We start from the raw sequence: 57671 nt of genomic DNA on the forward strand, positions 1-57671 counted from the left end.
CGATACGCGAGACCTCCGCACGAATGGCTGCCGCTTGTTGTTCCGTACACATGTTGAGGCTCCTTCCGGCGGGGAGCCTGGGCACGAGGGACACGGGGCGTCAGGACGGGGGTGGGCGAGGTGATACCCTCAATGTGTGGGAGGCGATCGTGCTCGGGCCGGAGCAGGGCTCGTTCATGGAGACGGTGCGGGCGTTCGCGGGGGCGATGTCCTTCGTCGGGGAGGGGGCGGCGGCGTATGCGGAGGTGATGCAGACGCTGGTGCATGCGTCGTCGCGGATTGCGATCGGATTCGTTCCGTATGCCGGGCCGGCGCTCGACCTCTGCGAGGCGGTGACGGGGAAGCTTTTGTGTTTGCCCGGGGGGAAGGATCTGTCCACGGAGGAGCGGGTCTTTTCGGGTGTCGGGTTCGGGTTTGGGCAGATCACGAAGGCTTGGGCGGGGATCAAGGCGGCCGGGGTCAAGCCGGGGGCGAAGATTGTCGCGGCGGGGGTGCTCAGCTACACCGACGAGTTTCTCCAGGCGTTGCAGAAGAGCCGGAGGCCATGGTATACGGGACTGCACGGCAAACAGCTAAATGCAGCCATCGGGAAACTCGCCAACCAATTCGAGGGCAGAGCAGGGATCCACTTGATGAAGCAGGAGGGGCGGCAGATGCTGCTGGTGGGGGACGACGTGGTGCGGGATGCTCTCAACATCGAAAGCGGTCTAGGCGGCGGGTTGTCCAAGGCGCCAGATTTCGTCACGGTGACCAAGGGGAACAAGCTGGCGCTGAGCGAGGTGAAGCAGCTCGAAAACATCGGGGCGAATAACTCGGGCATCAATGTGAACAACGCCGTGAATCAGTTGAGGAACGGGATGAAGGCATTGCGCAACATGAACCTCGCCTCCGATGTCGAGCGGTTGGAGGTCATCGTTCCCAAGGGCGCGAAGTTTGCTGGAGACTACGGGATCAAGGATGGTTATCTGATCGAGTTCAGCTCGGGCAAGACCATCGAGATCAAAGAAGGCTTCAAGAACGTCTTCATCAAGGTGGTGGAAATATGAGCCATCCGGTTGATCCGTACTTCTACGCATGGACACGTGATGCGGACAGACTTGATGCATTCGTGGCGGCGCTGGCTGCGCTCATCGAACCGGGTGGGAAAGGCAGTGTGAGCATATCTACCGCCGGGGTCAGGGGTGAATTCGAGCAGGCTGATGTTTCGTTGGAGGAGATGATCGCCGTCCTACATTCGCGGTTCACGTCGTCGTCGGAGGCAAACATCTACATTCCTCATCGACTACCGTCCCGCGGCGGTCTAGCGAATATACAGCTACGATGCTTTGGCCCAGGTTGGTCAGGTGGGCGTTTTCCCCATGATTGTCTCGTCGCCGCGTCCGGCTACACCTATCTGCATCCTGGCGTCATCCACGTTGGCGCGACCCTTGGCGCCACGACAACGCAGGTAGCCGCAGCCGTGCTCTCGATCATGGTTCAGGAGGACATGGAGGATATCCTCGTGCGCCTTTGTGCACCTGACGATCGAAATCGCATACCCACTGGTGGGCACACGGGCACGGACGCGGGTTCATGGGGCGCTCCAATCGAATTGGCTGCAACCTTCAACGCCGATGGGAACGTTGCGCGGGATATCGCACTCTCATGGATCTATCTCCGGGACGGGGACAGGGTTGGATATATCGCGGGCTCATCTATGGAAACACTCATGAAGCGAGTGGAAGGCGCACCACGCGGATCCACTGTCGGAGTTGCGACACGACTCCGGCGCGTTCGCGAGCATGAGGGGGCCGATTACGTGGTGGCGGCTCATGATGTGGCCATGCGAGGTACCCATGTAGGAGCCATTCGACGTGTTCCCCGTGAACGCCTGCCGGGGGACGTGGACCTGACTCGTGAGCAGGTGCTTCAGGTGCTGGAAACACCGCCCGGCGTGCTGCTCGATGCCCTCGACGCCGCAGCCGTTCCCGATGACGAGTGGCGTGCCGTGGAGCCGCTCGCACGCGAGGCCATCGAGGCGCATAAACAAGGCTCGCCCACCATCGAGGTGGACGCAATGACCGACAAGCAGCAGCGGTTCCTCGAACTCCACGCCCCCTACCACGTCCGCCGCCTCCCGAACGGCGGCGTTCTCCTCGCGACGCACCCCTGCCGCACGCTCTGGCAGCTCTGGGCGGATGCGCTGCTTCTGCTGGGGATTCGGACGTAGGGAGCGGGAGCGGGAGCGGGAGCGGGAGCGGGAGCGGGAGCGGGAGCGGGAGCGGGGGCGGGAGCGGGAGCGGGGGCGGGAGCGGGGGCGGGAGCGGGAGCGGGAGCGGGGGCGGGGGCGGGGGCGGGAGCGGGGGCGGGAGCGGGGGCGTCAGAGGGGGGTGCAGAGCGCCAGGCGGAGCCGGGCGAGGTGCAGGCGGGCGTAGGCGGTCTTCAGGCGGATCCGGAGCGCGCGGGCAATCTGCGGCATCGAGCGGCCTTCGATTTCGTAGGCCCAAAGCACGGCGGCGAGCTTTGTGCTGAGCTTCTGGATGGCTCGCCAGAGCAGGCGGGCCGCGTCGAAGGCCTGCGTCGTTCGCGGGTGGACCAGAGGTTCGGGGAGCTCGCCCGTGAGCGCTTCCCAGCGATTGCGCGCAAGCTTGCGATGGTTCGCCGCGCGATAAAGCGCGACCGTGAAGAGCCAAGACCGCGCTTGCTCGCCCCCCACGAGGCCGTCCCGCCGTTGCCAGGCAACGAGAAAGACCTCCTGCACGAGATCGTCCACCTCGCGCGGCTCCACGCGGCCATGCTTGAGGAGGACGGAACGAACGAAGGGGCGGTACTCGCGGTAAAACCGCGCGAAGAGCGCCTCCGGGGAGGGAAAGGGGACAGGTTTCTTGGCGGATTCAGGGCAGACGTCTAGATGGGTCACAGCTTGTGGACTCCGGTTTCGGCGGGGTTTGCAGGTCAGACGCCGGTCGGTGTTACCAGCACCGGCTGGCGTCGCTTGCTTTTGTCTCATGAAGTGGGGGGGAAAGGCAATCGCGAAAGGCGTGGATTGGTTCGTCGCCGGAGAACCTACGATCCATGCAGAATGCGGCGATGGCGCTCGTAATGGCCCCGCTGATCCAGGCCGAACGGGCGGGCCGTCCTGGGGGTGGACGGCCCGCCCTTGATTCACGATGCGCGGCGGTAGCGGTAGACGAGGCGTCCCAGCGTGGCGATGACGTGGTCGATTCGATCGAGCACCCGGGCATCGACGGTGCCGATGTACCTCATGGCCTGGGCGACGTGGATGCAGGCCAGCACCTCTCGGGCCGAGCCCAGGGCCGTCTGATAACGTTGCCGTTTATGCCCCGCCGTGTTCCCGGCCCCTTCCGCCGTATTGAGCGCGACGCTCTGCATGGCCCTGCGCAATTGCCGAGCGAGATCCGAATCCCTCCGTTCGATCTGCTCCGCAATACCAGCCGCGTCCCCCGCCATGGCCAGGACGACCTCGTAAATCCTCAGCACCATGAAACCCTCCTTCCGACGACCCTTTCGCCGGGACCCCCGTCCCACACCGTCGCGCGCAGGCCTCTTCAAGGCTGCGCAGCACCGCGCGGAGCCGCGCGGAGCGCGAAGCGCGAGCACGGCGAGCACGGCATGGCCTTGAAGAGGCCGAGCACGACGGTAAGCTCACCGACCCCGAGCGGGACCCTCTGATTCCCGCTCCCGCTCCCGCTCCCGCTCCCGCTCCCTCGCCCCGCTCCCGCTCCCGCTCCCGCTCCCGCTCCCGCTCCCGCTCCCGCTCCCGCCCCCGCCCCCGCCCCCGCCCCCGCTCCCGCTCCCGCCCCCGCTCCCGCTCCCGCTCCCGCTCCCGCTCCCGCCTCCTCGCCCCGCTCCTCCCCTTACGCTACGTTGTCCCCGCCATGAGCGATGCGCGTCAACGGATCCAGGAGATCATCGATCAGAACCGCGTGGTCCTCTTCATGAAGGGGACAAAGAGCTTCCCGCAGTGCGGGTTCTCGCAGCGCGCCGTGCAGATCCTCAAGTCGGCCGGGGCCGAGTTCGTGGACGTGAACGTCCTGAAGGACCCCGACATCCGCCAAGGGATCAAGGAGTTCTCGAACTGGCCGACGATCCCGCAGGTGTACATCGACGGGAAGTTCGTCGGCGGCAGCGACATCCTCTCCGAGATGCAGCAGTCCGGCGAGCTGTCGCAGCTCCTCACGCCGAAGAACTGACCTACCGGCGCGCTCGTTCCAGCGCAGCCCCCAACACCTCGTCGAACATCGCCGCCGTGAGCCGGCCCGTCTGCGTGTTCTGCTGGCTCACGTGGTAGCTCCCGAACAGCCACGCCCGACCCCCGCCGCCCCGCGGATCCGGGATCTCTCCGCGCGCTCCATGCGCGAACGCAGGCGCGCCCGAGACGTCTCCGTGCTTCTTCGCGAGCGTGAGGACCGCGTCGTAGCCGGTCTTCCCGAGCGCGAGGTACGTGTGCGCTCGGTCGAGCAGCGCGAGCTCGGCTTCGAGCCATGGGCGGCAGGCCGCGAGCTCCGCCGGCGTGGGCTTGTTCTCGGGCGGCGCGCAGCGGCACGGGGCCACGATGAAGGCGCCCGTGAGCGTGAGGCCGTCGCCGCGGCGTACGCTCGTCGGCTGGGAGGCGACGCCCGCTCGGTGCAGCGCGGCGTAGAGGAAGTCGCCCGAGCGATCCCCCGTGAACATGCGGCCCGTGCGGTTGCCGCCGTGCGCGGCGGGCGCGAGGCCCATGAGGATCAGCGTGGCGTCGGGGTCGCCGAAGCCGGGGATCGGGCGGCCCCAGTAGGTCTCGTCCCGGTAGGCGCGGCGTTTGACCCGCGCGACCTCTTCTCGCCACGCGACCAGGCGATCACAACGGCGGCACTCGACGAGCGCTTCTTGCAAGAGCTCGAGCGAGCGCCGCTGGCTCGTCACGACACCCCGCGCACGCTCGGCGGTGCGCTCTTCGGCGCGCGCTCGGACGCGGGGCTGCGCGCGTCGCGCAGCTCTTCGCCCACGATCATGCCGGACACGATCCGATCCATCACGACGTCGAATCGCACGCGCTGGAACCGCGCGCCACTCGCGAGCCAGTCGGTGTGGCCGCCCGCGCCGGGGAAGTGGCCGACGATGTCGAGGTGGTCCGCTTTGCCGACCCACACGAGGTCACCCCAGATCTGCGAGGTCAGGGGCACGACGCCGTCATTCGCCGTCGGCGGCAGGGCCTCGCCGAGCATCGCCTTGAGCTTCGCTTGGGCCGCGCCGTCGGCTGCTGCGCACGGGTACCGCTCGTCGAGGCGGCTCGTCAGGTTGTAGAGCGCCGTGAAGATCGTCGCGCTCATCGCGCTCCACGGCGAGCGCAAGGCCGCGATCCAGTCGCGCACCGCGTTCGAGGGCGCATACGTCGCGACACACTGGTAACGCACGCCGGGGCGATCCTCGACGCCGGCCTGGAAGAGGTCCATCGCCTCGGGCATGAGCTGCACGATCGCGCCTTGATCGCCGCGCAGGAGATCGAGCCAGGTGCGCAGCTCGCGGCTCGACGCTTCGTCGAGGACCTTGGCCACGGCGTCGACGGCGCGGTTGATGATCTCGAGCTCGAAGTTGCCGATCGAGAGACGGCCGAACGCAGCGACGAGCGCGGACGTCGCGGCGAGCGGAGGCGCGCCGAGCTTGAGCGCGGTCACGGTGAGCGCGGAGATCGCGTAGAGCATGCGCTGGCCGCTGACGGTCGCGAAGAAGGCCGCGAGGGGCGTGCCGTAGTGCGGCGTGTTCATCGTCGTGATCGACGAGAGCCGCGGCAGCCACGCGAGCTCCTTGCGGGCGACGCCGGGCAAGCGCGCGGTCGGCGAGGCGACGAGGCGCGCGTCGAGGCCGCCCGTCGAGTGGCCGACCACGTGGATGGGGCCGTCGTCGTCGCCGGCCGTGGCGGCGACCATGTGCGCGAGCTTGGCCGCGCGGCGGCAGACGCTGGCCGTGGGGTGGACGTCGCAGACCAGGACCTTGGCGACACGGCCGCGCTGGCGGAAGCGATCTTCGAGGGCGACGACGAGGTGCTCGAAGTACTCGAACGACGCGAGCCGCGCGAAGCCGAACATGCCGGGAGAGAGGTAGATTCGAACGGGAGGCGACACCCCGAGAAGGTAGCCTAGCTGCGCGCAGGTCGCCGCCTCGCCAGCACGAGCGCGAGGCCCACGGCGACGAGGCCCGCCGCTCGCCCGTCGCCGCGGCCCTGGCCGGCGGCCCGGCAATCGCAGCCGCCGGCCGCTTCGAGGGGCCGGGGGAGGCGATCTGCCTCGCAGACGTCGGCCGTGAGCGGGGCCTTCGCCTTGAGGGGCACGCCCTGATCGAGCCGGGTGTCGAGGCTGCCCGTGTTGCGGTTGTCGTGGTGGTAGCTCTCCCACGCGATGACGCCGTCGGTCCGGCCGCGCGTGTGCCAGACGTGCAAAAAGCCGCTGCGCGTGCCGACGGCGACCTCGAGGGTGCCGTCGCCGTCGAGGTCGCCGACGGCGGCCGTGGAGGCGATCCACTGGCCCGTGAACTTGGGAAAACCCGCGGGCTCGCGGCCGCAGCCGTCGTAGGCGTGGAGGAAATACCCGCCCGAGCCGGTGAGGATCTCGGGGTAGTCGTCGCCGTCGAGGTCGGCGATGGCGTGGTTGTTGAAGAAGGTGAAGTCTTCGAGCAGGAAGGGCGAGCCGGGGAGCATGGCGCCGGTCTTGCCGCTCCAGACCGCGAGCAGGTGTTCGCCCGCGCCCGTGCCGCCGCCCTGGAGCGCCTGCGTGAGCGAGAGGGAGCCGCCCGAGGCGACGACGTCGGGCACGCCGTCCTGATCGAGGTCGCCGACGGAGGGGCTCGAGAAGAGCGGGAGCATCGTGTTCGGCTGCGTCGCGCGCGAGAGCGGGCCGAAGATGCTGGAGGGTTCGAGGCCGCGCAGCTCCTTCGTGGGATCCATGGGATCGGGGCGAACGGGCAGGGCGTTCGCGGGCGGCGCGCCGAGCGAGCTCTGGCCGCCGGGCTCGGTGGGGACGATGAACGGCAGGCTCACGTTGCCGTGCGCGATGGCGGCGAGCTTTCCTTCGAAGCGCGCGACGGCCGGGGCGTTCGGGATGCCCTCGGCGACGAGCGGGAAGAGCTCGAAGGAGCTGAGCGAGACGGGCCAGCCGGCGAGGATCGGGCCCCCGGGGGCCTTGGTGCCGCGGCCATCGACGACGGTGATCGCGCCGAACTGTCCACTCGTGCCGAGCCGCTCGTTCGAGCCGAGGACGAGGTCCATCACGCCGTCGGCGTTGAAGTCGGCGACCGCGGGCGTCGTGAGGATGCGGCTCTTCGCCTTGGGGTTGTTCTCGGGGTCGATGCGGATCTCGACGGGGAAGCCGGGGAGAGGAGCGCCGCCCGCGTTGAAGACGTGGACCTTGCCGTCGAACGCGGCCTGCACGATGTCGAGGTGGCCATCGCGATCGAGATCGACGAGCACGGGCGAGGCGAAGGCGCCCCGCGTGATGCGCTGGTCCTCATCCATGCAAGGGCCCGTGGGCGGAGGCAGGTCGGGGCCACGCGGGCAGGAGGGGATGCGCGGGAGGCGACGGGGGAAACCCGGGCGAACGGAGCCGTCGGGTTCGAGGACGTAGATCGTGCCGGCGTAGGTGGTGGCGACGATCTCGACGGTGCCATCGCCGTCGAGGTCGGCGATGGCGGGCGCGTTCATGAAGCCTTCGCGCGCGAGGTTCGGATCGACCTTGCCCGACGCGTAGCCCGGCGCGGTGATGTGGCTCGGCGTCTCGCTCTCGGACGGGGAGGTGAAGCCGTCGATGGGGGTCGTCGCGAAGGGGAAGCCGGGGAAGGGGACGGGGCCGGCCTTCGTGAGCGTGAGGACGTGGATCGCGCCGCCGCCCGTGGGGACGATGAGCTCGCGCACGCCGTCGCCGTCGAGATCGGCCATCTTGGGGCTCGCTTCGAGGCTGTCGCCGAGCCACACGGGAAACCCGCGCGCGAGGTCGGGATCGCTGTGCACGTAGTAGGTGCGGCGCATCTCGCCGCTCACGTCGCCGACGGCGCCGCCGTAGTGCGCGACGGCGCGGACGCGCACGGTGATGGTGTGGTCGTTCTCGCCGAAGGGGCTGTCGACGTCGGGCGGGTGGCTCACCGTGACGTTGCGCACGTCGAGGAGCGCGAGGGGCTCGGCCGTGCCGGCGATGAAGGTGGGATCGAGGTTCAGGCGCCGATCGAGGACGTGCTTCTGAAAGTCCTCTTCGAGCGGCTGCACGCCGCTCGCCCACTCGACGACGTAGTCGTAGGCGTTCGCCCGCGGCGCGGAGATGGTGCCGCGGATCTGGATCGGGCCGTCGACGCGATCCTTGTAGAGGACCTCGAACCAGCGCGGCGAGACGATGTCGACCGAGGGCGGGATGCGGCCCTCACGGATGGCCTCGAGCGCGCGGCTCGCGTGGACGCGTCCGTAGCCGAAGCGTTGATCGAAGCCGGGCTGCGAGAAGCGGTAGATCGATCCGGGCTCGCGGGACGCGGGCACGTCGATGTCGTCGGCCGTGAAGAAGAAGATCGACTGCGCCTCACCCGGCGAGAGCTGCGGCACGGTGTTGTACTTGAGCGCCGCGGAATAGAGCAGGCCCGCGATGCCGCTGAGCTGACCCGTGGCCTCGCTGGAGCACGAGGTGCCCGAGGCCGAGAGCAAGTTCTGGCCGCCGTAGTTCGAGCAGGGGTGGAAGTCGAGGAAGCTCCGCGAGGCACGGGCGCTCGCGCCGTCGTACTGGATCGCGTGCACGGGCAGCGTGTGGTTGCTCGCGGCCGGCATGTTGTGGTGGCGCGAGTTCTCGTCGGCCATCGAGGTCACGACGAGGACTTTGTTCTCGTACGCGTAGTCGAGCGCGGCCTGCGCGAAGCGCGTCATGTTCAGGGTGCCGAGCGCGCACTGCACGACCTTCGCGCCGCTGTCGGTCGCGTACACGACGGACTCGCCGAAGGCCTGCACGTCGCCGATGAAGCTGTCGCCGACGCGGAGCGGGAGGAACATGCAGCGCGGGCAGGCGCCCGCGAGGCCGATGCCGTTGTCGGCCTGGGACGACGAATCTTCGGCCTCGCCCGTGCCGTGCCCGTAGCGCGTGTCGTCGTACGGGTCGTTGTCGTTCTTCATGAAGTCCCAGCCCGAGATGTCGTCGATGTAGCCGTTGCCGTCGTCATCGATGCCATCGGAGAAGGCGAGGATCAGATCGCCGGCGTCGAGCACGCCGTTGGCGTTGCGATCGGACGCAGGCAGCGGCATCGAGGTCGCGTAGTCCGAGACCGAGAAGACGCCGTCGTCGTTGCAGTCGAAGCCGGCGAGATCCCCGGCGCCGCCGCAGGGGGCGCCGCCCGCCTGGAAGGGCTTGTGCGTGAGCAGTTCGCGGCGGTTCAGGTACGCCTTGTCGAGGAGATCGGGCTTCTCCCAGAAGATGCCGCTGTCGGTCACGGCGATGACGACGCGCGGATCACCGATGGAGATGCGCCACGCGAGGTCGATGCTCATGCCGGAGGCGACCTCGTCCGCGCGGCGGACGACGCCCGGCGCGGCGGGCGGCAAGAACGAGTAGTAGTTCCACTGCCCGTCGCGATCCTCGGCGTACGCGTAGCCCGGATCGTTCGGCCAGTTCGCGGGATCGGCCATGTTCGCGTCGGGCGACGGGGGCCACGCGGCGGACGCGGCGTGGGGCGCGAGGGCGCTCGCGAGGGCCAGCGCGGCGAGCAAGCCGCCGCGCCACGAGGGGCGGTACGTTCGCATCGTCTCCTCATCGGCCCCGCGCGGCGCAGTTCGGCGAGGCCGCGTAAGTGTGTGTGCGCAAAAAGTACGGGAGAAGGAGTGGAGAGCGGGTAGATGTAGCAGCCGATGGGCGAGGAGGAAACGCGAGGGACAGGGGGCGCGGATCTGCGGGGCATCCCACGGGTGGACCGTGTCCTCGCGAATCCGTCCCTCACACAGGCGAAGCAGAGGCTCGGCGTCGCCGTGTTGACGCGCCTCGTGCGGCGAGCCCTCGACGAAGCACGCGACGCCGTGCGCGGCGGCGCGCCGTGTCCCTCCGTGGAGGAGGTGGCGCTGCGCGTCTCCGCGCACGCAGAGCGAACGCTCGGGACGCGCGCGCGGCGGGTGATCAACGCGACGGGCGTCGTGCTGCACACGAACCTCGGCCGTGCCCCGCTCGGCGCGCGTGTGGCCGAGGCGCTCGCGCGCTCGGCGGCGGGGTACACGTCGATCGAGATCGATCTCGCGACGGGCCGGCGCGGGCGTCGCGGCGCGTTCGCCGAGGATGCGCTGTGCGAGCTCTCGGGCGCGGAGGCATCGCTCGTCGTGAACAACAACGCCGCGGCCGTGCTCTTGATGCTCGGCGCGCTCGCCGCAGGCCGGTCCGTGGTGGTGTCGCGGGGCGAGCTCGTGGAGATCGGCGGAGGGTTCCGGGTGCCCGAGGTGATGGCGCGATCGGGCGCGCGGCTCGTCGAGGTGGGCACGACGAACAAGACGCGGATCGCGGACTACGCGCGCGCGCTCGACGCGGCGCCCGACGCTGCGGCGATCCTGCGCGTGCACCAAGGAAACTTCCGGCAGGTGGGCTTTGTCGAGCGGCCGGAGCATCGCGCGCTCGCGGCCCTCGCGCGCGAGCGGAAGGTGCTCTTGCTGGAGGATCTTGGCGGCGGCGCGATCGTGGATCTGGAGTCGCTCGGGCTTTCGGGCGAGCCGAGCGTGCGGAGCTCGGTCGAGGCGGGGTCCGATGTGGTTTGTTTCAGCACCGACAAAGTGCTCGGCGGGCCGCAGGGCGGGGCGATCGTGGGGCGCGCCGATCTCGTGGCGGCATGCCGGAAAGATCCGCTGGCGCGAGCCCTGCGCCTCGGTCGCCTCCCGCTCGTCGCGCTCGAAGCGACGCTCGCCGCGTACCTCGAAGGCGACCTCGACGTGATCCCCACGATGGCCGCGCTGCGCGCGCCGCTCTCCGCCGTGCGCGCGCGGGCCGAGCGGATCCAGGGAGAGCTCGCGCGTGAGGGCGTGACGTCGTCCGTCGTGGAGCTCGGCGGCGCCGTGGGGGGAGGCGCGTGCGCCGAGGAGCCGCTGCCCTCGTTTGGTGTGGCGCTCGAAGCGGCGGGCGGAGAGCTCGCGACGATCGCGGAGCGTCTCCGCGTGGGGGAGCCGCCGGTCCTGCCGCGCGTGCAGGAGGGCCGCATCCTCTTCGACGTGCGCACGTTGCTCGACGGCGAGGACGCGCCGCTCACCGCGGCGATCATCTCCGCCGTGAAAGGCTGAACGTCAGGCGATCTCGAGCTTGTCGTTCGGCGCCGGGATCACGATCGAGCCGTGCCCCCGCTCGCGCATCTTGTCCGCGAGCACGCGTTGCGGCTGGGGCTCGCCGTGCACGAGGGCAATCGTCCCGGCCGGGCCCCGCGCGCGGCAAGCATCCGCGTAGGCGACGAGATCCCGCTGATCGGCGTGCGCGCTGAAGCCGTTCAGGACCACGACGTCGGCACGGCGCTCGCGCTCGACGCCGAAGATGCGGACGCGCGCGCGTCGCTCCACGAGCCTGCGGCCGAGCGTGTGTTGCGCCTGGTAGCCCACGATGAGCACGGTGTTCCGCGGATCCTCCACGCCGTTCTTCAGGTGATGGAGGATCCGGCCGGCCTCGCACATGCCACTCGCCGAGATGATGATCGCGCTGCCTTCGCCGCCGAGCTGCTTGCTGCGCTCCTTGTCCTCGACGTACTCGAGGTCCTCGAAGTCGAAGGGCGTGTCGGTGCCGCGGAGCAGCGCGCGTGCCTCGGCGTCGTAACACTCGGGGTGGAGCTTGAAGACGTCCGTGATGCGGACCGTGAGCGGCGAGTCGACATAGACCGGGACACGCGGGATCTGCCCGGCCTTGCGGAGCTTCTTCAGCGCGAAGATCACCTCCTGCGCGCGCTCGAGTGCGAACGAGGGGATGAAGACCTTGCCGCCGCGCGCCACGGTGCGCGTGACGACACGCGCGAGGTCGTCCTCCATCTTGTCGACGCCGTCGTGCAGGCGATCGCCGTAGGTGCTCTCCGTGATGAGGACGTCGGCGCCCTCGGGGACCTCGGGATCACGCAGGATGGGCCGCCCAGCGCGGCCAAGATCCCCGGTGAAGACGAGGCGCCGTTTCTTCCCGCGCTCTTCGAGGTCGAGCACCGTGATCGCGCTGCCGAGCACGTGCCCGGCGTCGAAGAAGGTCAGGCGCACGCCGTCGGCGATGGGGATCGAGCGGTGGTAGGGGACCGAGACGAACCGCGAGATCGCGTCGAGCACGTCCTCCTCGCCGTAGATCGGTTCGACGAGCTCGTCCTCACGGCCCTCGCGCACGGATTGCTTGTTCAGGTACCGCGCGTCGGCCTGCTGGATCGCCGCCGCGTCGCGGAGCATGAGCGCCGCGAGATCCCGCGTGGCCGGCGTCGCGTACACGAGGCCGTCGAAGCCGTTTTTCGCGAGCATGGGCAGCGCGCCCGAGTGATCGATGTGCGCGTGGGAGAGGACCACGGCCGAGACCTCGCGCGCGGGCACGCGCAGGCGGCGGTTGTACTCGAACGACTCGCGCCGCCGCCCCTGGAACAGGCCGCAGTCGAGCAGCACGGTGGCGTGCTCCGTGCGGACGACGTGCATCGATCCGGTGACGGTCTGCGCCGCGCCGACGAACTGGATGTCCACGCAAAACCTCTACAGCGTGTGCTGGAAGAAGCCCATGACCCGGCGCCCGACGCGGTTGCCGAAGGGGTGCATCTGCGGCGCTTCGTCGGTGAGGCCCGAGAGCGCGTTGTAGACGACGAGCGAGACCTCGCCGGTCGTGCTGGCGATCGGGAAACGCCACCCGATGCGACCGTTCAGGAGCGCGTAGCCGGGGATGTCGAAGGTCTGGACCTGGATGCCCGAGAGCGTGGCGACCTGCTCGGCCCAGGTCTGCGCCGACTGGTAGTGGAAGGTGATCTCGCCGTCGATGCCGGGCTTCGTGCGGAGCTGGACGCCGGCGTTGATCTTGTGCCGGCTCGTGCGCTGATCCGTCGGCGCCGAGCAGCCGTCCGGCAGCTCCTGCGACGAGACGTTCAGCGCGTAGTTCGCGAAGAGGTCGAGGCCCTCGATCGGGTAGACGCGCGTGCCGACCTCGCCGCCGAAGACGTTCTGGATGTCGCAGCGGTTGAGCCAGCCGCCGAAGCCGACCGTGTACCGCCCCGTCTCCGGGTTGAGCCCGCCGAGCCCGTCGGCACGGTTCGCCAGCGTGAGCGGCCGCTCGCCGGCGAGCGCGATCAGGTCCGTGACGCGGTTGTAGTAGGCGGTCGCTTCGAACTCGAAGCGATCGCTCATCTGGTTCAGGTAGCTCGCCTCGGCCGTGATGATGCTCTCGGGCCGGAGGCGGAAGGCCGTGTCTTCGTAGCGCTGCGACGCCGAGATGAGCTCGGCGCCCGGGAGCTGGAGCTGGATCGGCAGGTCGAGGTACGACTCGAGGAAGGTCGTGTTGCGGAAGGCGGTCGAGCCGCTCACGCGGATCGACTGGAGGTCGGTCGGCTTGATGATGACCGAGCCGCGCGGCGAGACCTTCACGGTCTGGAGGTAGGGCACGTAGTCGGCGCGGCCGGAGACGACGAGCTGCACGGACTTGCCGAAGCGCAGCGTGTCCTGGAGGAAGAGCGAGCCCCAGTTCTCGATCGGCGTCTCGTCCTGGAGGTACGTCCAGGTGATCGACTTCATGCGGTACGCAGCGCCGCCGCGGAGGCTGTGCTCGACGGACTTCGGCCACGTGACGTCCTTGAAGAAGTTGAGCTCAGCGTCGACGACGTTCTGGTTCGCCTGGCTCGGGAAGAGCGTGTGGCCGTAGTAGTCGTGGTTCGACGACGTCTGCGCGGCGACCCGCGCGTAAAAGACGCGCGCGGAAAAGTTTTCGGTCTTGAAGAGCGCCGTGATGTCGGCGTTGTCGAAGCGGGCGCGGTAGTCGTTGAACGGGCCGATGCCGTAGACGTCGAGGTCGCTGCGCGCGAAGCCGCCGCCGACCTGCAGCTCGCGGTTGTTCTTGAAGCGCTGCGCGAGGCGGATGTCGACGCGCAGGTTCTCCGCGCCGAGGTTCTGGTTCGGGTCGAAGACCTGGATGTCCTCGCGGCCGTTCTGCACCTCGCGCGTCCACCGCGGGTAACGCGTGTAGCCGACCGACGCGCGGTAGCCGAGGTCGCCGTCGCGCCCCGTGGCCCACGCCGAGCCGTAGCCCTGGCCGGTGTCGCCGTAGCCGACGCGGAAGCCCGTGCGGCCCTCGCCCGGCGCGATGGTGATGATGTTGACGACGCCGGCGAACGCGTTGGCGCCGTAGAGCGCGGAGCCAGGGCCCCGCACGACCTCGATGCGCTCGATCTGGTCGACGTCGATCGAGAGCGTCTCCCAGAACGTCGAGCCGAGGATGTCGAGGTACGCGGGCCGCTGCCCGTTGATGAGCACGAGCAGCTTGTTCGCGAGGCGGCTGTTGAAGCCGCGCATCGAGACGTTCGTGTCGCCGCCCGTGATTTGCATGACGTCCATGCCGGGCACACGACGCAAGAGCTCGGGGATGCGCGTGATGCCCGAGAGGCGGATGTCCTGCCGCGTGATGATGGTCGTGGAGTTCGGCGAGTCGAGCGGGCTCTGGGCGCCGCGCGAGGCCGTGATGACGGTCTCGCGGTAGACGTCCTCGTCGCGCGCCTTGCCGACGAGCTTGTTCACGTCGGCCTGCGCCTGCGCGTCGCCGGGCTTGGTGTCGCCGGGCTTCGTATCGCCAGGGGTATCGCCGGGCTTGGTGTCGCCGGGCTTCGTATCGCCGGGCTTGGTGTCGCCGGGTTTCGTATCGCCGGGCTTGTCTTCCCCGGGTTTGGCGTCGCCGGGTTTGGTGTCGCCCTCGTTGGTCTTCGCCGGCTCGGTGGTCTTGGTCTGCTCGGCGCGCTGCAGGGCGAGCTTCTCTTCGAGCTGCTTCAGGACCTGCGCGGACTCGGCGCGGTCGGGCGGATCGGACGCGACGTACTGCTTGTACGCGTTGATGGCCTGTTCGAGGTTGCCGGCCTCGGCGTGCGCGCGCGCGATGTTGAAGAGGACGTTCGGGTGCGGGAGGATTTCCTGCGCGCGCTCGAGCTCCTTGATGCCCTCGGGGTAGTTGCCCTTGCTGATGAGCTCCATGCCCGCGCGGAAGTGCCGTCGCGCCTCGGTGCGCGCGTCGGCCATCGCAGGGCCCGCGGCGAGGGCCGTGGCGCAGGCGAGGGCGAGCGCGACGAGCGCGCGCGAGCGGCGCGAGCGTCGTGGTTCCTTGGAGGCAGAGGGCGCGTCACGGTGGGCGGATGAGGGCTCGGACGACATGGCGGTTCCTCGGGGGCAAACCGCACTCTACACGAGCATTCACCCGCCCTGATCGCCATTTCGGCGGAGCACGCGCGTCAGTAAGGATTGCCTTTGTAAGGGTCCGGCTTGTAGTTCGGATCCTTGTTCCCGCCGGTCTTCGTCGTGGCGGGCGCGGTGCGCACGGTGCCCGCGGCGGCGTCGAGCGTGACCTTCACCTTCTCCTCGACGACCGTGACCTTGATGGTCTTCGACTGGTAGCCCTTCTTCGACAGCGTGAGGCTGTGCACGACGTCGGCGGCGGCGCCGGCGCCGCGGAACGTCACGTCGCAGGGCGTGCCCCCGCAGAGCGTCTCGTTGCCCTCCATGACGCTCGCGCCGGAAGGATCACTCTCGATGTGCACCACGCGATCGCCGGGACGCGCGGGCGTCTGCGGCGCGGCCTGCGTGGGCGTGGGCGGCGGCGTCGTCGCGGGCGAGGCGCTCCCCGCCGTCGTCTCGCCGGAGCCGCGCGTCTGCGTGAGCGTGATGATGATGCCCACGAAGCCGAGCACGAGCACGCCCGTGATCAACATGAAGCGCCGCTTGCCGCTCTGGCCGGCGAGCGTGTCGGGGTCGGGCAGGGACATCGGCTGCGAGGCCGCGAGCGGATCGGGGAGCGTGCTCGGGCTGCTGAAGCCGAGCGCCGCAGGGCGCGCGCCGGAGAGCGAGAGCGACGAGAGCGACGTCGAAGGGCCGCTGTCCCCAGGCGGACCCGAGGGGCGGCGCATCGGGCCCGAGAGGCCGGTCGTGTCGCCGGGCGGGAGGCTGTCGAGGTTCCGCGCGCGGAACGCGCCGGTATGCGCGTAGGGCTGGTACGGCCCCGTCATCATCTCCTCGGCGCCGCCGCCACAACGCTTCAGCGCAGAGAGCAGCTCGTCCATGCTCGCGAAGCGGCGCTGCGGATCTTTCTCGAGACAGCGGAGGACGATCGCCTCCATCTCCTCGGAGATCACGAGGTTCGGGTTGTAGTGGATCATCGGCGGCGGCAGGTCGTTCACGTGCGCCATCAGCGTGCCGACGCCGGGGCCCTTGTCGAAGGGCACCTTGCTGCAGAGCATCTCGTAGAGCATCACGCCGAGCGAGTAGATGTCGGTGCGCGCCGAGACCTCCGCGCCCACGATCTGCTCGGGCGCCATGTACTTCGGCGAGCCCATGAACAGGCCTTGCTGCGTGAGGTCCTCCGCCTCGCCGGTCACGTCCTTGACGAGGCCGAAGTCGAGGACCTTGACGTTGTCCCGTTCGTCGCCGTGTTGCGCCAGGAGCACGTTGCCCGGCTTGAGATCCCGGTGCACGACGCCGATCTGGTGCGCCTCGCGCAGCGAGCGGCAGATCTGCCGGGCGATGTGGCAGGTGCGGCCCTCGGCGAACGGGCCTTCCTCGCGCAGCACGCGGTGGAGCGTCTTGCCGTCGACGAACTCCATCGCGATGTAATAGATGTCGTCGCTCTGCCCGTAATCGAACACGGTGACGGTGTTCGGGTGCGTGAGCTTCGCGGCGATCGACGCTTCGAGGAAGAAGCGCTTGTGGAACTCCGGATCGCGGTCGCCCTCGTACTTCGGGGAGAGGACCTTCAAGGCGCAGATGCGTCCGAGCGGCGCTTGCTCGGCCCGGTACACCTTGCCCATGCCGCCGCGGGCGATGACGCCGACGATCTTGAAGCGACCGCCGATGGTCATCCCGATGAGGGGATCCGGCGCGGCCCCCTTCGGGTCATCGACGCCCTCCGCCTGCTGGTCTTGTCGGGACGCGCCCATATGTGGAACCTGGGCCATCGGGTTTGGATCCTCGGCGAGCGGCGGCCCCCAAAGGCACGCTCGGGTGCGCACAAAGTCTGCCGGTCGCGCGCTCTTGTGTCAATTCTGCTGACCACCTGCCCCGGTGAGGAGGGCGAGGGGGGTCAGCCGAGCGAGGTTCGTCCGGGGGGCGTGGGGGTCGAGGGAACGACCTGCCCCGAAGCAGGGCCCGGGCCCGGCGGCGGCGTCGAGGGGTTGATGGGCGCCCGCGGCGCCGAGGGCGGCGCGTCCGCCACGACGGCGTCGGGGAGGGTGATTTCCATCCCGACCCCGCGCGGCATGGGCGCAGCCTTGGGGATCACCGGAACCTGCACGGAAGGCGGAGTCACGGCGAGCATCGCAGGCGTGCTCACCTTGCCCGAGGCCAGCGGGCGCGTGTCCGAGCCCTCCACGAGCACACCGTCGACCTCCATCATGAGCGTCGCAGACGTGACCACGATGTGCCGGCCGAGGCGCTTGACGAGCAGGACCGCGCGCGCGCCGGCCGACCATCGCGGCAGGACACGCGCCTTGTCGGACTCCTCGTCGACGAGCCACCCGACGAGCTCCGAGCCGACGAGCTGGGACGACGTCGCGGCCACGAGCTTGCCCGCGACCAGGCGATATCGGCTGTTCTTCGTCTCGAAGACACGATCACCGGCCACGTCCGGGCGTAGCCTTCCCTCGAGGAAGGCGTCGATGCTCACGCGGACGACGCGATCGCTGTCGGGCTCGAGGAAGTTCATGACGCCTCCCATGGGGGCACCCCGTCCTGCCTCGATTATCACGCCCTGTCACGGAGATACATCCCCCGACGTGCGGATGCCGAGAGACCATCCGGCCGGCGTTCGGCCGCATGGTCTCCCGGGCTACCACTTGCGCGGGATCCGCAGGAGATCAGGGAACGCGGGCCACGACTGCGAGGACCGTGTCCATGCCACGTTGCCCGGCTACCCAGAGCCGATCCTGGTCGTCCGTGAAGAAGGGGAGCGACGCGCCGGGCGTGGCCGCCGAGAGGAAGACGCCGGGCGTGCCCTCGGCGACGACGGCCCCGTTCTCCACGCGGTAGCGCTGCGCGACGACGTCGAGCGCGTCGAAGGTCGTTCCGTCGACGGGCTGGAACGCGAGCACGCCGGCGTCATCCGCGCCGGGCGCGATCGCGGCGAGGCTGCCCGCGTACCCCGGCAGCTTGAAGAGCGACGCGCCGGCCGTGGGCCCCGTGCCCCGCGCGACCTTCTCCGCCGCGTACCCGCGCGCATCTTGATCGCCGTTCGCCTCCGACATGATCACGAAGACGTTGCCCGCGTGATCCGCGGCGATGGGGCCGGACGCGACGCCGAACGTGTCGACCGGCAGCGGCGCGCTGCACGTCATGTCGCCGTCGGGCACGAGCCGGGGCATCGACGCTGCCGTGCCGCAGGCGTCGGCCGCGTAGAGCGCGTTCGTCTTCGTCGCAGCGTCGTTCACGGCCGAGATCCCCGTGTAGAGCAGCCGCCCGAGCGTCCCGTCGCCCACGCCGACGCCCGCGTAGAACCCGTTTACCGGGTAACGCGCCGCGACGAGCGTGCCGTCGAGCAGGACGATCTCGCCCGTGAGATCGGAGGCCGTGTACGAGATGACCGTCCAGTCGAAGAAGGGCAGATCGATCGCTTGAGCTCCAAGGAACGTCATCGCTGGGTTCTTCGTGTCGACGTCGTTCGTCGTGAGGGTGAGCTTGCCTGTCGCACCGGCGGGCGGCGTGAGGCGCTCGATCGTCACGGAGCCGGGCGCGGGCGCGGGGCTCACCGCGACCGGGCCGCCGTGGCGCCCCCACGTCGAGGGCGCGCCGACGACCGCGTCGGATTCGTAGAGCCCGACGACGCAGAACCCTGCGTCCTTCACGGTGAAAAGATCTGCGTACGTCGAAGGGTCGAGGCACGCGCTGCCACCCCCACCACCCGCGCCGCCATTCCCACCCGCGCCGCCGCTCCCACCGCTGCCGCCGTTGCCGCCGCTGCCGTTCCCGTCGTCGCTGCACGCGACCAACATCAAGCTCGCGCCGAGCGCGAGGGCGAGCGCGAGCCGCGTGCTCAGTCGGCGTTTCGATTCGTCGTTCATGTTCGTCTCCGTATGGGCGACACACCCGCGCCCTCGGGTCTCGTGGGCGGGATCGAACGATCCCGCCGAAGAGCGGCGCCGGCGTGGGCATGGACGGAGAGACACGGACGCGAGGGCCCCCCCGCCGCATGCTCCACCCCGGAGACCGCGATCGGGCCTCGACGCAGCAGGTTTCCTGGCTCCCGGATCGTCCTCGGGCGGACCTTCCCACGCGTTCGCGCCTCCCTGGCTCGCACCAGCGAGGCGCTCTTCGCGCAGTGGTTCTTCCGCCTTCGTCCCCGGCTACAGTGGCGGGGGCCGCGCCGGCATGATCACCGGCTTCCCTGTTGTCCGGCGCGCGCGTTCGATGAGCCTTCGCTCGGCGCACGCGCGCGCCCACTGCTCGAGATCGGCGGGCCCCTGAACTTGCATCCCGGGGTCCGCACGGGGCGGCGTAGGCGATGAACGAGCGTGCAGTCAAGAAGAGGTTCATCGACCGGAGCGCTCGCTCACTCGATGGCCTTTCGGGCGTGGGGAGGCGGCCACGGGGGGGCCACAATGGACAGGGGAGGGGGGTACGTACGAGAGGGGCCACGGGCCACCCGGACCACGAGATGGGCCCGGACCGACCCCGAAACCGCGGAAAACGCTTGTTCGCGCGGGGAAGGTACTCGTTCTTGAAAAGGACTCGTTGCGCTCTCGCCCGAGATGGACGACGCTTGTGGGAAACCAGCACCGTCCCGACCCACTGGGCAACGAGGCGGCTGACCCTCTTCTCGTCGTGACCAACAGAACTCCTCCCCCCCCGATCACTCCCGGAACGGTCATCAACGACCGCTATGAAATCCGACTAAGCCTCGGCAAGGGTGGCATGGGCGAGGTCTTCCTCGCATTCGACCGTTCGACGCAGCAAGAGGTCGCGCTGAAGGTCGTGCGCGAGGAATCGCGCATGCCTGGCGACGACGAGGCGCTGCGGCAAGAGCTCTTGCTCGCGCGATCGGTCGCCCATCCCAACGTGTGCAAGGTCTTCGATCTCGCCCCGAGCCTCTGGGGGCCCATCCTCGTGATGGAGAAGATCGCCGGACAAACCCTCCACACGCACATCCGGAAGAAGAAAGCTCAAGGCGGCTACACCGCTGACGAGTTCCGGAAGATCGCGGCGGAGGTGTGCAGCGGCCTCGCGGCGATCCACGCGCAGGGCCTCGTGCACGGCGATCTCAAGCCGGGCAACGTGATGGTGAGCGAAGGCCGCACCGTCATCCTCGACTTCGGCTTCGCGCAGGAGCGCGCCCGCGCCTCGGCGCGTCGCCCTGGGGCGCCTCCGGACGGCGGCACGCCCAACTACATGTCGCCCGAGCGCCTGCGGAACGGCGGCGCCAGCGTCGACGACGACGTCTACGCCATGGTGCTCACGCTCTGGGAGATGTGGACCTGCCGCGTCCCCGAGCCGGGCTACAAGCCGCGCGCGCGGCCCATGCGCCAGCAGATCATGTTCGACGTGCCCGCGGGCCTGGCGACCGACGAGGTCAAGCAGATCTTCCGCGGCATGAACGAAGACCCGACGATGCGCCCCCAGGCGCGTCACCTCCGGTTCTTCAACCCGACGCAGCTCACGACGAGCCCGATCCAGCTCCCGCGCGAGCGGCTCGAACCCGGGCCTCCGCCGGGCCGCGCCCAGACCGCCGCGTTCACGCCCGGCGCGCAGTCGCTGCTCATCACGTACGCGACGAACGCGCCGGAGATCGTCGGGCAGATCCTGCCCCTCGACAAACCGATCATGACGCTCGGCCGTCGCGCCGATCAGGACCTCGTGATCCCCGAGGCCACGGTGAGCGGCCAGCACGCGCTGCTCCGTTGCCAGTCGGGCTCGTGGACGATCGAGGACCTCGGCAGCACGAACGGCAGCTACGCGGAGTTCGGCTTCGAGCGCAAGAGCCAGATCACCTTCATGCACAACGGCGAGGTCCAGGTCGGCGAGTGCCGCCTGAAGCTCGTCAGCTTCGGCCCCGAGTCGCCCTCGCACAAGCGCGCGCGCCAGTACCTCGCGAAGCGCGATGGCCTCACGGGCTTGCTCGTGCGCGAGCACCTCATGAAGGCCATCGACGAGGACGGGCTCTTCGCCGAGTGGGCCGAGGTGAACGTGCAGGTCGCGCGGTACGAGCTGCGCGGCCCGAACCGGCAGGTGAGCGAGAGGCCGACGATCCTCGAGATGCTCGCGCTGCGCAAGGCGGCCCAGCGCGTCGTCGACCTGACGGAGATGCTCATGCTGAGCCTCACGCCCGTCGTCGCCGGCCGCACCGGGCCGCTCAAGTTCGTGGTGTCGATGGTCGGCCACTCGCTCGAAGAGGCCCGCCACGTCGTCGAGCAAGTCCTCTCCCAGGTGCAAGGCACGCTGCCGGACTCACTCGAGCTCACCGCCACCATCGTCAAGGGCGAGCCGGGTCGACCGGCCCGGACCCTCCTCGACTAACCCCGTGATTTCCCGGTGAAGAACTTCGGCCGACGATGATCAGGCCCCCGCTGTCGTCGAGCCCGCCGTCGCAGCCGTCTCCGTACCGTTATCTCGGTCGCGGCGGGGGCGAGCGGCCCGTGCGCATGCAGATCATCTTCGCGCTCGTCGCGGGGATGATCCTGGTCGCCGTTCCTCTGTACCTGTGGCGCGGCCCGCGGCCGGACTCGATCCCCTCGGCCGACGCGGCCGTCGCGGACGCAGGCACGACGGACGCGAGTGCGCCGGTCTTCGTGGTCGATGCGGGCCCGCCGCCGGTCACCCTCTCCTCGTTCACCACGATTCGTTGCGAGAACCCGGGGCCCGGGAAGACCCCACCGGAGCGGTGCGATCACGTTACCTTCTTCGAGGACGGCCTCGCCCGCGCCATCCGCGAGAACACAGCGTGCGCGCCCACCGGAAAGTCGCAAACCACCGTGAGCTTCGTGCTGGAGATGGACTTCCGCACGAAGAAGACGAACCTCTTCGTCGGCAAGTCGTCGAGCATCAAGCGCGACAAAGCGAAGGAGCTCCTCCGCTGCGTCAAGCGTGCGATGCCGAAGCCCGACTGGCCCACGATCCCGCACCAGTACGTCCGCTACAAGGTGAACGTCGTCGCGACGTATCCGGCCGCAGACAACAAACTCTCGCTCTAGTCCTCGCGGCCCTCTTCGTTTCGTCGTTCTCCTCGTCCCTCGCGGGGGCGGCCGAGGAGAGCGACGAAGCGCCGCCGTCGCCCGCGTACTCGCCGTACGAGCGTGAGACGATCAAGGCGGTCCTCGCGGCGCAAGGCAAGACGATCGACGAGTCGCCCGAAGGCAAGACCATCGAGGCCATCGACGTCGTCACGCTCGACGTCATCGAGCAGCGCGATCCGGTCCCGAACTTCGTCAACATCTTCCACGCCACGACGCGCAAGTACATCGTCCGCCGCGAGGTCCTCCTCGAGCCGGGGCAACCGTACAAGCAGGAGCTCGCCGACGAGACGGGCCGGAACCTCCGCAACATCCCGCAGTTCTCGCTCGTGCTCGTGTTCGCGGCGCGCGGCAGCAAGCCCGATCGCGTGCGGCTCCTCGTCGTCACGAAGGACGTCTGGAGCCTGCGCGTCGGCCTGGGCTACCGCTTCGCCTCCGGCCGCCTCGAGTACCTGCTCGTCCAGCCGAGCGAAGAGAACCTCTTCGGCACGCACCACTCCGCGCTCGTGCAGGCGTACTTCCAGCCCGAGACGTACGCCCTCGGCGCGCGTTACTCGATCCCGCGCGTCGGCGGCAGCCGCATCCTCTTCCGGGCCGAGGGCAACGTCGTCTGGAACCGCGAGAGCGGCAACCCCGAGGGATCCTTCGGCGCGCTCACCTACGGCCAGCCCCTCTACTCCACCCGCGCCGAGTGGTCGTACCTCGCGCAGATCACGTGGCGCTACGAGATCGATCGTCGTTACGTCGGCGGCCGGCTCGCTGCCTTCGACGCGAAGTCCACGGAGCAGGAAGATGCGATCCCCTTCCGCTACCGCGCCGACGTGCTCGCGGGCACGTACACGCTCACGCGATCCTTCGGCCTGCGCAACAAACACGACTACAGCGTCGGCCTCGAGGTGAGCCGCCGCGTCTATCGGCAGGACGATCTCTCTCGTTACGCGCCCGAGGCCGCGCGCGAGTTCGTCGACTTCGCCGTGCCGCGCAGCGACACGCGCATCGGACCCTTCGCGCAGGTGCGCGCTTACTCGACGCGCTTCATGCGCGTGCTCGACTTCAACACGCTCGGCTTGCAGGAAGACATCCGGCTCGGCCACGACCTCATCCTGCGCGTCTACCCTGTCTTCGCCGGGATCGGATCGAGCCGCGACTTCTTCGGCGCCATGGCTTCGGCGAGCTACACGGCGCCGATGGGCGACGGCATCGCGCGCGTCTTTGCCGAGGGGATCGTCGAGGCGGAGCCGGAGCGCATCGCCGACGCCTCGCTCGAAGCCGGCGTGCGGATCCAGACCCCGCGTACGGGCATCGGCCGCCTCGTCCTCGACGCGCGCCTCCTCCGGCGCTTCCGCAACTACATGAACCGGCGCACCGTGCTCGGCGGCGACACGCGGCTGCGCGGCTACACGACGCTCGCGTACATCGGCTCCGACGTGCTCACGTACAACCTCGAGTACCGCGCGCGCCCCTTCCAGCTCTTCTCCTTCCAGCTCGGCCCCGTCGCGTTCTTCGACGCCGGCGACGCGTTCGACGGCTTCGAGGAGATGCGCATGAAGCACTCGGTCGGCGTGGGGCTGCGCGCCGTCTTCCCGCAGCTCGATCGCTCCGTCATGCGTGTCGACTGGGGGTTTCCTTTGACGCGCGCGTTCGCCCCCGAGGGCCCGTTCCCGGGCCAGTTCGTCGTCACGTTCCAGCAGGCCTTCCAGATGCCTCAGATCCCGCTGCGCGCGACCGACTTCTAGCGCCGCGTGGCCTGCGCCGATCGGATCCGCGCGACATGCGCGTCGAACGATGCTCGCAGCGAACCCGGGACCGGCTCCTTCTGCAGCGCCTCCAGCGTGGCCGCGCGTTCGCGGCCTGCGTGGATCGCGTGCCATGCCTGCTCGAGTGCGCGCCGGACGCGCGTCACGTCGTCCATCGGCGCGTCTTTGTCCTTCGGCGTTCGGAGCGGCGCGTCAGCGCGGCGCGTGTGAAACGCGAGCGCGGCCTCCGAGCGCGCGCGGTATCGACCTGCCTCGAACGTCGCGACCAACAGGAACGCGGGCTGGATCGGATCGTCGGCCGGTAAGGCCACGCGCCCGATGAGATCGAGGTGTCCGTCCTCGTCGACGTCGGCGACCTCCGTCGGCACGAGCGTCATCTCGACGTTGTACTGCGCCGATCCCGTCGGAAGAATCTGATGCACCTCGAGCGCGCCGCTGCCTCCTCGCAGCACCACGTCGAGCGTTCCATCCCCGTTGAGATCCGTGAGCGCGCGAAACGCGCCGTCCTCGTAGTCGCCGCTCGTGCCGGGGACGAGCGCGGGGACGAGCTCCGTCGCGTGCTGTCCTGCGTCGCGTGGTCCCACGGCCAGCACGACGCCGTGCACCGTGGCTGCTCGCACCGCGAAGGTTTTTCTTCCGAGGATGTCGACGCCTTCGTAGCCGCGGACGACCACGGTGCCGCCTCCGCGCGGCATCTTGGCGCGGATCTCCGACGTCTTTTGCAGGCCGAGGGGCGCCGTCTCCGCGTCGATCGTTGAGAGCTGCGCCTCGATGTCGGGCGCCGCGGCGAACGCCGTGATGGGGGGCATTTCTCCGCCTCCCCAGGGCGAGACCCGATGATCCGAGGTGCACCCCGAGAAACCGATCGACGCCACGAGGACGAACAACCGCGCTGCCTTTTCTGCTACCGTTCGCCCTCGCATGCGCCTCTTGATCGCCGACAAGATGGACACCCAGGCGCTCGAGGAGCTCCGCATCCTGGGTGTCGAGATCATTTCCCGCCCGGAGCTTACCAAGGACACGTTGCCCGCGGCCCTCGACGGCATCGGCATCCTCGTCGTCCGTTCAACGGAGGTGACGGCACGCGCCATCGAGGCGGGCCGCCAGCTCAACCTCATCGTGCGCGCGGGCGCCGGTGTGAACACGATCGACGTCGCCGCCGCGAGCGCGCGTGGAGTGTACGTCGCGAACTGCCCCGGCAAGAACGCGATCGCCGTCGCCGAGTTGACGATGGGCCTCGTGGTCGCGCTCGATCGCCGCATCGTCGATGCGACCACCGATCTGCGCGCGGGAAAGTGGGAGAAGACCCGGTATGCGCAGGCGGAGGGGCTCTACGGCCTTCGCATCGGCGTCGCGGGCCTCGGCGCCGTCGGCCGCGAGGTCTTGAACCGCGCGCGTGGCTTCGGCCTCGAGCCGCATGCCTGGTCGCGCTCGCTCTCGCAGAACAAGGCGCAGCGGCTCGACGTCGGCTTCGCCCGCAGCCTCGAAGAACTCGCGTCGCGCTCGCACGTGCTCACGATTCACCTCCCGCTCGACAGCCGGACGCGCGGCATCGTGGGTCGCAAGGTGCTCGAAGCGCTGCCGGACGGAGCCATCGTGGTGAACACGGCGCGCAGCGAGGTGATGGACTACGAGGCGCTCGAGGACGTGATCGCGAAGAAGGGCTTGCGTGTCGGCCTCGACGTGTTCCCGAACGAGCCGGATCGCGGCACGGGCACGATCGAGCCGCGCATCTTCGGCCGGGGCATCGTGTACGGGACGCCGCACATCGGCGCGTCGACCGAGCAAGCGCAGCGGGCGATCGCGATGGAGACCGCGCGTATCATCCGCGCCTTCATGACCGAGGAGACCGTGCCGAACGTGGTGAACATCTGCGCCACCTCGCCCGCTCGGTACGTCGTCGTGATTCGCATGCTCGACAAGGTGGGCGTCCTGGCGAACACGCTGAGCGTGCTCAAGCGTCACGGCATCAACATCGAGGAGATTTCGAACACCGTCTTCGACGGCGCGCTCGCGACGTGTACGAAGATGCGTGTCTCTGGACGGCCGAGCGACGCCTGCATGAAAGAAATCGCGGCGTTCGACGAAGTCCTCCACGTGGACGTGGTATCGTTGCCAAACCTCGCCTAGCGAGGCCACGCCTGCCCGCCCCGGAGGCCGCTTCACTGCGGATTTTCCTGGGTTTTTCGCTCGTGCGCGGTGGGCGTCCATGCCCCCTTGCGTATCCGCCCAGGTTCGTTTAGAGTCACCCCGACAAAACTAGGCGGATCCGCGGAGCCGGATTCCCAAGTTTGGGAATCGGCTCTTTTTTTTTCGCTTGGGCCCTCGCGCGGCGGGCGCCCTTGGCGAAGACGGTCTTTCGCCGCGCGGGGCCTCGCGCCCGTCCTCTCAGGCATGCAGCAAGCGTCGAACGAGCAAACCAGCAAGAAGACCATCGATTTCGACCGTATCCGCGCGGCCGTGGGACCCGTGCTGGAGACGCACGGCGTGGTGCTCGTGGATGTCGAGTGGTTCACCGACCAGGGGACGTGGACCTTGCGCTTGACGATCGAGCGCGAGGGCTTGCAGGACTCGTCGGATCCGGCTGGGGGCGTGTCGCTTGACGACTGCGCCGAGGTCTCGCGGGACGCCTCGACGGCGCTTGACACGGACGACGACGTGATCCCGCACCACTACAGCCTCGAGGTGTCCTCCCCCGGGCTCGAGCGGCGCTTGAAGAACCTTTCGGATTTTCGGCGATTCCGCGGCAAATTGGCGCGTGTGAAGCTCGCTCGGCCGGCGCCCGACGGCCAGAGCCTTCTACGCGGCGAGATCGCGGAGGCGCCGGACGACAAGATCGCCGTCGTCGTCGACGGCAAGCGGATCGAAGCGCCTTTCGCGGATGTCGTGGAGGCGCGACTCGTGTTCGAGCTCGTGACGCAGTCGAAGAAGCAGAAGAAGAGCACGCGCGCGGACAAGGCGAAGCAAAGCGGTAACCGGTAGTTGAGATCAGGAGAGCGAGCAGCCATGGCAACGATGGGAGCGACGCCCACCGTGGATACGAGCCTCGGGGCGATCCTCGAGCAGGTCGCGAAGGAGAAGGGCATCGACCGGAAGATCCTCGTCGAGACGATCGAGGCGGCGATCTTGAAGGCGGCCCAGAGCGTCTTCGGACCGACGCGCGAGCTCGAGGCGCGGTTCAACGAGGACAGCGGCCAGGTCGACCTCTTCCAGTACATGACCGTCGTCGAGGACGTGGCCGAGCCCGAGCGCGAGATTTCGCTCGCCGACGTGGAGAAGCACAAGCTCGACGCGACGCTCGGCGAGGAGCTCGGCTTCCAGGTCTTCTGGCGTCCCGAGGATGCCGAGAAGGCGCGCGAGCAGGACAAGGAGTTCGGCGACATCCTGAAGCTCAAGGCCGGGCGCACGACGTTCGGCCGCATCGCCGCGCAGACGGCGAAGCAGGTGCTCCTGCAGCGTGTCCGCGACGCCGAGCGCGACCTCATCTTCAACGAGTACAAGGACCGGAAGGGCGAGCTCATCCGGGGCATCGTTCGGCGCTTCGAGAAGGGCAACAACATCATCGTCGACATCGGCAAGACCGAAGGGATCCTGCCGTTCCGAGAGCAGACGCCGCGCGAGACGTACCGGCCGGGCGATCGCATCGTCGCCTACGTGAAGGACATCGATCGCGAGGCGCGCGGGCCGCAGGTGATCTTGTCTCGGTCCGATCCGCGCCTCGTGGAAAAACTCTTCGAGGCCGAGGTGCCCGAGATCTACGAGGGCATCGTGCGGATCGTCTCGGTCGCCCGCGAGCCGGGCGCGCGATCGAAGATCGCAGTGACGTCGCGCGATGCGGACGTGGATCCGGTGGGCGCGTGTGTCGGCATGAAGGGTTCGCGCGTGCAGGCGGTCGTGCAGGAGCTCCGCGGCGAGAAGATCGACATCGTGCCCTTCGATCGGGATCCGGCGCGTTACGTCATCGCCGCGATCCAGCCGGCCGAGGTGCACAAGGTCATCGTCGACGAGGCGGACGGGCGCATGGAGCTCGTCGTGCCGGACGAGAAGCTCTCGCTCGCGATCGGCAGGAAGGGCCAGAACGTCCGGCTCGCCGCGCAGCTCACGAACTGGAAGCTCGACATCATCAGCGAGTCCAAGTTCAAGCAGATGGAGGAGGAGGCGATCCACGCGCTCCAGCAGATCGACGGCGTGTCGGAGTCGATCGCGAAGTCGATGTACCGGCTCGGCTTCCGGGCGCTCGAGGAGGTCAGCGAGGCGGCCGTCGAGGAGCTCGCGGCGATCCCTGGGCTCGGCGGCGCCGAGGTGGCCGAGCGGATCAAGACGCAAGCCGACACGACCATGGAGCGGCTGCGTCAGGAGCGTATCCGGGCCGCGAGCATGCGGACCGAGCCGCTCACGGATCGCGAGCGCTTGATGTTCATTCGTGGCGTCGGCGATCGGACCGTGGGCCTCCTCGAAGAGGCAGGCTACAAGACCGTGGAGGACATTCTTCGCGAAGACGAGGACCGGCTGGCGATCCGGACCGGCCTCGGCATCAAGAAGGCCCGGGCGATCCGGCAAGGCGCACGGGACTTCGTGGAGAGCGAGCAGAAGGTGCTCGAGGCGGGCCGCGCCGACGCGAGGCGCGCCGCAGTGGCGGCTTCGACAAAGCAGGCGTAAGAGGGCGCGGCTCGTCTTTCGCGGACGAGCCAAACTCCGAGAACGAAACGGACGATGGTGGAAGCACGGACAGAGACAGAACGAGCGACGCCGCAGGCGGACCGAGAAGGTTCGTCGCGGGTGCGCACGTGTGTCGGCTGCGGAGAGCGGGTGGAAATCCCGCGCTCCGGGGCGGCGCTGTCCGTGCTCGTCCGTCTCGTGCTGGGCCCCGGCGGCGAGGTCGCGGTGGACGCGGCGGGCGGCGGCTTCGGTCGCGGCGCGCACGTGCACCCGAGGCCGTCCTGCGTCGAGAAGGCGGCGCAGCGGGGGCTCGCGCGGGCAGCCAAGGGCAAGGTGAGTTTGCTCTGGGACGAAGCGTCCGAGCCGTCGGGCGAGGAGACGGCAGCGTCGGGGACGACGTCGTCGGGCAAGCTCGTCCCGCTCGATGCGGGCTCGCTTTCCCGGGCGATCATGCGCGCGCTGGATCGGCGGGTGCAAGGGCTCGTGGTCGCGGCGGCCCGGGCGCGCAAGGTCGCGCTCGGGGCGGACGCGGTGACGGGCGCCGACGGGCGGGGCGAGGCGGAGCTCATCGTGGTCGCGACCGACGCGGCCGCGGGATCGGAGCTCTCGGCCGTGCGTCGCGCGGTCTCCGAGGGGCGCGCGATCGCCTGGGGGACGAAGAAGGTGTTGGCTACGTTGTGCTCTGCCGCTGCGTCGTCGAAGCGCGCGGAAGGGCTCGCTGTCGTGGCGATCATGGATGATCGGATCGCGGCGGCGCTTCGAGAGGCCGTACAAACGGCCTCCGGGCTCGCCGCGCCACCGTTGGAAGGTGCGGCGGCGAGCCGCAAGCGCCATGATGCGAGGCGCCCCGGTGGTACCGGGCAGCAGTCCTCGGAAAGGTCCACGCCGAAGGATGCGGGCGGCGGGATCGATGGAGATGGGGCGCGGTCCGGTCAGGATCGTCGTGCGGACGGGTGAGTCGGGTTTGTCGTTACTGGAGCGAGGTGCATGAGCAAAGTTCGGGTGTACGAGGTCGCTAAACAGCTAAACATGGATCAGAAGACGCTGGTCGCGCTCTTCCAGTCCATGGGTATCGGCGACGTGCGCAACCACATGAGCGCGGTCGAGAGCGATGTGGTGGAGCGCGTGAAGCGCCATCTGGAGCGGCAAAAGGCGCCCGAGGTGGTCGAGGAACGGATCCGTCCGACGGTCGTGAAGCGCCGCGCGCGGGGCGCCGAAGGCGAGACCTCCGGCCCCGAGCCGACGACGACCCCCGCACGTGCCGCCGCTCCTGCCATCCCACCCGCGCGCGCCTCCGCTCCGTCCGCCGCTCCCGCCCCGACGAGCCCGACGTCGACGGCCGCAACGCCCGCCGCGCCGAGGACCGCGCAAGCACCGGCGCCGGTCGTCGAGGCCGCGAAGCCTGCTCCCGCGCCCGCTCCCGAGAAGCCCGCAGCGACGCAGACGGCGCCCGCCCAGCCGGTGGAACGTGAAGCGAAGGAAGCGCGCGAGGTTGCTCCGCCCGCGGCGCCCCCTGCTCCGGCCCCGGTCGCGGCGGCGGAGCCCCCGAAGCCCGTCGCCGTCGAGAAGGCACCGGAGGCGCCCGCGCCGAAGCCCGTGGAGGCGGCACCCCCGCCGCCGGTCGAGGCTCCGAAGCCCGCGCCTGCGGTTGCCGCCGAGGCCCCGAAGCCCGCTCCGGCCGAGCCCGCGTCCGCCCCGAAGGCGGCCGAGCTCGCGCCTGCGCCGAAGGCCGTCGAGGCGCCGAAGGCCGAGGAGCCTGCCAAGCAGGTCGCAGCGCCCGCCGAGGCCCCGAAGGCCCCGCCGGCCGCTCCGGCGACGACGCCTGCCCCGAAGGCGGCCGAGCCTGCGCCTGCGCCGAAGGCGGCTGCCGAGGCGCCGAAGAAGGCCGAGGAGCCGGCAAAGCCTGCGCCTTCCGAGGCGCCGAAGCCGGCCGCGGCTCCGCCGTCGCAGCAGCCGCAGCGGACCGCGGGGGGGGCGCCGCAGGGGCCGTCCAAGCCCACGGCGCCGCCTCCGGCCACGACGCGCTCGCCCGCGCCGGGTCCGGGTCGTACGCCGCCGCCGAGCGCGCCGCCGCCGGCTCGCACGGCGCCCGCGTCGTCGGTGCCGCCGCCGCGCAAGCCTTCGGACACGCCGTCCTCGGTCCCGCCGCGTCCGTCGTCCCCGCCGAAGACGGGCATCGACGTGTGGCAGGGCCGCCCCGGCGTCCCGATGCCGGCCGCGCAGCGCACGAGCACGCCGCGTCGTACGACGTACGATCCGCGCGCCCAGGCGCCGCAGCCGGGTCGGCCTGGTATGGGCTTCGGTCCGCAGACGGGTCGTCCGGGGCAACCGGGCGGACCGCGCAGCGGCGGCCCGCAGCGCCCGGGCATGGGTGGCTTCCGGGGTCGTCCGGGCGGGCCTCCGATCCAGCAGCGGCGCGGCCCGGCGCAGGTCTCCACGCAGGAGATGGCCTCCCACAAGAAGGTCGTCAAAATCGAGGAGCAGGTCAGCCTGCAGGCGCTCGCCGCGAAGATGAGCGTGAAGTCGACCGATGTTCTCCTGAAGCTCCTCAGCATGGGGATGACGGGCGTGAACATCAACTCGACGCTCGACGCCGACACCGCGAAGATCGTCGCGAGCGAGTTCGGCTGGAACGTCGAGGACGTGGCGGTCAGCGAGACCCAGACGCTCGAGGACGCGACGCGCGTCGAGTCCGAGGCGGACATGGACTTCGAACTGCGTCCGCCGATCGTCACGGTCATGGGTCACGTCGACCATGGCAAGACGTCGCTGCTCGATCGGATCCGCAAGGCCAGCGTGGCCGAGGGCGAGGCGGGCGGCATCACGCAGCACATCGGCGCGTACCGCGTCGAGACGCCGCGCGGGACGATCGCGTTCCTCGATACGCCGGGCCACGAGGCGTTCACGGCGATGCGCGCCCGCGGCGCTTCGCTCACGGACATCGTCGTGCTCGTGGTTGCGGCGGACGACGGCGTCATGCCGCAGACCAAAGAGGCGATCTCGCACGCGCAGGCCGCGAAGGTGCCGATCATCGTCGCGGTGAACAAGATCGACAAACCGGGCGCGGATCCCGACAAGATCAAGCGCGACCTCGCGAACCTCGGGCTTCAGCCGGAGGAGTGGGGCGGCCAGACGATGTTCGTGCACGTGTCGGCGAAGACCGGGCAGAACATCGACCAGCTCCTCGAGTCGGTCATCCTGCAGGCCGAGATCCTGGAGCTCAAGGCCTACGCCAAGCGCCGCGCGAGCGCGACGGTCATCGAGGCGCTGCTCGATCGCGGCCGCGGCCCGGTCGCGCGCGTCATGATCCAGGACGGTACCCTGCGCACCGGCGACATCATCATCGCCGGCAGCGTGTGGGGCAAAGTCCGCGCGATGACGGACGAGCTCGGTCGGACGGTGGCGCATGCGGGCCCCGCGACGCCGGTCGAGGTGCTCGGCTTGAACGAGGTGCCGAGCGCAGGTGATCCGGTGCACGCGGTCAAGGACGCCAAGACGGCGGAGGAGATCGCGGAGACGCGTCGCAAGAAGGCGTCGAAGTCGCTCATCCCGCAGGACTCGCGCGTCTCGCTGGAGACGCTCACCTCGCGCCTCGCGGAGAGCGATCAGCTCGAGCTGAAGCTCATCGTGAAGGGCGACGTGCAGGGCTCGGTCGAGGCCATCTGCCATGCGCTCTCCAAGCTCTCGACGCAGAAGGTGAAGGTCACGATCGTCCACGCGGGCGTCGGTGGCATCACCGAGGGCGACGTGAACCTGGCGGTCGCATCGAAGGCGATCATCGTCGGGTTCAACGTTCGTCCTGCGGGCAAGGCCGCCAGCCATGCCGAGACCGAGGGCGTCGAGATCCGGCTCTACAACATCATCTACAACGCGGTCGACGACATCCGGTCCGCGATGGAAGGCCTCTTGCCTGCCACCAAGGTCGAGAAGCAGCTCGGCCGGGCGGAGGTTCGTCAGGTCTTCCGCGTGGCGAAGATCGGCACCGTCGCCGGCTGTATGGTGACGAGCGGGCTCGTGAAGCGGACGGCGGAGGCACGACTCATCCGCGACAACGTCGTCGTGTGGTCGGGCAAGCTCTCGGGCCTGCGTCGCTTCAAGGACGACGCGAAAGAGGTGGCCGAGGGGTTCGAGTGCGGTATCTCGCTCGAGAACTACCAGGACATCAAGGAGAGCGACGTCATCGAGTGCTTCGAGATCGAAGAGGTCAAGACGAAGCTCACCTGAGCTTCGGGAGCGACTGCGGACCCGGGTAACGCCGGCGAACGACGATGTTTGTTGGTGTGTTGAGGCTGAGGTTGGATGTACCCGGGGCGCGGTCGCTCAAGGACAAACGGAGCGTCGTCCGCTCGTTCAAGGAGCGGGTGCAAGGGCGGTTGAAGGTGGCGGTCGCGGAGGTCGGGGTCCTCGACGATCCGCGGCACGCCACCCTCGGGGTCGCGGTCGTGTCGAACTCGCACACGGTCTGTGATCAGATGATCTCGAGCGTGGTGAGCATGGCTTCTACGCTGCCGGATGCGTTGCTCGCCGATCGGGCGAGCGAGATCGTGAGCTTCGGCGAAGGCGGTCGAGGGGTCGTGGGCGGGATCGAGCAGATGCTCGGGGAGCTCGACGACGACGACGACGAGGGGAATTCCGCGTGAGTGGACAGGGATTGCGGTCGGCTCGGGTGGCAGCGCGGGTCCGCGAGGAGCTCGCGGCGCTCTTGCGGGACATGGCGGATCCGCGCCTTCACGGAGTGCTCATCTCGCGCGTGGAGATGACCGACGATCTGCAGGCGGCGCGGATCTTCGTGCGGCACGAGCTCGGCGCATCTCCGGGCGAACCGGAGCGCCGGTCGATGCTGAAGGGGCTCGAGGCGGCCGGGGGACGGCTCCGGCGTGACGTCGGCAAGGCGGTCCAGCTTCGCCGGGCGCCGGAGCTCAAGTTCATCTACGACACGGGCCAGGACAGCGCGTATCGCGTCGAGGAGATCCTGCACGAGATCCGGATGGACGACGAGCGGCGGCAGAAGGGCTGACAAGGCGCCGTGGCCCGACGAATGAAGCTCACCGCATCGGATGCCGTGGTATTCTCCGCGCCGTGAGCCTTTCGGCCGGCGCGATCGTCGGTACCAACGTACGTCTGCTTCGCCCGCTCAAGCGTGGCGGTATGGGCAGCGTGTGGCTCGCAGAGCACCTGACGCTGCGCACGCAGGTCGCCGTGAAGTTCATGTCCGAGCGCCTCGCGCAGGACCAGGAGTACGTGGCTCGCTTCACCCGCGAGGCCATGGCGAGCGCGCAGATCAAGAGCCCGAACGTCGTTCAGGTCTTCGATCACGGCATCTCGTCCGACGGCACGCCGTACATCGTGATGGAGCTGCTCGAAGGCGAGGACCTTCGCATGCGGCTCTCGAAGATCGGCACGATCGGCCTCGACGAGGCGGCCACGATCGTCGTGCACGTGGCGCGCGCTCTCTCGAAGGCGCACGGGCTCGGCATCGTTCATCGGGACATGAAGCCCGACAACGTCTTCCTGTGTGATCAGGACGGCGAGCTCTTCGTGAAGGTGCTCGACTTCGGGATCGCCAAGCACGCGACGCCCGAGAGCGAAGGCCTCGACGGCATGACGGGGACGGGCGCGATGGTGGGCACGCCGCACTACATGAGCCCCGAGCAGATCCTGAGCGCGCGGCGCGTGGATCATCGGGCGGATCTGTGGTCGGTGGGCGTTGTCTTGTACCGCGCGCTCACGGGGCAGGTGCCTTTCCAGGGCGAGACGCTCGGCGCCGTGTGCATCGCGATCGAGCGCGGGAGCTTCATGCCGCCGAGCCAGCGGCGGCCTGGGCTCATGCAGACGCTCGATGCCTGGTTCTTGCGGGCGCTCGCGCGGGATCCGGCGCAGCGGTACCAGTCGGCCAAGGAGCTCGCGGATGCGTTCCTGTCGGCGCTCGCGGCGGGTGGGTACGCGCCGCCAGCGTCGCCGTTCCGGATGGAGACGAGCGCGGCGCCACGCTCCGCGCCGACGGCGCAGCCGCCGGGCAGCATGACGCCGCTGCCGGGGAGCGGCGCTTCTTCCTCGGCCGCTGCGTGGGTCTCGGGCGCGACGCCGCCGCCGATGATGGGCACCGGTCCTTCGGTCGCCACGCCTCCGCCGGGGCAGCTCGCGGAGTCGGCGTTGCCCACGGGCTCAGGGCGGTATCCCTCGGCGAACGAGCCGCCGTGGGCCGCGAGCGGCGCTGCAGCCGCGCCGCCGCCGCTGCAGACGTTCCACGGCTCCTCGGTCACGCATGCCGAGTGGAAGAGCTCGTCGCGGCGACGCGCGCTCGTCACGGTCGTGTCGGGCGCGCTCGGGGTCGTCGTGCTCATCCTGATCGTGATCGTCGTGCTCACGAAGGGGGACGGAGGCGAAGGGGAGAACGCGTCTGCGCTCCCGACCGAGGGGACGACGAAGGCGGCCGCGCAAGCCGCGCCTCCAGCGCCCACGCCGGAGCCCGTCGCGACGCCTGCTGCCACGCCTGCTGCGACGCTTGCTGCGACACCGACGGAGACCGCCGCGCCGCCGCAGGCCGCGTCGGCGAAGGCGTCTGCGGCGCCCGTCAAGCCTGCCTCGACGTCGACCTCCACCTCCACGGGGAAAACGAAACGTGATCGTGGGTTCTGAAAGGGCACGAGGGCGAGCGCGGAGGACGCTCGTCGCGTGGCTCCTCGGTGTCACGACGATCGTGGCGGCAGACGCCGTCGCGTATGCGCAATCGAAGACCGAGCGCGACATGGCGCGCGCGCTCATGGACGAGGGCGACGCCAAGGTCGAGAAGAAGGACTTCGCCGGCGCGCTGCGCGCTTATCGCGCCGCGCACGCGATCATGGGTGTGCCTTCGACCGGCATCGAGGTCGCGCGCACCGAGGAGAAGCTCGGGCACCTCGTCGAAGCGCACAAGGCCGCGCTCGAGGTCGCGAACATGCCCGTGAAGCCCGGCGAACCGAAGCCGTTCACCGATGCGCGCGAGGCCGCGAAGCAGCTCGCGGCGCAGATCGAGTCGCGCATCCCGAGGCTCACCGTTGTCGTGCGAGGCGTGCCCGAGAGCGCGCCCGTCGAGGTGAAGATCGACGGCGCGCTCCTGCCGAGTGAGGCCGCGCGCGCGGCGCAGCCTGTGAACCCTGGCAAGCACGAGGTCTCGGCGGCGGCGACGGGGCTGCCGCCCGTGTCGAAGGAGATCGAGATCGCGGAGGCGCAGCGGCTCCAGGTCACGCTCGCGCTCGGCGACGCGGCGGCCTCGGACGATGGCAGCGGCAACGCGGGCCGGCGCCTCTCGCCGCTCGTGTACGTGGGCTTCGGCGTCGGCGGCGCGGGGCTCATCGCGGGGGCGGTGACCGGTGGCCTCTCGCTCTCGCGCGCAGGCACCGTGAAGGAGCTCTGCCCCGCGGGCACGTGCCCGACGCAGGCCGCGCTCGACGAAGCTACGCCCGTGAACGATTCCGCGAAGACGCTGGCCAACGTCTCCAACGTCGCGTTCGCGCTCGCCGTCGTCGGCGTGGGGGTCGGCGTGGCGGGGATCTTTCTTTCGGGCGGCGAGCCCAAGAAGAGCCCGGAGGCCACCTCGGTGCGCCTTCAGATCGGGCCCACCGGGATCGGGCTCGTCGGCCGGTTCTGAGCGTCGCGTTCAGCGGAAACGAAGCGCGAGCAGCACGCCGGCGACGGCGACGGTGACGAGAGCGACGATCGCAAGAATTGCCATCTGTCGCTTGCCGCTCTCGACCTCGACGGGCTTGTTCTGCGTCGTCGTCGCCGCGGCACGGGCCGCGCCGCTCGTCGAGCTTGCAGCCGGGCGCCTCCGCCAGGGCACGGGCGCGCGCAGCGGGCGCACGCCGCCGGGGGCGGGCGGAGGCACCGAGATGCGCTCCTCGGGCAGCGGCGCAGGCGGGTGCAGCGGCGCGGCGGCGGGCAAGTTGCTTCGTCGCTCGGGTCGCTCGGGTCGCTCGGGCACGGCGACGGGCTCGGCGGCGCGCGGCGGGACGTTCGAGGTGGGCTCCGGGCGAGCGGGCAGGGCGGAGATGCGGTCGGGGCGCGTCGGCAAGGCCGAGGTGCGATCCGTGCGGCCGGGCAAGACAGAGATGCGACCTTCACGCCCGGGGACGATCGAAGGTCGATCGGGGTTTCGCCCGGGCAGGGCGGAGATCCGATCGGCGCGCCCGGTGCCACCACCGGACGAAGTCGGCCGCTCGGAGCCCGTGCGCGTCGGGGCAGATGGGTGCTCCGAGGGGACACGGTTCGCGGGGGGATGCTCGGACGGGATGCGCGCGGCAGCGGGCTCTTCGGCGCGTGGGCCCGAGGGGAACGTCGCGTCGAGGATCGGATCCGGCGGCAGCGCGGACGTGTCGCTCGGTGGCTTCGGCGCGCGCATCGCCGAGGTCAACGTCGCGTCGAGGATCGGATCCGGCGGGAACGAGGCTACCTCTTGGGACTTCGCGGGCTGCGAGGTGGCCGTGTCGCTCCGCGGCTGCGTCGACGGCTCGGAGAAGGGCTGCGGAATGTTCTCCAGCGTCTTCGGCGGCTCGCTGATGGTCGTAGGCAGCTTGGCGTCCCACGCGGGTGCAGGCGCAGGCGCGATCGCAGGTGCTGCTTCGGGCAGCGGCAGCGGCGCGCGTTGCGCGCGCATGAACGGCATCGGCCGCACCAGGCGACGCGTCGGCGTGTCGGGCGCCTCGTCGTCGTCGTCCGGCATCGCCTTCGGCAGCGCGCTCTTCGGAAACGTGTCCACGCGCATCGTCGCCGGCTCGTCGTCCACAGCCGGCTGCGCCGCCTTCTGCATCCTCGGCACGGTCGGCATCACGTCCGTCACGTCCCAGCGCGGGCGGATGTTGCTCGCGGACAGGCCGTCTGCGACGCGCTCGAGCTCTGCGGCGAACGTCCGCGCGGTGGCGAAGCGCTCGGCGGGCTCCTTCGCGAGCGCCTTCATCACGATCGCATCGAGCCCGGCCGGCAGCGCTTGCGTCGCGAATCGCGATGGCGGCTCCGGCACCTGGAACGCGTGCGCGCGCGTCAACTCGAGCAGCGTCGTGATGTGATCGAAGGGCCCGCGCCCTGCGAGCAGCGTGTAGAGCACCATGCCCACGGCGTAGAGATCCGCGCGCCCGTCGACGGGTCGACCGCGCGCTTGTTCGGGCGAGAAGAAGCGCGGCGTGCCCATCGCGACGCCTTCGGCCGTGGGGAACGCGAGCGGCAGGGGCGTGTTGTCCCCCATCACGTTGATCACCTTGGCGACGCCGAAATCGAGCACCTTCACCAGGCGGCGCCCTCCGTCGGGCGCGTCGCACAGGAACAGGTTGTCGAGCTTCACGTCGCGATGCACGACGCCCGCGTCGTGCGCGGCGGCGAGGCCGGCGAGCGCCTGGCGCGTGACGTCGATCGCCTCGGCCACGGGAAAAAACAGCCGGTGCTCGAGCTCCTCGCGCAGGTCTCGCCCGTGGAGACGCTCCATCACGAGGAACGTCCGTCCTTCGGCCGTCTGCCCGAAGTCGGTCACCTGCACCAGGTTCGGGTGCGTGATCTTCGCGAGCGCTTGGGCCTCGATCCGCATCCGGTCCACGAAATCGGGGCGGCTCGCGTGGCGCTCTTGCAGGAGCTTCACGACCACGCGTTTGCCGAGCGCGACGTGCTCGGCCTCCACCACGTCGCCCATGCCTCCGCGGCCGAGCGGCGCGAGGAAGCGGTACGGCGTCCCGTCGAGCAGCGTGGGTTTGTAGCCCTGGGGAGCGGCCGAAGGATCCGACGGGCCGATGGGGTTCTGGGCCGAGGTCACGGTCTCGGGGGATACTACTTCGTTCTTGTCCGCGCGGGTGGGGAGAGTCCGTGCTTGTTTTCTGATGGGGACGTCTAGGTCACGAGCGCCTGGACGAGCGCGGCGACGCCGAGCAGCGCGGCGAACGCGAGCCACACGAGCCCCGGTCCCCAGATCTGCGCGGACGCGTTTCGCCGCGCGCGCTGAGGATCACGCGGGTCGTAGAGCACGGGCACCTCCGCGCCGATGCGCGCTTCGTCGCCGGCTTTTTGCGTCCGCTCGACGACCTCGATGTCGAGCCCGTCCTCCGTCCGAAAGCGAAGCTTCAGCGATGGATCGTCGTCGTCCGGCTCGGGGGATGTGTTCGCGACGACGCGCGCCGTCGCGATCTTGCCCACGCGCACGAGCCGAGCGGCGCGCACGATCTCGACGAGAGCTGCGAGCGCGGAGATCCCTGCGGCGAGGGAGATGCCGACGGGCGAGAACACGACGCGAGTTTAGCCGAGGTCTTTGATCACGGCCGCGGCGGCGTTGTGCCCCGCGGCGCCGATCACCGCGCCGGCCGGGTGCGCGCCTGCGCTCGCGAGATACAGGCCGGGGACGCCGAAGCGATACGGCATGCGTTCGTCGAAGCCGTAGCTGTTGTCCACGTGGTGGATGTGGCCGTACGTGATTCCGAAGTGTCGCTCGATTCCCTTCGGCGACAGCGCGAACGTGTCCTCCACGAGATCGCTCGTGCCGGGCGCGAAGCGATCGCAGATCGAGAGGAGCTGCTTCACGTAGCCCGGGAGCGCGTCGTCCCAGGAGCGGCCGCCTTCGAGCTCGTAGGGCACCCATTGCACGAAGAGCGCGGCGTTGTGGCGGCCCTCTGCGTCGCGCAGCGAGCCGTCGACGGCCGTGTGGATGTACCACTCCATCGACGGGAACTCCGGCAGGCGGCCCGCCATCGCGTCCGCGTGTGCTTTGCGCAGCGACGCGAGCACCTCGTGCTCGTCGGGCAGGAGGTGGATCGTCGCGCCGTACTGTCCACGATCCTCGGGCAAACACGTGAACGTCGGCAGCTTTCGCAGCGCCATGTTCACCTTCATCGTCGTGCCCGGCCGCTGCACCTCGTCGAGGCGCTGCGAGAGCGCCACGGGGAGACGATCCTTCCCGACGAGCCCGCGCGTCCGGTAGGGATCCGCGTTCGACACGACGACCTTCGTCGCGATTCGCGATCCGTCCTCCAGGAGCACGCCGCTCACCGCGCCGTCCGTCACCTCGATCGACGCGACCTTCACGCCTTCGCGAATCACCGCGCCCTCGGCGCGCGCCTTCGCTGCGAGCCTCTGCGACACCGTGCCCATGCCGCCTTCGACGACCATCCACGTCCCGTCGGCGCCGGGCAGGCGGCACATGTTGTGGATGAGGAAGTTCATGCCCGTGCCGGGCGAGTCGTAGCCGCCCGAGAGCCCGGAAAAACCGTCGGTCACGGCGTACATCGCCTTGATGAGATCACTGCGGAACCCGAAGCGATCGAGGTAGTCGCTCACCGGGCCGCGGCAGAGATCGACGAACGCCTTGCGCAGCGCGGGCCGCACGTACCGCTCGGCCGTCTGCTCCAGCGAGAGCGGCTCTTCGAGCCACGTCGGCGCGATGTCGTCGCGCATCGCCGACAGCTCCTCGTTCAGCGCGACGTTCGCGTTCCCGTCCGCCTCCGAGAAAAACTCCGTGATTTGCCGGCGCATCGACGCCGTGTCGGATCCGAAGAGCAGGGAGCGGTTGTCCCTCGTTGGAAGGAAGTAGTGAGGATCACGCCGTTTCATGGGCAGATCGACGCCGAGCTTGGCGACGAGCTCCGGCGGGATCAGGCCGAGCAGGTACGCGCCGGTCGAGATGCCGAGCTTCGGGGCGCGGGAAAACGGGAACTCGGTTTTCGTCGCGCCGCCGAGGGTAGGTTTTTCTTCCAGGACCAGAACACGGAGGTTCTTCCGGGCGAGCAGGATGGCCGCCGCGAGGCCGTTGTGCCCGGCCCCCACGATCACGACGTCGGCGCGCTGTTCCATGGGGATCTCGTTAGCCCGCGTGCTCCCGTTTGTCCACGCATCACGGGGCGGCGGAGCCCTGGATCCAGACAGGGAAAACTATCTTACGCACAGCGTCGAAGCGTTCGCCGCCGTTTACCGGGGCTTCATGAAACCGTTAATGTCGCGCCATGGCAGGCGAACGCGACGACGAAGGCCAGGGCGAAGCGACGAAGGACCCGGCCGCGAGCAAAGAACCCAGCGAGACCGAGGCTTCGGAAGGCCCGAAGGACGGCGACGCGGGCGAGACGTCGGCGCGTGACGAGGGCTCGAAGACGAACGTGGAGCCGCCGCGCGCGGGCGCCGCGTGGGCGCGGCCGTTCGTGCGGATCGAGCGAGCGCTCACGTGGTTCGAATCGCGCATGGTCTTCCTGGTCCTGCTCGCGCTCGTGCTCGCGCTCGTCTCATGGATCTCGCTGCGCGGCATGGCCGCGCCGGTGCAAGCGGACAACGCCGCCGGGACGGTGTTTCGTGGGCTTCTCGGCGCGGCGCTCCTCGGCGCTCTGGCGCGCTTCGGGACGGCGCGCGCGAAGATCCACGACGAGACGAAGCGCGCGATCGTGACGGTCGTCGCGATGACCATCGGCGCCGCGATCGCGCCGGCGTGGCGCAAGGTCGGCGTCGAACATTTCGACGCGATCCTGAACTGGTTGCAAGAGGGATCGGCGCTCACGCTCGTCGGCGGCCTGCGCGGCGTCGCCACGCGTCTGACGTTGCTCGTCGCGCTCATCGGCGCGTCGCTCGCGGCGGCGCGCTCGAAGCACATCAACATCGACGTCGTCCTGCGCTTCATGCAGCCGAAGCTCCGCCCCTTCGTGCACATCGCGGGCGCCCTCGCGACCGCCGCTGTCTGCTTCACCGCGGGGTTCGGCTTCTTCGACTACATCTCGATCGAGGGCTTTGGCCAGCGCAAGGACGCGCTCCTCGCGGAGAAGGTCTCGGGCGTCGCGCGCACCTCGTCGTTGCACCTCTTCGTTCTGCGCAAGCAAATGGCGCTCGATCTGCGGGCGATGCCTTCCGTCGTCTTCCAGGGCGTCCGCTGGGACGATCCTTCACGCATGAACGGTCGCGCATGGAACGCATGGCTCGACGAGGCGGGCTTCGCTGAGCGGTTCACGGCGGAGGAGCTCGCGAGCATGAAGGCGCAGCCTGGCGCTGAGGACGAGCCGCGTATCGCGATCGTGAATCTGCCGAACGAGAGCGCGCGCGGCCTGCTCGTCCACGACTTGAACCTCGTGTGGCTCTTCGGGCTCTGGATGATCGGCCTGCGCGTGCTCCTTCGCGCGCTGCTCGTCGCGTCCGGCCATGCCTCTGTCGAGCCGGACGCTGAAGAGCCGGACGAAGACGACGCCTCGAGCGCGCCGGCGGCGGCGGGGGAGGGGGCGCGATGAAATCCTGGGTGATCGTCATCCTCCTCCTCACGCTCGTGGGGATGCCGCTCTTCGCCGTGATGGGCGGCATCTCCGTCCTGTCGTGGCTCGGCTCGGATCTGCCCGATCAGCGCTTCGTGCGGTTCATCGCGGCGAACGTGCTCGAGGACAAATTCTCGAGCTCGCCGATCCTCGTCACGATCCCGCTCTTCACGTTCGTCGGCTACTTGATGGCCGAGTCGAAGACGCCCGATCGGATCGTGCGCGCGGCGTCGGCGGTGCTCGGGTGGATGCCTGGCGGCCTCGCGATCGTGTGCATCGTGGCGAGCGCGTTCTTCACGACGCTCACCGGTGGCAGCGGCGTCACGATCGTCGCCATCGGCGGCCTGCTTTATCCGGCGCTCCGCCGTCAGGGTTATTCGGAGAAGTTCACGCTCGGGCTCGTCACGACGGCGGGCGCGATGGGCTTGCTCTTCTTCCCGAGCCCGCTCGTGATGGTCTACGCGTTCATCGCGGGTGTCGACGTCACGCGCGCCTACAAGGCCACGTTCCCCCCGGGCCTCCTGCTCATGGTGCTGCTCTGCGGCTATGCGTTCTGGGAGGGGCTCCGCTCGGGGATCCCGCGCGCACGCTTCGATCTCGACGAGGTAGGCAAGTCCATCTGGCACGTGAAATGGGAACTCGCGACGCCGCTGCTCGTGGCGCTCGGCCTCGTGACGGGGCTCATGGAGCTCGACGAGAGTGCTGCTGCGGCGGCTGTCTACACGCTCCTCGTGGAGGTCTTCGTTTACAAGGACCTCACGTGGCGCAAGGTCGTCAAGGTCGCGCGGGACGCGATGACGCTGTCCGGCGCGATCATCCTCATCCTCGCCATGGCCACGGCCATGACGAACTACATCATCCAGGAGCGTATTCCGCAGGCGATCCTGGAGTGGTTCACGGCGCGCGGCATGAACGCGGCGTGGCAGTTCATCCTCGTCCTCAACGTCTTCCTGTTCATCCTCGGCATGCTGATGGATGCGTTCAGCGCGCTGCTCGTGGCGCTGCCGCTCCTCATTCCGCTCGCCGCGACGTTCCAGGTGAACCCCTTCCACCTCGCGGTGATGTTCCTCCTGAACCTCGAGATCGCCTACGTGACCCCGCCTGTGGGGCTCAACTTGTTCATCTCGAGCTTCCGCTTCTCGCGGCCGATCGTCGATGTCTATCGCGTGGTCTTGCCCTTCGTCGCGCTGCTTGCGCTGGGGCTTGGCCTCGTGATCGTCGTGCCGTCCCTATCGAGCTTCACGATTGCGGGCGACATCGCGGAGGCGCGGGCGCAGGCTGCGCAGGACGGGGTCGCGCCGCGCGAGGCGTGGCTGCTCGAGTGCGTGCAGGAGGACACGAACAACCTCAAGCCCTGCTCCAAGGAAGACATCTCGAAGTGGGGCGCAGACGGGCTCGGGATCGCGGCGAAGGAAGCCAAGAAGCCAAAGCCCACGGGTGACGTCGTGCCTGCGATGGACAGCGGCCCGGACGCGGGCGCGGATGCGGGCAAGGACGAGATGGATGATCTCCTGAAGCAGATGCTCGGCAGCGGCGACGCGGACGCGGGAGCGCCCGACGCGGAGGCGCCGAAGGCTGCGGATCCGATGGACGATCTGCTGAAGGAGATGCTCGAAGCGGGGAAAGACGGCGGCTGACGCTCTCCCCAGCCGTTGTGTTTCCGGGGCTCCGCCCCGGTCCCCGCGAGGGGCTGTCCGCCCCCTCGACCCCGGACCAGCCAGGGGCTGGACCCAGGATTGAAAAACTGCGCGATGCGCAGTTTTTCAAGCAGGCCCGGTTGAAGAGGCGGGGTGCCAGCAGGATAGAGAGCGCGACTGTTTCAGTTGGCAGGGGCGCCGCCAGTCTTGCCACACCCTGATTCCGTTCGGCATCGTCTGCGCCCCACCTGCGTATGCACGCCCGTCACGATTGCACGCCCCCGCCCCCGCACGGCAAAGCCCTCCCGCACGAATGCATCCCTCCACCCCGCCACGGCACATCAAGCACGTGTGACGGCACACCCCCGTCCCATGAACGCACACTCGCCCGACCCCAAGGCAGCCCATCGACGTGTGGTGGCACACGTCAACCCCATGGAGGCACGCGCCGACCGCAGGAATGCAGCGCGCCGACGTGCAAATGCACACACTCGCTCCGCCGCGGCAGACGTTCCCGTCACGAAGGCACAAGGCCGCCCCGCGCATGCACACGGAGCCCGGGGCTCCGCCCCAGACCCCGCGAGGGGCTGTCCGCCCCCTCGACCCCGGACCAGCGAGGCGCTGGACCCAAGCTCGATGAACTGCGCGATGCGCAGTTCATCGAACAGGCCGGGTCAAGACCAGCAACGGCGTTGCCCACCAAGACCGCCGCGTGGCGGGCTCGGCTGGCGCCCCGGCTCCTTCGTCGGCCTGTTTGAAAACCTGCGCATCGCGCAGGTTTTCAACCCTGGGTCCAGCCCCTGGCTGGTCCGGGTCCAGGGGTGGACAACCCCTGGTCGGGGCCCGGGGTGAAACCCCGGCGCAACGCTTCAGAACCCGCACTCGCGCATGCGCACCTTGCCGAGGTACCGCATGGCGCGGCGCTTCGCGACCACGTTTGCCAGGCGTTGCTCGGGGAGCACGTCGCCGGCTTCGACGACGGCGGTCAGCGCTTTTACGTAGCTGTCCTTGTCGCCCTTCAGGCAATGGTATTTCCCGGCGTACTGCACCTGCGTCAGGAGCATCTTGCCGCCGTGGATCGCGAGTGCTTGGTCGAAGTGCTTCTTCGCGTCGTCGAGCTCGGCCATCGCGGTGCGCGCGTGGTAGGCGCCGAGGATCGTGTGACCGTTGCCGTACATGAACTTGGGATCGAGCGCGACGGCGCGTTCCATCAGCGCGACGCCGATCCATAGATCGCCGACGGCGGCTGCGTCGTCTTTCAGGATGTTCGTCTTGCTGATCCAGGCGTAACCGGCCCAGAAGAGGGCGGGGGTGTCGCGCTCGGCGTCCGTGAACTGCGCGGTGTAGGCGCGCATCGCGTCGTCGTTCTTGCGCGCGGCCTCGAAGCCCGGGTGATAGATCTCGAGGAGCTTAAGCCCGTACTGGAGGCCGCGGTCGTAGCCCGCGGCTGCGCGGTTTTTCAGGTACAGATAACGCGGACCTTCGAGACCTTCGGCGTCTTCGGCGTCTTCGAGCTCGTCCTCGATGAAGGCGAACGTGGCGCTCGTCCAGGTCTTGACGAGCGCGAAGAGCGCGTCCTCGTTGTCCGGGGCGAGGTAGTGCATGCCCTCGAACTGGCCGATGCCGTTGAACGCGACGACCTTCGCGATCTCGTAGTCGGTCAGCGTGTCGATCGCGGCCGAGGCTGTGGACGTGGCCTCGATCTGGCCTTCGAGGAACATCTTTTTGATGCACCCCGTGCTGGCGAGGGAGAGGGCGGAGAGCGCGAGGACGGAGAGGGTTTGGAGGGGACGCACGACGCGGATGGTACGTCGTCCTCCCGGCTCCGTTCAATCGAACTACCGCGGGAATGCCGCTGCGTTTCCCCCGTCGACCGTGATGACGCAGCCTGTCGTCGCCTCGGCTGTGGCGAGGTACAGGAAGGCTTGCGCCACGTCGGCTGCGGTGGTTTCGCGCCGGAGCAGGTTTGCCCGGAAATATTCATCCACGCCGACACCCCGGGCGCGCGCGCGGGCTTCGAGCATGCCGCCGCCGAAGATGCCCGTGCGGATTCGATCGGCGTTCACGGCGTTCGCGCGGATGTTGTGGGGCGCGAGATCCACAGCGTACTGGCGTGTGAGTGCGATGAGGGCGGCCTTGGGGATGGCGTAGGGGCCGAAGTCCGGGCCCTGGTTGAAGGCGCTCTTCGACGCGTTGAAGAGCAGGACGCCGCCTGCGCCTTGCTGGATCAGGATGTCGGCGGCGAACCGCGCCACGTTCTGGTGGCCGAGCAGGTTCACCTCCAGCGAGGCGCGCAGCGCGCTGTCGCCTTGTTCCCCGTGGATGGGCCCTTCGAAGGCCGTGCCTGCGTTCGAGACGACCACGTCGAGCCCGCCGAAGCGCAGCGTTGCCTTGCGGATCGCCGCGCGCACGTCGTCCTTCGAGGTCACGTCGCAGGGCAGCAGGAACACCCGATCGTCGTGGGCGTCGACGAGGGGCTTCGCGGCGCGGGCGAGGGCTGCCTCGTCTCGGTCCGTGAGCGTCACGTGTGCGCCTGCGGCGAGCAGCGCGTGGGCCGTGGCGAAGCCGATCCCGGAGGCCGCGCCCGTCACGAATGCGACGTGCCGATCGAGCGGCTTGCCCTGGCCTGCGCTCTTCTTCAGCTTCGCCTGCTCCAGGCTCCAGTACTCCACGTCGAAGATGTCGAGCTCGCTCGCGGGCTCGTAGCCTGCGTTTGCCGTGGCCTGCTCGATCACGCCCGTCGTGTGCTCGTAGATGTCGGCCACGATCTCGGCGTCCTTGCGCGTCTTGCCCACCGTGAACGCGCCGAGGCCCTCGATGAGCAGCACACGCGGCCACGGGTCGAGCTCGCGCCTGTCGCCGGGGCGCGCGGCCGCGCAGCGGCGGAAGTAGTCCTTGTAGTCCTCGGCGTAGGCCGTGATCGCGGCGTCGAGCGTGGCCTTCGTCTTGTTCCGATCTTCGGGCGAGAGCGGCGGCAGGAGCAGCGGCTTTGGCTTCGTGCGCAGCACGTGGTCGGGCGTGGCCGGACCCTTCTGCGTGATCTCTTCGAGATCGTCGCGATCGCAGAACGAGACCATCTGCGGGCTCATGCGGAACGAGCAGATCCAGCGCTCGCCGGAGGCGCGGGCGAGGGCGCCGCGGATCATCGGCGCGAGGCGCGCGCAGGCGTCGGGCGAGGGGCTCGAGATCGTGCGCCGCGAGATCGGCTTGGCCTCTTCGACCCAGCGCTCGGCGCGCGTCACGTTCGTGATCATGCGCTCGTAGCTCTCCATCGCGTTCTCGCCCCACGTGAAGATCCCGTGCTTGTCGAGGATCATCACGTTCGGCTCGCGGCCTGCGCGGGTGAGCGCGCGGAAGAGGTCCGCGACCTTCTTCGCCAGCGCGAAGCCGGGCATCACGTAGGGGATGAAGAGCACGCGGTCGCCGAAGACCTCGCGCACGAGCTGCTTCGAGCCCGGCTGATCGACGATGGCGAGTACCGCGTCGGCGTGCGTGTGGTCGATGTACTTGAAGGGCAGGTACGCGTGCAGCAGCGCTTCGACGGAGGGCGTCGGCGCGCTCGGCTCGAGCATGTGCGAGCGGAGGAGCGAGACCATCTGCTCGTCGGTCATGCTCGGCAGCTCGCAGAGACGGCGGAGCTGCGCGAGCCGGCAGGCGGGGAAGCCCTCGGGCTCGATCGCGCCGAGATCCCAGCCGCTGCCTTTCACGTAGAGCACGTCGGTCGTGTCGCCGACGAGCTCGGTCACCCGCGTCTTGACGGACGTGTTGCCGCCGCCGTGTAGGACGAGGTCTGGCTCCTGGCCGAGCAGGCGCGACGTGTAGACGCGCAAGGCGAGATCCTCGCCCCAGCGAGGGCCATACGTCTCGACGAACTGGGCGGCGTCTGCGGCGCGGTACCGTGATTCCACGGCGCGTTCATACCACGGGAAAGAGGCGGGACGAACGAGGTCGGGTCGGGGGGAGCCGGGCCCGATCGAACGGACAAACCGCGGCGCGCCTCGGAAAGGGCGCGCCGCGGCGGGCTCCGTCAGTACCGGTAGTTCTCGGGCTTGAAGGGGCCCTCGACGGACACGCCGATGTAGTCGGCTTGGTCCTTCGTGAGCTGCGTCAGCTCGACGCCGAGCTTGGCGAGGTGCAGCGCGGCCACCTTCTCGTCGAGCTTCTTCGGCAGGAGGTGCACGCCGAGCGGATACTTCTCGGTCCAGAGCGCGATCTGGGCGAGGACCTGGTTCGAGAACGAGGTCGACATCACGAACGACGGGTGGCCCGTGGCGCAGCCGAGGTTCACGAGCCGGCCGCGGGCGAGCACGATGAGGCGCTTGCCGTCGGGGAAGACGAAGTGGTCGACCTGCGGCTTGATGTTCTCCTCTTTGATCTCGGGGTTCGTCTCCAGCCAGGCGATCTGGATCTCGGAGTCGAAGTGGCCGATGTTGCAGAGGATCGCCTCGTCCTTCATCCGCAGCATGTGCTCGCCGCGGACGACGTCCTTGCAGCCCGTCGCGGTCACGAAGATGTCACCGACGTGCGCGACCGCGTCGAGCGTGCGTACCTCATAGCCCTCCATCGCGGCCTGGAGCGCGCAGATCGGGTCGATCTCCGTCACGATCACGCGCGCGCCGAGCCCGCGCAGCGACTGCGCGCAGCCCTTGCCCACGTCGCCGTAGCCGCAGACGACCGCGACCTTGCCCGCGAACATCACGTCCGTCGCGCGCTTGATGCCGTCGCCGAGCGACTCGCGGCAGCCGTAGAGGTTGTCGAACTTCGACTTCGTGACGGAGTTGTTCACGTTGAACGAAGGCACGCGGAGCAGGCCCTTGCGGTGCATGTCGTAGAGCCGGTTCACGCCCGTCGTGGTCTCCTCGCTGATGCCGCGGACCGGATCCGCGCCTTCGAAGAGCAGCGGATACTTCTCGTGGACCATCGTCGTGAGGTCACCGCCGTCGTCGAGGATCATGTTCGGGCCTTTGCCGCCCTCGAACGCGAAGAGCTGCTGCTCGATGCACCAGTCGTACTCTTCGAGCGTCTCGCCCTTCCAGGCGTAGACGGGCACGCCCGTCGCCGCGATCGCCGCGGCCGCGTGATCCTGCGTCGAGTAGATGTTGCAGCTCGTCCAGGTCACCTCGGCGCCGAGCTCGCGCAAGGTCTCGATCAGGACCGCGGTCTGGATGGTCATGTGCAGGCAGCCTGCGATGCGGGCGCCGGCGAGGGGCTTCTGCTTGCCGTACTCGGCGCGCAGCGCCATGAGGCCGGGCATCTCCTTCTCGGCGATGCGGATCTCCTTGCGGCCCCAGTCGGCGAGGCTGAGATCGGCGACCTTGAAGCGGGGTTTTTCGCTCATCGTGTCCTCTTGCTGTTCTCGGCGGTCCCTTGCGTTTCCTCGCTGTGCCGACCGACCAGTAGCTGCCAGACGAGGTGCCTGTCCGGGCCGTCCCCCTGCCAGGCGCGGGGGAGACGGCGAATCGTCACGTCCACGAGACCCGCATCGACGGCCATCCGCCGCAGCGTCTCGGGATCGAAGCCTTGCCAGAGATCGGCCTCCTGCTCGCAGAGGGCCTGATCGTCGTGCGCCTCGTAGTCGAGGACGCAGACCGCGCCGCCGCTCGGCCGCGCGAGGTGCATGAGCGCGGCCATCGCGCGCGCGGGCTTGGGCGCGTGGTGCAGGACGCGCGCGGCGAAGACCACGTCCGCGCCGCCGGCTTCACCGGCCCGCGACATGACGCGTTCGCGCAGATCGGGCGCGTCGTACTCGCCCTGCACGAGCTCCACGTTCGTGAGCTCGCGCCGCCGGATGCGCTCCTCCGCGAGCGCGAGCTGCGCTTCGGCGCGATCCACCGCGATGACGTGCGCGAAGAGCGGCGAGAGCACTTCGAGCAGCGCGCCGTCGCCCGTGCCCACGTCGACCGCGAGCGCGCGATGCGGCAGGAGCGGCGCGAGCGCGGTGAGGTACGCGCCGAGCTCGAGCGGCGGCCCCGGTCGGAGCGGCCTCCCTGCGCGCGCGAAAAACTCGCGGGTCGCGGCGTCGCGCCCGGCGATCACCTCGCCGATCCGCTCCATCGTCCCGTCGGCCTCGCAGGCCGCGGTCCCGGCCCGCACGGCGTCGGCCACGACCGGATCCGTCGCGGCTCCCGGCGAGAGCCGGAGCAGCGTCCACGTGCCTTGCTTGCGCGCGAGGAGAAGCCCTGCGTCCCGGAGCGCTGCTGCGTGGCGCGAGATCTTCGGCTGGCCTTCCCGGAGCAGCTCCGACAGCTCCCCGACGCCGAGCTCCTCGGCCGCTGCCAGCGCGAGCAGCCGCGGGCGCACCGGATCCGCGAGGAGCCGGTAGAGCTCCCACCGGCTCGCGGCGTCTGAAGGCAGACGCCCGCTCGGGCCCGTCGGATCGTGCATCACGTTTCTTGCTATATGCGTTCATGCGCATGCATGCAAGAAGCTTCTGTCTCGGCCTACTGCTTCAATAATCACTTCAATAACAAGGCCCGTATCCGCCCCTGTCGCGCCTCCGTTTGGGTGCGTTATCCCCCAAATCCCTTGACGGCCCGCTCCATCCGCCCCTCTTCCGCGCGGCTGAGCAGGCCCACTGCGACCGTGCTCATCCGCTCGGGACGGAAAACGCGCTGCGCGGCATCCCGCACGTCGGCGATCGTGACGCTCGCGAGCTCCTCGTGCCGGGCCATCGGCGTCCGCGCGATGCTCGCGAAGGCGGCGAGGCCGTAGAAGCTCGCCAAGCCGTCGGCGTCGTCGAGCATCGCCTCGACGGACCAGAGGTGACGGTTCTTCGCTTTGTCGAGCTCCTCGGGCGTCGGCCCGTGCGACGCGAGCTCGTGGACAAGGGCAAAAATCTCCTTCAGCACCACGGTCGCGCGCTCGTGCGCCGCGCCCGCGGCGATGTCGACGACGCCGTCGTCCTCGTACGCCTCGAACATGCCCGAGACGTCGTAACAGAGGCCGAGCCGGTCGCAGATGCGCTCGTAGAGGCGCGTCGACATGCCGTCGTCGAGCACGCGCAGGAGCATCTCCACGCTCGGCTCGAGCTTGTCTTTTTCGCTCACCGCGCGGAACGCGACGCGCAACTCCGTCTGGCTCGATTGGTTCTCGACGAACGAGAAGCGCGGCTTCTTCTGGCCGTTCGGCGGGGGGGCCGCGCTGATGCGGCTTCCCTTGGGCATGCTGGCGAAGGCGCGCTCGGCCGCCTTGATCACGCGATCCGGATCGAGGTTGCCCGAGAGGCAGAGCACCGCGTTCGACGTCGTGTAGTGCCGCGCGTGGTGCGCGCGAAGCATCGCGTCGTCAAAGACCGCGAGCGTGTCGAGGCCGCCCGTGATCGTGTAGCCGAGCGGGTGATCCTGATACATCAAGGCGCGCGCGAGGTTGTCGGCGTCGATGATCCGACCATCGTCGTCGAGATCCTCGAGGATCTCCTCGCGCACGATCCCGCGCTCGATCTCGAGATCGGAGAAACGCGGCTCCGTCGTCACCTCACCGAGCAGGGAGATCACCTGTTCGAAGTTCCGCGGCGGCACGGAGATGCTCATCACGCCGTGATCCACGTACGTCGCGGCGTAGAGCGTTCCGCCGAGCCGCTCGAACGCGAGGGCCTGGGCGTGGGCCGAGGGGAGATCCTTCGTCCCCCGGAAGACCATGTGCTCCAGGAAGTGCGAGATCCCGTTCGTCTTGGAGGTTTCGAAGCGGGATCCCGTGCGCAGGAAGAGCGCCGCGACCGCGCGGTGCACGCTCGGCTGCGGGACGATGACGAGAGGAAGTCCGTTCGGGAGGACGAGGTCGTGGTGGAGCAGCATCCGCCCTCACGAATGATGCATTCAGAGCCGTTCCGCTACTCGCCCAGGTCCTCGCCGCCTTCCTTGGGCGGCTTCGCTTCCGTCGTGAACTCTGCGCCGCCGAACTTGATCTCCGTTCCGAGCGTGTTGCGCAGGCGCGAGATGTAGGCGACGAGCGCGTCTTCCTGCTTCTCCTCGCGGAACTGGGCCATGAACATCGCGCGGTCCTTCTCCCACTCCTCCTTCGAGGCGGGCTTTTTCTCCTTCAGGACCATCACGGCGTAGCCGTTGAAGAGCTGGACGATCTCGTCCGCGGCATCACCCGGCTTCTCCAGCTTGAAGGCCTGCGTCGCGGCGTTCGAGCCCGGCATCATGCCGGGGATCGGGCTGCCCGAGGCGTTGAAGGGGAGGCTCGACTCCACGATGGGGCGCTGCGGGTGCTTGCGCACGGGCGACTCGGCCGCGGCCTCGTCCTTCGCCTCGTCCTTCTTGTCGCCTTTTTTCTCGTCCTTCTTCGCCTTGTCGTCCTTCTTCTCGTCCTTCTTGGCGAGCTTCGCCTCGAGCTCGGAGAGGTAGGTCTCGACGGCCTGGTCGAGCGTCTTGCCGCCCTTCACCGCGGCGAGGATCGTCTTCGCGGCCTCGGCCGTCAGGCGCTCGGTCTCGAACTTGAGGTAGAGGTCCTCGTCGACCTCGGCGCGGCCCACGGCCTCGGCTTCGAGGTCCTTCGCGACCTTGTCGACGAGCACGAGGTGATAGCCGAACTCGCTCTCGACGATGTCCGTCACCTTGCCGGGCTCGGCCTTGAGCATCGCGTCCTCGAAGGGCTTGACCATCTTGCCCTTCGTCACGCAGCCGAGCAGGCCGCCGCGCTCAGCGCTGCCGTCCTCGCTCATCGCGCGCGCCACGTCCGCAAAACGCTCGCCCTTGTCGAGCCGCGCCTTCGCCTGCTCGATCTTCTCCTTGGCCTTCGCCTTCGCGTCCGCGGGGTCGGCGTTGTCCTGATCGATCTTCGCGAGGATGTGGCGGGTCACGCGGCACTCGGGCAGGTACGAGGACTTGCGCGAGTTCCACGTGCGCTCCTCCTCCTCCTTGTTCAGCGCGACCCACGCGTCGATCGCCTTCTGCGACTTGTCGGCCACGAGATCCGCGAAGAAGCGTTTGTCGAGGCGGACGTAGGAGACGGAGGCCGTCGACTTGTCCTGGTTGTACCGCGCGAACGCCTCGGCCTCGCCCACGACCGCGCGCGAGCGCACGAGCTCACGCATGCGCGCCGCGACGATCTCTTCCTTCTGGTACTCGCGGAACTCCTGCGGGCTCATCTTGGCGACCATGCGGACCTCGCGCTCATATGCTTTGAGGTCGAACTTTCCGGTCTGCCGATTCTTGACGTTCAGGTAGCGGATCATCGGGCCGCCGAGGTTCATGTACGCGGCGCCGCGCGGATCGACCACGCGGCCGTCGGGCATCATGACGGGCGCGAGCGGCATCGAGACGTGCATCCGGCCCGAGGTGAGCTCGGCGTTGAGCTCGTCCTCCGAGATCGTGATCCCGAGCCGCTTCGCGTCCTCGTTGAGGAGCTGTCGCTCGACCAGGCCTTCGGCCGTGATCTTGCGGAGGTTGCGCTGCCGCATCCACTCCTGGTCGGCGCCGCGTGGGGCGAGCATGCGATACGAGGCCCAGAAATGGCCCGACGAGATGCAGGTCCCGCGGATCTCCACGGCGCACCTCGCAGACTCGACCATCTGCTGCCCTGCGTTCGGCCGGAACTGGACGATGAAGACGAGGGCGATGGCGATGACGGCGAAGCCGCCCAGGATGCTTGTCAACTTGTTCACGTGCTCGAGCTCCGCATCCGGCGTGGCGAGGGTCAGAAGCCTCGCAGGGGATCAACCGAGGCCCCGGCATAGCACGACTTCATGAGGGAGGCGCTGGGGGAGAAGGCTTCCTTTGCCCGCGTCGAACGGCTCGACCGCCCGGCGCGTGATGAGTAAGCTCCGGGTCCCATGGCCACACCGAAAAACATGCTGCCGGATTGCGGGCTCTACCTGACGTCGCAGCCGCTTCCGGGCAACGAGCAGAAGGTCCCTGCCAACACGATCGTGTATTTCCACAATCACTCGGACAGCGGCCTTCCTCAGGTCATCGCGCCCGACCACAACATCCACAACCGCTGGCATTTCCACGGCCCGGGCATCGAGTTCCGCGGGCTGAACTGGGCGGGCACGTTGAAGAAGCTCACGCCCGAAGGGTTTTACACGCTGCGCCGCGAGCTCACCTTCGAAGGCGGCTCCTGGCCGAAGGGCGCGATCGTCCAGCTCGGCTACACCCGCGAGGGTGACCCGATCCTGTTCATCGGCCGTGTCCGATCGCGCCTCGAAGAGAACGACCTCTTCTTCTCGGACAAAGGCCTCAAGCTGAAGCGTGATCAGCTCAACGTCCTCGAGCCGGCCCCCGTGTTCCAGGAGCCCGACGACGGCTCGAGCGGCCACGCCCCGAACGCCACGCATTGAGCCTCGGGCGGACCCAACCGGAAAAGCCGTACGTCGGCTGACAACACGAGGCTCGCTGCTACGCTCCCGAGCCTCGTGAAACGCCGCTCTTTGACGCCGACCACGTGCGCTCCTCCCACCATGGCCAAGCTCGGGCGTCGCGCCTCGACGCGCCGCCCGTTCACCGAACGGGTCGTGTTTCGTCGCGGAGAGCGGGAGGTGCACGGCTTCGCGCTCAACATCAGCCTGGGTGGGTTGCGCGCGATTCTCGATGAGCCAGTGGGGCTCGGCGACTGCTTCGAGGTGAGCCTTGGCGAAGAGGGCTCGCGATCGGGGCGGGTCGTCTGGATCCAGGAGGAGCTCGGCGGCGCAATCGTGGGCCTTGCGTTCCTCGACGTGGCGACCGCGGCGCGCGAGGCCGAGCCGCCTCTTGACGTCTCTTCACGAAGTTGCGAGCCTTGGGCCCGGTCCAAATAATCTGGGGGGCCCGGAACGATCGGACGATGCCGACGCCGGCCGAAGTCAAAAAAGCTTTGATCGCCGCAGGGTTCGAGGTGTACCGCACGCGCGGTGACGTCGTGCACGTCGCCGAGCGCGCGCGGGAGAACCTCATCATGGACTCGGGCGTGCGGGTACACGCGACCGAGGTCGCGGTGAGCCTCGTGCTGCGTGCACAGCGCACCGATTTCCCGCACGACCCGGACGACGACATGTTCGAGCGCGCGCGCGGGCTCGGCGTCGCCGCGCGGGAACGCGGGTATCTCGAGGTCGGGACGCAGGTCACGCGCCTGCCGGATCCGAGCGACGAAGAACGCACGCTCGATAGCTGGTTCGAGGTCTCCTTCGAGAAGCGCGTGGCGGGGCTCGACGAGGCGATGGCCGAGGTCGGCTTCGCGCTCTCGCTCGAGAAGGCGGCGTCGCGGTCGTCGTGAGCGACGACGACGACGACGTCGAGGCCGACGAAGGGCAAGAAGAGCCAGCGAGGGAAGGGCGTTCGCGTCGGCTCCTCGGGCCGAGCGGGCCGCTCGCGCGGGCGTTCGAGGGCTACGAGGATCGCGAGGGGCAGCTCGCGATGGCCGACGCGGTGGAGCGCGCGCTCGACGAGGATCGCGTGCTGCTCTGCGAGGCGGGCACGGGTACGGGCAAGACGCTCGCGTACCTCGTCCCGGCGATCCTGAGCGGGCGCAAGGTCGTGATCTCCACGGCGACGAAGGCGCTCGAAGAGCAGATCTTTGCGAAGGATCTGCCGCTCGTGGCCGAGTACCTCGGTCTGCGCGTGTCGGCCGCGCTCGTGAAGGGGCTCGGGAACTACCTCTGCCTGCGGCGCCTCGACGAGCTGCGGACGAGCCCCGAGGCGAACCACGACGCGGGCGTGATGCGCTCGCTGCCGGTCGTGGAGGCGTGGGCGCGCGAGACCGAGGTCGGTGACCTCTCGGAGCTCGTCACGCTCGCCGAGTCGGATCCGATCCGGCGCGAGGTGTGCTCGTCGAGCGAGACGCGCATCGGCTCGGCGTGCCCGTTTTTCGAAAAGTGCTTCGTCACGCGCATGAAACGCGAGGCCGAAGAGGCGCGCGTGCTCGTGGTGAACCATCACCTCTTCTTCGCAGATCTCTCGCTCAAGCTCGGCCGCGGCAACGTCCCCGGCGCGGGCGCGTTGCCTCCGTACGACGCGGTGATTTTCGACGAGGCGCACGAGCTCGAGGACATCGCGACCGAGTTTTTTGGGACGCGCATCTCGGGATCGCGCGTCGACTCGATGCTGCGGGACGCCGATCGCGCCTTCATCGCGAGCGGGCTCGCCGATCGGATCCTCGGGCGAGGGGAGGGGACCGCGATCGTGGCGATCGTGCGCGAGGCAGCGGATCGATTTTTCGCGGCGGTCGCGCGGGTCGCCGGCGAGGCCGCGCGCGAGGGACGCGTGGAGCTCAAGCGCGAGGTGTGGGCGGGCGAGCTCGTGAATGCGTATCACCACTTCGACGAGGCGCTCGAAGCGCTCGCGGGGTACGCGTCGGCGCACGCGATCACGGAGGCGGTCGCGCTCGTCGGCACGCGGGCGGAGACGCTGCGCGCAGACGCGGCGAAGATCGTGGATGGCAAGTCGAACCAGGTGACGTGGGTCGAGGTGCGCGCGCGCTCCGTGTCGGTGGGCGCGTCGGCTGTGGACGTCGGCTGGTTGTTTCGCGAAGGCGTCTTCGAGCGGATCGGCGGCGTGGTGCTGACGAGCGCGACGATGACCGCAAAAGCAGGGGATTTCAGGTTTTTGCGCACGCGCCTCGGCCTCGACGAGCGCGTCACGGTGCCGGTCGACGAGCTCGTCGTGCCGTCGCCGTTCGACTACGCGTCGCGCGCGCTGCTCTACACGCCGCGGGATCTGCCGGAGGCTTCGGAGCCTGCGTTCCTCGCGGCGTCGGCGGATCGGATCGTGGAGCTCGTCGACATCGTGGGCGGCGGCGCGTTCGTTCTTTGCACCTCCAACCGTTCCATGGTCGCGCTCGGCCGCGCGCTCGCGGGCCGGGTGCCGGGGCCGCTCATGGTGCAGGGGCAGGCGCCGAAGCGGATGCTGCTCTCGAAGTTCCGCGCCGCGCACCACGCGGTCCTCGTGGCCACGATGAGCTTCTGGGAGGGCGTGGACGTGCCGGGGGATGCGCTTCGGCTCGTGGTGATCGACAAGATCCCGTTCGCCGTGCCCACGGATCCCGTGGTCGTCGCGCGATCGCAGGCGATCGAGCAGGCGGGGCACTCCCCGTTCGCGACGTACACCGTGCCGCAGGCGGCGATCACGCTGAAGCAGGGGTTCGGCCGGCTGATACGGACGCGGCAGGATCGGGGGATCGTGACGATCCTCGATCGACGGGTGCGGACGCGTGGCTACGGCGCGCTCTTGCTCGACGGGTTGCCGCCGGCCGCGCGCACCGAGCGCATCGACGAGGTGAAGGCTTTTTGGGCGAGGATCCTGGCGGAGGATTCTGCCTAGAGCGCGGTGAACGTGCGGTGCCCGAGCGTGACGCCGAGCGAGGAGACGCCCGCGGCCACGTTGGTGAAGCGCACGTGGCTCCAGTTGTTCGGCGCGGGGATCTCGAAGCCGTTCAAGGCGTAGATTGAGCTCTTCTCCCAGCGGATGAGGCTGAAGTCGTCGATGAAGATCCGCGCCTCGCCCGTCGCCGGGGGCGAGGTCCTGAAGTAGAAGCGCGCGCTTGTCGCGTTCGAGGCGGCCGTGACGTTCACGATGAACTGCGTCCAGCCGTATGTGCTCGCGCTCTTCGTGTACGAGTCCGTCGTGCTCAGCGTTGTGCCGCTGTCGCTGTACATGCGCGTCGTGAGCGTGAAGGGGCCCGCGTTGTCGCCGCGGATCCAGCCCGTGATCGTGAGCTTCGAGCCGCCGGGGAAGGACACGCGGTTGTTGTTGTAGACCGTGATCTCCGTCGCGTTCGACGCGTTCCGCAGCATCACGAGCGCGCCCATACCGCTGCGCACGACGCTGTTCTCCACGTAGCGGACCGTGCTCTGGTCCCACGCCGCGCCCTCGCTGAAATCGCCGTCGACGTCGAGGTCCTCGAAGTCCCCGTTGATGAGCAGCTCGCGGCCCCACTCGACCGTCGCGCTCGCGCTCGACTTCACGTACGAGAGCGAGTCCGAAGGCGCGTTCCGTGCGAACGCGATGGGCCCGGTCGTCTGGCTCGTGACGGCCGCGTTGAGCGATTGGTTCGTCGTCGAGGTCGTGTACTGCGAGGTCGAGCGGAGCGCGACGATGCGGTGCCCCGTG

The 57671-nt window shown here is 69.1% G+C and carries 43 protein-coding genes and 1 riboswitch (1 of these 44 running past the window's edge); of the genes, 22 read left to right on the forward strand and 21 right to left on the reverse strand.

What is annotated here, in order from left to right; translation table 11 throughout:
* The first annotated feature begins 134 nt into the window (after window positions 1–134).
* Both E8A74_RS29895 and E8A74_RS29900 read left to right on the forward strand, forming a co-directional pair.
* The gene (locus E8A74_RS29895) at window positions 135–1046 is read left to right on the forward strand and encodes a hypothetical protein (RefSeq protein ID WP_136932510.1); all 912 of its coding nucleotides are present in this window, start codon (window positions 135–137) and stop codon (window positions 1044–1046) included.
* Entirely contained in the window at window positions 1043–2209 is a 1167-nt protein-coding gene (locus E8A74_RS29900; RefSeq protein WP_136932511.1) for a hypothetical protein, read from the forward strand. Before E8A74_RS29895 ends, E8A74_RS29900 begins: the two co-directional genes overlap by 4 nt.
* 150 nt (window positions 2210–2359) lie before the next feature.
* Here E8A74_RS29900 and E8A74_RS29910 read toward each other — a convergent pair whose 3' ends face one another.
* Together E8A74_RS29910 and E8A74_RS29915 are read right to left on the reverse strand one after the other, a co-directional pair.
* Window positions 2360–2899, reverse strand: coding sequence for an RNA polymerase sigma factor (locus tag E8A74_RS29910; RefSeq protein WP_170229477.1), 540 nt, complete (start codon window positions 2897–2899; stop codon window positions 2360–2362).
* A 245-nt stretch (window positions 2900–3144) separates the two neighbouring features.
* Entirely contained in the window at window positions 3145–3483 is a 339-nt protein-coding gene (locus tag E8A74_RS29915; RefSeq protein WP_136932513.1) for a four helix bundle protein, read from the reverse strand.
* A 395-nt stretch (window positions 3484–3878) separates the two neighbouring features.
* Here E8A74_RS29915 and grxD point away from each other — a divergent pair, with 395 nt between their 5' ends.
* Complete coding sequence (gene grxD, locus E8A74_RS29925; RefSeq protein WP_136932514.1) at window positions 3879–4193, forward strand: Grx4 family monothiol glutaredoxin; 315 nt, start codon at window positions 3879–3881, stop codon at window positions 4191–4193.
* 1 nt (window position 4194) lies between these two features.
* On the opposite strand, the gene E8A74_RS29930 is transcribed toward grxD, so the two are convergent.
* Genes E8A74_RS29930 through E8A74_RS29940 form a run of 3 tightly spaced genes read right to left on the reverse strand, consistent with a single transcriptional unit; the run spans window position 4195 to window position 9739 of the window.
* Complete coding sequence (locus E8A74_RS29930) at window positions 4195–4902, reverse strand: uracil-DNA glycosylase (protein WP_136932515.1); 708 nt, start codon at window positions 4900–4902, stop codon at window positions 4195–4197.
* A complete protein-coding gene (locus tag E8A74_RS29935) occupies window positions 4899–6101 on the reverse strand; it encodes an esterase/lipase family protein (RefSeq protein ID WP_211365474.1) in 1203 nt (400 codons plus the stop codon). The genes E8A74_RS29930 and E8A74_RS29935 overlap by 4 nt, the downstream gene beginning before the upstream one ends.
* A 14-nt stretch (window positions 6102–6115) precedes the next feature.
* Complete coding sequence (locus E8A74_RS29940) at window positions 6116–9739, reverse strand: FG-GAP-like repeat-containing protein (protein WP_136932516.1); 3624 nt, start codon at window positions 9737–9739, stop codon at window positions 6116–6118.
* A gap of 105 nt (window positions 9740–9844) precedes the next feature.
* On the opposite strand from E8A74_RS29940, the gene selA reads away from it, so the two are divergent.
* The gene (selA, locus tag E8A74_RS29945) at window positions 9845–11248 is read left to right on the forward strand and encodes an L-seryl-tRNA(Sec) selenium transferase (protein WP_136932517.1); all 1404 of its coding nucleotides are present in this window, start codon (window positions 9845–9847) and stop codon (window positions 11246–11248) included.
* A gap of 3 nt (window positions 11249–11251) precedes the next feature.
* Here selA and E8A74_RS29950 read toward each other — a convergent pair whose 3' ends face one another.
* From E8A74_RS29950 to E8A74_RS29975, 5 genes are all read right to left on the reverse strand, one after another.
* A complete protein-coding gene (locus E8A74_RS29950; protein ID WP_136932518.1) occupies window positions 11252–12655 on the reverse strand; it encodes an MBL fold metallo-hydrolase in 1404 nt (467 codons plus the stop codon).
* Between the two features lie 9 nt (window positions 12656–12664).
* On the reverse strand, window positions 12665–15310 hold the full coding sequence (locus E8A74_RS29955) for a TonB-dependent receptor domain-containing protein (RefSeq protein ID WP_211365475.1): 2646 nt from the start codon (window positions 15308–15310) through the stop codon (window positions 12665–12667).
* Between the two features lie 77 nt (window positions 15311–15387).
* Window positions 15388–17085, reverse strand: a complete 1698-nt coding sequence (locus E8A74_RS29965; RefSeq protein WP_136932521.1) for a serine/threonine protein kinase — start codon at window positions 17083–17085, stop codon at window positions 15388–15390.
* Between the two features lie 143 nt (window positions 17086–17228).
* Window positions 17229–17849: a hypothetical protein gene (locus tag E8A74_RS29970; protein ID WP_136932522.1), complete on the reverse strand. Its 621-nt coding sequence runs from the start codon at window positions 17847–17849 to the stop codon at window positions 17229–17231.
* Window positions 17850–18000: 151 nt separating this feature from the next.
* Window positions 18001–19200, reverse strand: coding sequence for a hypothetical protein (locus tag E8A74_RS29975; RefSeq protein ID WP_136932523.1), 1200 nt, complete (start codon window positions 19198–19200; stop codon window positions 18001–18003).
* 168 nt (window positions 19201–19368) lie between these two features.
* Window positions 19369–19525: riboswitch (cobalamin riboswitch) on the reverse strand.
* A gap of 435 nt (window positions 19526–19960) precedes the next feature.
* Here E8A74_RS29975 and E8A74_RS29980 point away from each other — a divergent pair.
* The 3 genes from E8A74_RS29980 to E8A74_RS56100 are packed head-to-tail and all read left to right on the forward strand — an operon-like array spanning window position 19961 to window position 24098.
* Window positions 19961–21649: an FHA domain-containing serine/threonine-protein kinase gene (locus E8A74_RS29980; protein WP_136932524.1), complete on the forward strand. Its 1689-nt coding sequence runs from the start codon at window positions 19961–19963 to the stop codon at window positions 21647–21649.
* Window positions 21650–21684: 35 nt separating this feature from the next.
* Entirely contained in the window at window positions 21685–22323 is a 639-nt protein-coding gene (locus E8A74_RS29985; RefSeq protein ID WP_136932525.1) for a hypothetical protein, read from the forward strand.
* On the forward strand, window positions 22236–24098 hold the full coding sequence (locus E8A74_RS56100) for a BamA/TamA family outer membrane protein (RefSeq protein WP_420814222.1): 1863 nt from the start codon (window positions 22236–22238) through the stop codon (window positions 24096–24098). Before E8A74_RS29985 ends, E8A74_RS56100 begins: the two co-directional genes overlap by 88 nt.
* Here E8A74_RS56100 and E8A74_RS29990 read toward each other — a convergent pair.
* Entirely contained in the window at window positions 24095–24928 is an 834-nt protein-coding gene (locus E8A74_RS29990; protein ID WP_136932526.1) for an FG-GAP repeat domain-containing protein, read from the reverse strand. The two genes, E8A74_RS56100 and E8A74_RS29990, sit on opposite strands and share 4 nt — an antisense overlap.
* Before the next feature lie 112 nt (window positions 24929–25040).
* On the opposite strand from E8A74_RS29990, the gene E8A74_RS29995 reads away from it, so the two are divergent.
* The 9 genes from E8A74_RS29995 to E8A74_RS30035 all read left to right on the forward strand — a co-directional run bounded on the left by E8A74_RS29995 (window position 25041) and on the right by E8A74_RS30035 (window position 36408).
* Window positions 25041–26249 carry a phosphoglycerate dehydrogenase gene (locus E8A74_RS29995; protein WP_232379807.1) on the forward strand — a complete coding sequence of 403 codons (1209 nt, stop codon included), beginning with the start codon at window positions 25041–25043 and terminating at the stop codon, window positions 26247–26249.
* A gap of 264 nt (window positions 26250–26513) precedes the next feature.
* On the forward strand, window positions 26514–27101 hold the full coding sequence (locus E8A74_RS30000; RefSeq protein ID WP_136932527.1) for a ribosome maturation factor RimP: 588 nt from the start codon (window positions 26514–26516) through the stop codon (window positions 27099–27101).
* A 24-nt stretch (window positions 27102–27125) separates the two neighbouring features.
* Window positions 27126–28778 carry a transcription termination factor NusA gene (gene nusA, locus E8A74_RS30005; protein ID WP_136932528.1) on the forward strand — a complete coding sequence of 551 codons (1653 nt, stop codon included), beginning with the start codon at window positions 27126–27128 and terminating at the stop codon, window positions 28776–28778.
* A gap of 120 nt (window positions 28779–28898) precedes the next feature.
* Window positions 28899–29735 (forward strand): YlxR family protein, encoded by an 837-nt coding sequence (locus E8A74_RS30010; RefSeq protein WP_170229478.1) that lies wholly within the window; start codon window positions 28899–28901, stop codon window positions 29733–29735.
* A gap of 30 nt (window positions 29736–29765) precedes the next feature.
* A complete protein-coding gene (infB, locus tag E8A74_RS55645) occupies window positions 29766–33002 on the forward strand; it encodes a translation initiation factor IF-2 (RefSeq protein ID WP_136932530.1) in 3237 nt (1078 codons plus the stop codon).
* 56 nt (window positions 33003–33058) lie between these two features.
* The gene (locus E8A74_RS30020; protein WP_232379808.1) at window positions 33059–33418 is read left to right on the forward strand and encodes a DUF503 domain-containing protein; all 360 of its coding nucleotides are present in this window, start codon (window positions 33059–33061) and stop codon (window positions 33416–33418) included.
* A gap of 26 nt (window positions 33419–33444) precedes the next feature.
* Window positions 33445–33795: a 30S ribosome-binding factor RbfA gene (rbfA, locus tag E8A74_RS30025; RefSeq protein ID WP_232379809.1), complete on the forward strand. Its 351-nt coding sequence runs from the start codon at window positions 33445–33447 to the stop codon at window positions 33793–33795.
* 62 nt (window positions 33796–33857) lie between these two features.
* The gene (locus E8A74_RS30030; RefSeq protein WP_136932533.1) at window positions 33858–35417 is read left to right on the forward strand and encodes a serine/threonine-protein kinase; all 1560 of its coding nucleotides are present in this window, start codon (window positions 33858–33860) and stop codon (window positions 35415–35417) included.
* Complete coding sequence (locus E8A74_RS30035) at window positions 35407–36408, forward strand: hypothetical protein (RefSeq protein ID WP_136932534.1); 1002 nt, start codon at window positions 35407–35409, stop codon at window positions 36406–36408. The genes E8A74_RS30030 and E8A74_RS30035 overlap by 11 nt, the downstream gene beginning before the upstream one ends.
* Before the next feature lie 9 nt (window positions 36409–36417).
* Here E8A74_RS30035 and E8A74_RS55045 read toward each other — a convergent pair whose 3' ends face one another.
* The 3 genes from E8A74_RS55045 to E8A74_RS30050 form a co-directional block, all read right to left on the reverse strand.
* Entirely contained in the window at window positions 36418–38556 is a 2139-nt protein-coding gene (locus E8A74_RS55045) for a serine/threonine-protein kinase (RefSeq protein WP_232379810.1), read from the reverse strand.
* Window positions 38557–38630: 74 nt separating this feature from the next.
* On the reverse strand, window positions 38631–39023 hold the full coding sequence (locus E8A74_RS30045; protein WP_136932535.1) for a DUF3592 domain-containing protein: 393 nt from the start codon (window positions 39021–39023) through the stop codon (window positions 38631–38633).
* A 9-nt stretch (window positions 39024–39032) separates the two neighbouring features.
* Entirely contained in the window at window positions 39033–40580 is a 1548-nt protein-coding gene (locus E8A74_RS30050) for a phytoene desaturase family protein (RefSeq protein WP_136932536.1), read from the reverse strand.
* Window positions 40581–40729: 149 nt separating this feature from the next.
* Between E8A74_RS30050 and E8A74_RS30055 the strand changes: the two genes are divergently transcribed.
* Both E8A74_RS30055 and E8A74_RS30060 read left to right on the forward strand, forming a co-directional pair.
* Window positions 40730–41989 carry a TRAP transporter small permease gene (locus E8A74_RS30055; protein ID WP_136932537.1) on the forward strand — a complete coding sequence of 420 codons (1260 nt, stop codon included), beginning with the start codon at window positions 40730–40732 and terminating at the stop codon, window positions 41987–41989.
* A complete protein-coding gene (locus E8A74_RS30060) occupies window positions 41986–43647 on the forward strand; it encodes a TRAP transporter large permease (protein WP_136932538.1) in 1662 nt (553 codons plus the stop codon). Before E8A74_RS30055 ends, E8A74_RS30060 begins: the two co-directional genes overlap by 4 nt.
* Window positions 43648–44516: 869 nt before the next feature.
* On the opposite strand, the gene E8A74_RS30065 is transcribed toward E8A74_RS30060, so the two are convergent.
* From E8A74_RS30065 to E8A74_RS30090, 6 genes are all read right to left on the reverse strand, one after another.
* Entirely contained in the window at window positions 44517–45443 is a 927-nt protein-coding gene (locus E8A74_RS30065) for a TRAP transporter TatT component family protein (protein ID WP_136932539.1), read from the reverse strand.
* A gap of 42 nt (window positions 45444–45485) precedes the next feature.
* Window positions 45486–47555 (reverse strand): bifunctional aldolase/short-chain dehydrogenase, encoded by a 2070-nt coding sequence (locus tag E8A74_RS30070; protein ID WP_136932540.1) that lies wholly within the window; start codon window positions 47553–47555, stop codon window positions 45486–45488.
* Between the two features lie 119 nt (window positions 47556–47674).
* A complete protein-coding gene (gene ahcY, locus E8A74_RS30075; protein WP_136932541.1) occupies window positions 47675–48985 on the reverse strand; it encodes an adenosylhomocysteinase in 1311 nt (436 codons plus the stop codon).
* The gene (locus E8A74_RS30080; RefSeq protein WP_136932542.1) at window positions 48982–50031 is read right to left on the reverse strand and encodes a methyltransferase; all 1050 of its coding nucleotides are present in this window, start codon (window positions 50029–50031) and stop codon (window positions 48982–48984) included. The genes ahcY and E8A74_RS30080 overlap by 4 nt, the downstream gene beginning before the upstream one ends.
* A gap of 125 nt (window positions 50032–50156) precedes the next feature.
* Window positions 50157–51440, reverse strand: a complete 1284-nt coding sequence (locus tag E8A74_RS30085) for a M16 family metallopeptidase (protein ID WP_136932543.1) — start codon at window positions 51438–51440, stop codon at window positions 50157–50159.
* Between the two features lie 35 nt (window positions 51441–51475).
* Window positions 51476–53254, reverse strand: coding sequence for a peptidylprolyl isomerase (locus E8A74_RS30090; protein WP_136932544.1), 1779 nt, complete (start codon window positions 53252–53254; stop codon window positions 51476–51478).
* Window positions 53255–53422: 168 nt separating this feature from the next.
* On the opposite strand from E8A74_RS30090, the gene E8A74_RS30095 reads away from it, so the two are divergent.
* The 4 genes from E8A74_RS30095 to E8A74_RS30110 all read left to right on the forward strand — a co-directional run bounded on the left by E8A74_RS30095 (window position 53423) and on the right by E8A74_RS30110 (window position 56882).
* Window positions 53423–53929, forward strand: a complete 507-nt coding sequence (locus E8A74_RS30095; RefSeq protein WP_136932545.1) for a hypothetical protein — start codon at window positions 53423–53425, stop codon at window positions 53927–53929.
* Between the two features lie 120 nt (window positions 53930–54049).
* Window positions 54050–54385 (forward strand): PilZ domain-containing protein, encoded by a 336-nt coding sequence (locus tag E8A74_RS30100; protein WP_170229479.1) that lies wholly within the window; start codon window positions 54050–54052, stop codon window positions 54383–54385.
* Window positions 54386–54411: 26 nt separating this feature from the next.
* Window positions 54412–54840 (forward strand): hypothetical protein, encoded by a 429-nt coding sequence (locus tag E8A74_RS30105; protein WP_136932547.1) that lies wholly within the window; start codon window positions 54412–54414, stop codon window positions 54838–54840.
* Entirely contained in the window at window positions 54837–56882 is a 2046-nt protein-coding gene (locus tag E8A74_RS30110) for an ATP-dependent DNA helicase (protein WP_232379811.1), read from the forward strand. The genes E8A74_RS30105 and E8A74_RS30110 overlap by 4 nt, the downstream gene beginning before the upstream one ends.
* Here E8A74_RS30110 and E8A74_RS30115 read toward each other — a convergent pair.
* Window positions 56879–57671: the end of a CapA family protein gene (locus E8A74_RS30115; RefSeq protein WP_136932548.1), read on the reverse strand. Its footprint extends 1490 nt past the window's final position; the window shows 793 of its 2283 coding nt (coding positions 1491–2283); its start codon lies beyond the right edge, outside the window; the stop codon is at window positions 56879–56881. The two genes, E8A74_RS30110 and E8A74_RS30115, sit on opposite strands and share 4 nt — an antisense overlap.

Source organism: Polyangium fumosum (assembly GCF_005144585.1).
GTDB classification, from domain to species: Bacteria; Myxococcota_A; Polyangia; order Polyangiales; family Polyangiaceae; genus Polyangium; species Polyangium fumosum.

Excerpts from the sequence above, each read along its gene's own strand:
- E8A74_RS29900 (WP_136932511.1), top strand. The coding sequence starts at position 1,043 with ATGAGCCATCCGGTTGATCCGTACTTCTACGCATGGACACGTGATGCG.
- E8A74_RS29915 (WP_136932513.1), bottom strand. The coding sequence starts at position 3,483 with ATGGTGCTGAGGATTTACGAGGTCGTCCTGGCCATGGCGGGGGACGCG.
- grxD (WP_136932514.1), top strand. The coding sequence starts at position 3,879 with ATGAGCGATGCGCGTCAACGGATCCAGGAGATCATCGATCAGAACCGC.
- E8A74_RS29940 (WP_136932516.1), bottom strand. The coding sequence starts at position 9,739 with ATGCGAACGTACCGCCCCTCGTGGCGCGGCGGCTTGCTCGCCGCGCTG.
- selA (WP_136932517.1), top strand. The coding sequence starts at position 9,845 with ATGGGCGAGGAGGAAACGCGAGGGACAGGGGGCGCGGATCTGCGGGGC.
- E8A74_RS29955 (WP_211365475.1), bottom strand. The coding sequence starts at position 15,310 with ATGTCGTCCGAGCCCTCATCCGCCCACCGTGACGCGCCCTCTGCCTCC.
- E8A74_RS29965 (WP_136932521.1), bottom strand. The coding sequence starts at position 17,085 with ATGGGCGCGTCCCGACAAGACCAGCAGGCGGAGGGCGTCGATGACCCG.
- E8A74_RS29970 (WP_136932522.1), bottom strand. The coding sequence starts at position 17,849 with ATGAACTTCCTCGAGCCCGACAGCGATCGCGTCGTCCGCGTGAGCATC.
- E8A74_RS29975 (WP_136932523.1), bottom strand. The coding sequence starts at position 19,200 with ATGAACGACGAATCGAAACGCCGACTGAGCACGCGGCTCGCGCTCGCC.
- E8A74_RS29985 (WP_136932525.1), top strand. The coding sequence starts at position 21,685 with ATGATCAGGCCCCCGCTGTCGTCGAGCCCGCCGTCGCAGCCGTCTCCG.
- E8A74_RS29990 (WP_136932526.1), bottom strand. The coding sequence starts at position 24,928 with ATGCCCCCCATCACGGCGTTCGCCGCGGCGCCCGACATCGAGGCGCAG.
- E8A74_RS29995 (WP_232379807.1), top strand. The coding sequence starts at position 25,041 with ATGCGCCTCTTGATCGCCGACAAGATGGACACCCAGGCGCTCGAGGAG.
- E8A74_RS30000 (WP_136932527.1), top strand. The coding sequence starts at position 26,514 with ATGCAGCAAGCGTCGAACGAGCAAACCAGCAAGAAGACCATCGATTTC.
- nusA (WP_136932528.1), top strand. The coding sequence starts at position 27,126 with ATGGCAACGATGGGAGCGACGCCCACCGTGGATACGAGCCTCGGGGCG.
- infB (WP_136932530.1), top strand. The coding sequence starts at position 29,766 with ATGAGCAAAGTTCGGGTGTACGAGGTCGCTAAACAGCTAAACATGGAT.
- E8A74_RS30050 (WP_136932536.1), bottom strand. The coding sequence starts at position 40,580 with ATGGAACAGCGCGCCGACGTCGTGATCGTGGGGGCCGGGCACAACGGC.
- E8A74_RS30055 (WP_136932537.1), top strand. The coding sequence starts at position 40,730 with ATGGCAGGCGAACGCGACGACGAAGGCCAGGGCGAAGCGACGAAGGAC.
- E8A74_RS30060 (WP_136932538.1), top strand. The coding sequence starts at position 41,986 with ATGAAATCCTGGGTGATCGTCATCCTCCTCCTCACGCTCGTGGGGATG.
- ahcY (WP_136932541.1), bottom strand. The coding sequence starts at position 48,985 with ATGAGCGAAAAACCCCGCTTCAAGGTCGCCGATCTCAGCCTCGCCGAC.
- E8A74_RS30080 (WP_136932542.1), bottom strand. The coding sequence starts at position 50,031 with ATGCACGATCCGACGGGCCCGAGCGGGCGTCTGCCTTCAGACGCCGCG.
- E8A74_RS30085 (WP_136932543.1), bottom strand. The coding sequence starts at position 51,440 with ATGCTGCTCCACCACGACCTCGTCCTCCCGAACGGACTTCCTCTCGTC.
- E8A74_RS30095 (WP_136932545.1), top strand. The coding sequence starts at position 53,423 with ATGGCCACACCGAAAAACATGCTGCCGGATTGCGGGCTCTACCTGACG.
- E8A74_RS30100 (WP_170229479.1), top strand. The coding sequence starts at position 54,050 with ATGGCCAAGCTCGGGCGTCGCGCCTCGACGCGCCGCCCGTTCACCGAA.
- E8A74_RS30105 (WP_136932547.1), top strand. The coding sequence starts at position 54,412 with ATGCCGACGCCGGCCGAAGTCAAAAAAGCTTTGATCGCCGCAGGGTTC.